Here is a 57,671-nt window from a genome sequence, read left to right as displayed (position 1 = left end):
GTCTAAAATATGATCGGGAGTGTTTCGAGCATAAAAAGTAAAAAAGGACAGAGAAATTTTTTCTCTATCCTTTGCTGCTATTAAAATCCGCTTTGTCCCCAATAATTTAGACCAAAGCCGCCGCTTGCACCGTATTTTTCTAAAATTTTCATAGCGTTCCATTGGGCATCGTTTAACCCGCCGTAAATTAAATCATTTGATTTTGAGTTTGACGTATTTGTTTTATAGTTTGATTTTTTACTTTGGTACGTCTTTGGATCTGTACTAAAATACCATTTATCATCGATAGTTACCTTTCTAGCTTTCGTATCATAATCCACTTTGTATCCTAATCGCTCGGAAACGAATCTTAATGGTACAAGTGTGCGGCCATCTTTTATTTTTGCAGGTGCATCTAAGGTAACTTTATTATTATTTACTAGTGCCGTTTTAGAGCCAATCGTTAAGACAATCGTAATATTCCCTTTCTTCGCAGTTACAGTTTGTTTTGCATTGTTCCAATCGACTTCGGCACCTGTCAAATCTAAGATTGTACGTAGAGGCACGAAAGTACGGCCACCCTCTACTAGTGGTGGTGTGTCAAACGAGACCTCACCAGGAGGCATTTCCAGTACGGAAGAATCGATCCAGGAGGTTGATTGGGAATCAACTAAGCTTTTCCAAGATTGCGTTTGTTGTACAGCTTCCCATTCTTTTGTTTTCACAACATCCATCCATTGACCAGTTTCTATAGCCTTTGACCATTGAGGTGTGTTCACTAAATCGGCCCATTGATTTGTTGTAACGACATCTGACCAAATTTCAACATATTCAGGTTCGGACCAAAGCTCTACATAAGTAGGATTCGTCCACAGGTCTTGTTTTGTAGTTTCTTTAGGTTCATGATTTGTTGTTTCAGTATCGTTCCAAAGATCTTCTGACCAAAGGTCCGTATAAGGAGAACTTTGGTTGTTATTATGATGATGGTTAGTCGGTGTTGTATTTGAATGATCTTCCCATAGACCTTCTGACCATAAATCTGTATAAGGAGTCTGATGGTAATAATAATTATCTAGGGTTGGTTGATCGTCCTCCCAAAGGTTTTCCGACCAAAGATCCGCTGCCGAGGCTGCTTGCACTGTACTGATGGAAAGCAGTGCTGACAATCCGATCATTCCTAATTTCTTTCTCATGACTTTCTTTCCCCTTTCTTTTTAATTTTTTAAATAAACTTTGGAAACGCCCACCTTGCTTTAGACAATAAAAAAATTCTTTGTATTTGCACCAGGACGGTTTTTTAATTGTTTTGAACTACAGAATATTAAACATGAAGCATCTTACAAAAAACTTACAAAAGATCTTACTGTGTTTTGCTGGCAATGTTTAAAGCAATTTTTTTCGGTTGTTACATGGTCTTAAAACGTTCAAATTGACAGTAAATACCTCATTATCGGCTTCCTATTTGCAATGTTTTTTTTGATGAAGCACATCTCTTTTCCCTCTTTCCAGAGCCAATAAATTCCGCTGTTTAATAACTTCCGATAATGGAAATTGTAGTTACTGAAGTTGGATTTTTTGCAGCTTCAGGAATTTTTTTATAAATGAGGTTGAACGTGGCCTTTTTTAAGTATTGGCCCAAAAAAGGGGCAGTGTTCCTTTCTCCTTATATTATTGAAATTTCTTAAGAAAGAAGAAGCCAGAAGGAGGGAAACGATGAATTTTTTAAAATCATTAACGGATAAAGTTTCAACAAAAAAAGGTGCTTGGATGACCGTTGTTATTTGGCTTGTGTTGATGATTGTTATGAGCGCAGGACCAAAATTGGGAGACTACAAAGTATCAAATTTTCAATCACTGCCTGATGAGGCGCAATCAATTATTACACAAAATCAATTAGATCAATATTTCCCTACTGACCAAGGAACACCGGGAATTTACGTATTTTATAAACCGGACGGAAAGCTTGCTATCGAAGACGTTATTATGATTATTGAAGAAATTAAAGAGGCAAATATTGAGGGGATCGAGAAAATCGTCGATATTTCTAAATTGCCACCTCATGCATTACGTGCGTTTTTATCAGAAGATGAAACGACAATGATCGTTCCGATGAATCTTAAAGCAGGTTTAGGAAATGCAGACTATGCAGAGATTAATGAGGAAACGACTGAGGTAGGACGAAATATTGCAGAAAAGTTAAATATCGAATTTTATATTACGGGTCCGGCTGGTATTGCAGGTGATACAGTCAGATTATTTGAATCTGCAGACTTGAATTTATTATTTGCAACCATTGGTATTATATTGGTTTTATTAATTGGAATTTACCGTTCTCCATTATTAGCAATGATCCCGTTACTTGCAACGGTTGTCGTCTATCAAGTCGTCAATCAAACGGTCGCTTTGTTAGGTGCGGGTGGACTTGAAATCAATAATTCAACAGCTTCGATCATGAGCATTTTATTATTTGCGGCTGTTGTTGATTATTCATTATTTGTGTTTTCCCGTTATCGGGAAGAGTTGAATCATTATGAAGATCAATATGAAGCAATGAAAGCAGCGATCGGAGCGACCGCAGAACCTGTGTTATTTGCAGGCGGTACGGTTTTTGCTGCCATGATTATTTTATATTTTGCTGATTTTCGTGAATATCAAAACTTTGCCCCAGTATTCGCAACGGCGATGGTAATTATTATGATTGCTTCTGTAACGCTCATCCCAGCTTTATTTGCCTTGTTTGGCCGTAAAGCATTCTGGCCGAAAGTACCGAAATATGGGGAGACCAAAGAAGTCAAACATGGCATATGGGGGCCTGTGGCCAAGTTTGTTGTCGGAAAACCGTTTTTAGCTGGTGGAGTGGTGCTGTTATTTTTAATTGTTACAGCACTAAATATATTCAACTTAAATTACGAATTTAATATGGTGAAAGGCTTTCCTGAAGATTTACCGTCAAGAAGAGGATTTGAAATTGTAGAAGAGAAGTTTAACAAAGGCGATTTAGCACAAACAACCGTATTGGTTTCTGGAGATCAATTAACACAAGAAGATTTACAAGAAATTTCTGCGGCTTTTACAGAGAATGAACATATTAGTTCATCAAGGCCTTCTGGCTTAACAGAGAATGGGAAATACGGAAAAATAACCGTTTCTTTAAGGGATAATCCGTATAGTATAGAGGCGATTGAATTTTTAGAGAAATTCCGTGAAGATTATTCAACTTTTCGTTTATCAAACAATAAAGAAGTTCAGTTATCGTATGCTGGAGTAACAGCCAAATTAGTTGATGAACAACAAGTGAATAATAGCGATATTAAGAAAATAGTTACTTTAGAAACAATATTGATCCTAGCGCTGTTATTCTTTTTAACTCGTTCCATTAAAATGCCAATTTATATGATGGCAACCATTTTAATTTCATATCTATCTGCTTTAGGATTAGGAATCTTTTTAGTAGATGTGATATTTGGCTTCGATGCGATTTCAACTCGAGCACCCGTTTATGCTTTTATATTTCTAGTGGCGTTAGGAATTGACTACAACATTATTTTAGTAAGCCGCTTTTTTGAAGAGCGAAAAACTCTAAAAGTGAAAGATGCTTTAGAGGTTGCAATCCGAAATACAGGAGGTGTCATTTCGTCAGCAGGAGTTATTCTTGCGGCTACATTTGCAGCTTTAATAACGATGCCAATTACTGATTTATCTATTTTTGGATTTATCGTTGCCATCGGAATTATTATGGATACCTTTTTAGTGAGAGGCATGCTATTACCTTCACTCATATTATTTTTTGAAAAGGATAAAACGAGACCTTTAAAGGGAGCGGTGTAAATAGAATGAGGTAGGAGGGAACCGTAATTGGGGCCCTCCAATTTTTTATAGCTAGGCATCGTTTACAGATTATCGCTCATTTATTAATAAAATATTGAACCTCTTGTCTATCCATCATTTGACCTAACGCATGAATGTCATATCTTTCAATTTTATCGATTAATTCCTTTTCTGTATTCAATAAAAGAAGACCTATGCCTTTAATAGATTGTAAGCCTTCAAAATTTGGATCCATAATCGATAGTAAGGATGAGTCATATCCCAATTGTAAACATTCCTTTTTCAAATGGATTGCTTGATGATAGCAATCTTTTGTGTGGTAAGGGATCCACATGATAATGGACCAACTTAATTTATTTTTTAGGATATCTTTTAAATGATCAATGATTCTCTTGCAGCCGTTCATATCTTTCTCCCATTCAGTATAGAAAGGATCTAGCATTACGATTCCGCTAGTATATTTTTCTATTTCATGCTTGTAATCATCAATTAAATGGTAAGCATTACAACAACAGAATTCCAATGGAACCTCATTTATGTCCTTTTGCGATTCATTAAAACAAAGGATGACATCCATTATTTCATAACTATTATAAATAACTTTACAATTCCCAAACCTACCTTGGCTAAAAACATCTCTAGCCAACTTTGTTGATCCTGGATAATGATTTAACAAACCATCATTACTTGCTTTAAGTAATAAATGATAGTACACACTTTTCTTCATATTTTCTGTGGCATTTGTAAAGAAACTTTTGGCTTCTCGCTGACAAGTTTTAGTAATATAATTTCCGCCGAATGCATCGTAAAAGCATACATCTTTATACTTTTCTACCTTTAGTTGCAGTAATTCTGATAAAATCAAATGTTTTGGAACATCACCAATGTTGCCCGCTTTGTTGTCCATTGTTTTATATAATCTTTTTAACATAGGTGTCTCCTTCTCTTACTTATTGAAATATCCTTTATCTTTTCAATTTTTTCCGACGCGGTTTTCTTCTGCATGTTGTTGAGCAATAACCACAAAAATATACTTATATAATGGTAAAACCAATCATAGCTGAAATAATACTTACTATAATTGAAGACATGACATAGATGGCAGCTAATTTAATATAGTTTGATTGGATTAAAGTCAAAGTTTCGTACCCGAAAGTTGAAAATGTTGTAAAAGCTCCACAAAAACCTACACCGGCAAATAGAAAGAGCCTCTTGTCAATAACGTTTGAAAGATAAAGTTGGGTCAGGAAACCGAGTAAAAATGAACCGATAATATTTATAACCCAAGTGCCAAGTGGAAAAGGGTATTTATTTTTTGTTTTTTTACTAATGAGGTTTCCTATTATGAATCTCGCTGCTGAGCCTAAAGAACCGCCGATTCCTATCATCCAAATCATATGACATCACTTCTCTTTTTTTATTATTGCTAATTTGTGTCCTGCATAAGCTAGTCCAATTCCAACAACAGTCGAGGCGAAGACATAGAGAATCGCTGTCAAAATAAGACCTTTTTGCAATAAATGTAGAGTCTCTACTGAAAAGGTCGAGAATGTTGTAAATGAACCGATAAAACCTGTACCAATCATTAGTGTAAATGCTGGTTTTACTTTATTCGTTTGGTTGGCAAATGTTAAAAACCATCCAAGAATAAAACAGCCAATCATGTTAATGAAAAAGGTACTTAAAGGAAATCCATTGTTGTTAATGATCCATTCACCTATCGAAAATCTACATATAGCCCCAAAAAATCCGCCAATCATTACTAATATTAGATTCAATTGAAATTACCTCTCTATAATTTTTAAAAAGTGTCTATTGCATAATTGATATCATTATTTATTAAATCAAGAATCATAATGGTTTTAAAGGACAAGCATCATTGTAATATAACAGAATTATCAAAATGTAAAGAAAGGCATTGACTTTTTACAATTTTGTGAACTATACTTTTCTTAAGTCATTTTTGTCTACTTTGTGAAAGATTCGAAGTGAAGGAAGGAATCATTCAAAGTAGGAATGTTCTAGACAGGGAAGGATATGCATAACTTTGTGAATACTTTAACAATTCCCTTTTCTTCTCAAATGATTGTTATCAAGTCTTTTTTCTTTTTTAATTAATTAAATCAGACAACCAAACTAGGTAAGCTCTATCTTAAATTCATCTTATATACTGATTTGGTTGAAAGTAGGATAAAATTGAAAAACTTACAAATTAAATTTTACACCTTACCAACTTTAAAAAAGTAATAACCTGTCATATAATTGTAAGTAAAGTAAATATTTTAATTGAAAAAAATTTAATAGTAAATAGATATTTTAATCTATGAAAAATTCTGATAAACTATAGGTTGGTTATTACAAATTTAGGATATTTTTAAAATTTATTGTGCCTTTTCTTGCTGTGGGGGGTAAGGGAGGCAGGTATCTAAAACGTTAGGGGATAGGGATGAAAAAATGAGCAGCAATCAAATCAAAACAGACGTAATCTTAATTGGCGCCGGAATCATGAGTGCAACTTTGGGGTCATTAATAAAAGAATTGGCTCCAGACTGGGAAATCACAGTTTTTGAAAGGCTCGAACATGCTGGAGAAGAAAGTTCTAACGAATGGAACAACGCAGGTACAGGACATGCTTCATTGTGCGAGCTTAACTACACCGTAGAAAAAGCTGACGGAACGATCGACATTTCAAAAGCGATCAAAGTAAATGAAGAGTTTCAAGTTTCTAAGCAGTTTTGGGCATATCTTGTAAAAAGCAATTTGATTAGCAATCCGCAAGACTTCATTATGCCGTTGCCGCATATGAGTTTTGTGCAAGGTAAAGAAAATGTTGAGTTTTTAAGGAAACGTTTTGAAGCAATGTCTAAGAATCCATTGTTCCAAGGCATGGAATTTTCTGACGATCCAGAAGTGTTGAAAGAATGGATTCCACTCATGATGAAAGATCGTGTCGTAACGGAACCAATTGCGGCTACGAAAATTGATTGTGGTACTGATGTGAATTTTGGTGCTTTAACTCGCATGTTGTTTGAACACTTACAAAGTAAAAATGTAACTATAAAGTACAAACATAATGTAAACGATATAAAACGTACAAGTGACGGCTTGTGGGAGTTAAAAGTTCAAAATCTCACAAACGGAACAGTCGAACGTTATGCTGCCAAATTTGTCTTCATCGGTGCTGGAGGCGGAAGCTTGCATCTATTGCAAAAGTCTGGCATCCCTGAAGGAAAACATATTGGTGGATTCCCTGTAAGCGGACTCTTTATGGTGTGCAATAACCAAGATGTTGTTGAACAGCATCATGCCAAAGTTTATGGTAAAGCAAAAGTTGGCGCACCTCCGATGTCTGTTCCGCATCTTGATACAAGATATATTGATAACCAAAAATCATTGTTATTTGGACCGTTTGCTGGCTTCTCGCCAAAGTTCTTAAAGAACGGCTCAATGTTTGATTTGATTACATCTGTAAAAGCTGATAATCTCATTACGATGTTAGCGGCTGGAGCAAAGAACATCCCATTGACAAAATATTTGATCGAACAAGTAATGTTGACAAAAGAACAGCGCATGGAAGAGTTGCGTGAGTTTATTCCAAACGCGAAAAGCGAAGATTGGGATATCATTGTAGCTGGTCAACGTGTACAGGTTATTAAAGATACAGAGGCTGGCGGCAAAGGAACTCTTCAATTTGGTACGGAAGTTATTAGCGCTGCTGACGGCTCAATTGCTGCTTTACTCGGAGCTTCACCAGGTGCTTCTACCGCAGTATCAGTTATGTTAGAGGTTATTAGAAGATGCTTCCCGCAACAGTTAAAATCATGGGAGCCAAAAATAAAAGAAATGATTCCTTCTTATGGCGTATCGCTCATGAACAACGTAGAGTTGTTGCATCAAGTGCAAGCAGAAACAGGAAAAGTGCTTGGTTTAGAGACTGTTACAGAAGAAAAAGAAGAAGTTCGTGTATTACAAGAAGCATAAATGTTTTAGGCATTTATGCTTCTTTTTTATTATTGCAGATTAAAAATTTCAATCGTTATATTTCTTAGAAGTGTGAATCTTGCAATTTATTTTAAGAAACTTACAAGAAGCAACAGACGGCCAAGCAGAGTACTGCTTTCGTAAAAATATAATATGACCGCCTTCTGTGTTTACTATTGAACTAGTCCGCTAATAGACGTTAAAATGTCATTTAATTTGTTATTTGCTGCTTGAACCCATCTGTTTTTATCGTCGATATAACCATCTTTATCAATTGGCTCTTGAAATTGTGCAAGTCCAGTTGTTGCTGTGACTAAAGAGTGTGCGTCATAATCTAATCCAATATTGACGATATGTTTAATAACAAACGGTGTTCCAAATTCAATTGTTGCATTTGGGTGATCTAAATATCCATTAACCACATATACCGGTATTCTTAAATAAATGGACTCTCCACCATCTCGCCATAATAAAGCATCAAATTTTCCTTGGTCGTAATCAAAATTGCTGCAAAAGCTGCATCCATGGGATTTTAAAATATTGTCAATTGCCCCAAATGTTGCCCTTTTCCCTTCAATTTCTGATTGCAGTTTAATCACGAAATTGCTCCACCTTTCTTACATTTATTTCCTAAATGAATTCTTTCCTAGTTTATCCATAAAAAAATGAAATAAACAGGTGGGGCTATTAACAGGTGAAATTTGGGATTTGGTGGTGAGAACTTTTTGTGGAGATAAAAAAATGTAAAAAAGGATCTGAAAGGGCAAAATGCCCAATCAGCAGTGGTAATGAAAAACGGAGTAAGATCTTAAGCAAAAGCCATGCAGCCTCCTTGCAGGACGTAAGTTAATCGAGTATATGGGAGGACTGGAAGATTTCTGTTTTATAGTAAATAGTTAATTCTTTGCTTGATGTATTAGCTTTATTACAGTTTTTCAATCACAAGCATGCTAAGCAAAACTCATTAATTAAGAACTTTTTTCTTGTCTGTACATATATGTTAAACAGGGGTAGGTACGACTCCTCTGTTTTTCGTTTTTATACATTTTGTAAACATAAGGTGATGTCATTGCAGAAATAAGTGCGCCGTAGTTTAAGAAAAAGCTAATTTCATCTCCAGGTTGTAAATGGATATGTTTTGAATCGATGATCATATGATCGCTGCTTGAACCAAGCAGTTCAAACGGTTCCATTGGCGTTAATCCAGATACTAAAATATCTTGCCGCCCAGCGTTTATAATTGCTCGCCTTACGTTACCCCGGTTTTCAAAGGACACGGATTCACCGAAGGCATTTTTTTCTACACTTCCAAATGGCACGGAAGGCTTTATGTTTGATTCAATTACTTCGGCAATGAAACGGAATGCATCCGGATGCAACTGAGGAATAAGCTTTCCAGTTGCAGTTTCCCGTCCTAGCCAAATCGATTCGCCTATTCGGATATGATTCACAGCCCCAGGATTTTTTGTTTTCATCAACCAGTTATAGTTAGCGGAATTGCCTCCTGAAACATATGATAAGTGCAAAGAAAATTTCTGTTCCATTGCCTTTGCAAATTCGGAAAATTCGTTCATTTTTTGCTCGGTTGGTACTACACCGCCAAAGCAAGCGAAGTTTGTGCCGATTCCAACGATCTCGATGCCAGGGCAGGCTAAAGTTTCTCTAATAAAATCGGGGGCATCTTTGAGCATAATTCCTTCTCTCAAATCCCCCATTTCAACCATGATGATTATTTTATGTTTTTTGTTTTGGCGTATGGCTTCGTTCGATAAAGCACGAATGACGCCAATTTCAGTATTCATGCTAATATCTGCATATTGTACAACTTTTTCAATCTCACTTGGCGCTGGGGTGCGCAATAATATCATCGTTGCTTTTAGATTTGCTTTTTTCAGCTTTTCAAGATTGGAAATCTTTGAATCTGCAAGACTAGTAATTCCAGATTCAAGGATTGTTTCGGCAATTTTAATATCCGCCGCCACTCCTTTTACGACGGCGGTCATTTGGATCCCTTTCTTCCCATATAAATCTTTTAAAATTTTGGCGTTCTGTTTTATTTTTGCTAGGTCTATTTCCACTCTTGGAGTAAGACCCATTATGAAACAACTGCCTTTTTTAATGACGGGAAGAAATGGATGATCGCATCTATGACCTTATCGCTGCCAGTTTTTAATACGTCAGTAACAGGTAGGCGATATTTTTTCTCATATTCATTGATTGTTTCAATGATTTCTTGATCAGTCATTTCTTCGTGGTTAAGTGTAATTGCTATCACTTTTGTATTGCCGTAATGTTCGATCAGTTTTATTTCATCCTCAACTTTTGGCATTTCTACAAACGGGAAGTCTCCCAATACTTTTCGTTTTGGTGGGTGCTGCAAAATAACAGCCTGTGGTCTTGCCCCTTTTAAAATAGCACAGGAGCTTGCATAGGCTGGATGGCTTAAGGCACCTTGGCCTTCAACGATAATAATGTCCGGATTTTCAATTTTATTGGCTCGGACAATTTCACGTTCTAATTCGCCGATCAAATATTGCAAAGGAAAGGCATCCATGGCAAAACCATATTTAGCTCCTTGGATGAGCCCCGTTTGTCCTGTGGCAATAAATGCCGGTTTATAGCCCTTTTTCTGAAGTGCTTTTTCAATCACTTTCGCAGTTGTTCGTTTGCCGACTGCCCCGTCGGTTCCTAAGACGGTAATAATTGGTGTTTTAATTTTTAAAATTTCTCCAGTAAATAACGTCCACTCTTTTTTCGGTCTCGGTTTTCGGATATCGCGGATCGCAACACCGCATTCTTGGGCAATTTTCACCATTTCCTCATCATCAGTAAGGAATTCTTGGAGCGGGTTTATAATATTTAATCCAGCTTTCATAGCTTCGATGAGCACATCTCTTTCTTTCTTTTTTAAGAAAGCATCAGCTGGTGCAATACCGAGGATAAAATCATCAATTTTTTGTTTTGAGTGGTTCAATGCTTCTTGCAAGTTTTTGCAAATTGGTATGCCATTAAATTTTTGATCTAATACGAGGCCAGCATCCTGTCCATGTTTTGTACTATCAATAACAGCAGTAATTATATAATTTCCCGGCTCGCGAACGAGTCCGTTGGCAGTCTTTCCATCCATTGAACCAAATTGATTTTCACAATAAATGATTGCACGTTTTTTCATAACATCCCTCCATTTAATTGTGAAATTTAGCAACGAAAAAAAGAACACCTAATCGCTTCATGAAAAGTGACAAAGATGTCAAAATTCAAAGAAGATAGCTGTTCATTTCAATGGATATGCAGTTGGATGGAAATGTAGACGCCTGCTTGATTCGTTTTTTAGTAGGCCTCTAGAGTTAATTATAAATTCAAAAAATTTAGTTGTGAAGTAAAATGCCTATGGATATAGGTTCAATATGTCAAAGTTTTCAAGATTTAGATATTATTTTTAGACAATTGAAAAAAATTTCGTGTAATTAATAGTTGAAGGTTCGCTTAGAATTTGGTAATATATAAACAAATTTAAGGGGCTATGTGTGACTGGCGAACGCGGAAATAACCGTGAGGGAGCACATAGCGACGTTGATAGCCGTTCGCCTGGGCTGAGGTAAGGGATGAAGAAGAACCCTTACCTCTTTATGTTTACAGGAGGTTGATGGAGGAAATAATTGAATGTCGAAATTTTGAGATGAATAGGTTACTATGTTGGTAGGATGAATTTTTTAATTATTTGGAATTTGAGATTACTATTAAAATAAAAAGGGAGTAATACGACGATGAATACAGTCACTTTAGACCAAGTCAAAACGATTAAAACATTGAATAATATCGCTGAAAGTGGACTAAGTGTTTTTAATACGGAAAACTATACAATCGATAATGACAATGAAAATCCAGATGCTATTCTTGTACGCAGCTTTAATATGCATGCGATGGAACTAGGCGATAATTTAAAAGCAATTGCACGTGCTGGCGCAGGTGTGAACAATATCCCTGTTGATAAATGTACGGAACGCGGGATTGTAGTATTTAACACACCTGGTGCAAATGCTAATGCAGTAAAAGAACTTGTTTTGACATCTCTTATTGCTTCTTCTCGTAATCTATTTGCTGGTATTCAGTGGGTAAAATCTTTGGCAGGCCAAGGAGACGAAATTCCTAAGCTTGTTGAAGCAGGTAAGAAACAGTTTGTTGGTAAAGAAATTAAAGGAAAAACACTTGGTGTGATCGGTTTAGGTGCGATTGGGGCACTTGTTGCTAATGATGCACTTGATTTAGATATGGATGTTATCGGATATGATCCATACATCTCTGTTGAAACAGCCTGGAAATTATCTAGAAAAGTACAACGTGCGATGACAATTGAACAACTTTTTGCAAATAGTGATTATATTACAGTTCACGTTCCATTAACAGACAGCACAAGAGGCATGTTCAATAAAGAAACATTCAGCCTTATGAAAGATGGCGTTCATATTTTGAACTTCTCTCGTGGTGAGCTTGTAAATGAAGCAGATATGGCTGAAGCTCTTGAAAGTGGAAAAGTAGGCAAGTATGTGACAGACTTCCCAAATGAAAATGTATTGAACATGAAAAATGCAGTGGCAATCCCACATCTTGGTGCATCTACAGTAGAATCTGAAGAAAACTGCGCAATCATGGCAGCTCGCCAGTTGAAAGAGTTTTTAGAAACAGGAAATATTAAAAACTCTGTAAACTTCCCAAATGCTTATTTGGAATACACTGGCAGACGCCGTTTTGCGATCTTCCATAAAAATGTGCCAAACATGGTTGGCCAATTTACAGCTGCTATTTCAAACTATAACTTGAACATTGCTGATATGGTGAACCGCAGCCGCGGCGACTATGCATACACAATGATTGACATCGACGATAAAGTAAACGGCGATATCGTTCCAAATATTGAAGAAAAAATTAAAAATATCGATGGTGTTATTACTGTCAATATTTATTAATTGAAAGCGCAAGGGGCGTTTAGAAGTCAAATGATTGATTTCTGAACGCCTTATTTTTATTGTTTCAGCGTGTTTAGGAAATAGGGAGATGAACTTAGCGAACAAGTACTGATACGAAAAATATAAAATTCATTCTTCCATGTATTAGTGAAAAAACTGTAAATACTAAATAGTGACTGAAATTATCCATATGTTGATCTACCATTGGGATGAGAGAAGGACGTTCCTGTATTGAAAATGCGATCCAGATATTCGTGTAGTCTTCGCCAAGGCTGGGCAAACCCAAGTGATGGGTAAAAAATCAAATTAATGTTTTCAATGAATCCAATAATTTTTTTATAATTAGACTTGTCAAGTTTGTTTGGAAATGATGTAATTTTTTCAAACGTGAACAAATTAAAGTAAAAAAGGCAGGCTCTGCATAATATATGGAATCTTACATTAAAACTCTCATTGTTGACGATGAACTATATAGCCGTGATGAATTGAAGTTTTTATTACAATCGTATCCGAACATTCAAATAATTGGGGAAGCTGAATCGGGGGAAAGTGCTATTATGAAAGCGATTCAGCTGCAGCCTGATGTTGTTTTTTTAGATGTGGAAATGCCTCGAATGAGCGGGATTGAGGCGGCAAAAGCATTAAATGAGCTAAAAAAACCGCCGCTCGTTGTATTTGCGACGGCATATCCGCAATTTGCTGTTGAAGCTTTCCGATATGATGCCATAGATTATTTATTAAAACCTTTTGATGAAAACCAATTAAAAGAAACGGTTGAGCGGATTGAAAGAAAGTTAGGAATGACTGTTCAATCCCAAGATCAAGGCGGTGGAAAGCCAACGGGCAAGCTTGCAGTGGAATCGGAAGGGGAAATATTTTATCTTGACCCGAGTGAGATTCTTTATATTTTTCGCGATGATAAAGTTACAAAGATCATTGCCAAATCTGGCGAGTACGAAATGAAAACACCGCTGAAAGACTTGGAATCAAGATTAAGCATGTATGATTTCTTCCGGATCCATAAAGGCTATCTCGTTAATTTGAAATATATTACAAAATTGACGCCTTGGTTTAATGGTGCGTATCAATTGAAAATTGAAGGTAGAAAAGAATTGTTATCGGTTAGCCGCAATTATGTAAAAGCGTTAAGAAAGAAGTTGGAGATTTAAAAGGACGCGCATTTTGATCCTTTTGTGGAGGCGAGTGAAGTCGGCTCTTATGTAAGCTAGCGGATCAACGTGATAGATTGTTCGACTCCTTATCATGAGGTCTGGGATGCCTTTTAACGATTTTTAAAGAACAGAATATTTGCATACTTTCAACCTGTATAGCAAAAGCGAGCATGATTTATTTTCTTTGCAAAAAATCACGCCCGCAAATTGGACAAACAACCTTTCATAAAAGAGCTGATGAAAAAAGTGTTCTACATGCTTTTTGCATCAGCTTTTTTTGCTGTTTCTACATATGGAATTGTGAAAGCAACTTCGGTACCCTCATCGGGGCTGCTTTTTATTTTTAAAGCAGCTTCTTCCCCGAACATCATCGTTAGTCTGCGATTGACATTGTATAAAGCAAGGCCGCTTCCTTGTTTGGATGATAGATACGGTTGACCAATTGATTCTGTCCTTTCTTTTTTCATTCCATGGCCATTATCTTCAACTTTAATGTGAGTGAAATCCTGTTCTTTTTTGATCGTAATTTTTATAAGACAGTTATTTTCTTTGTTTTTAAAACCGTGTTTAATTGAATTTTCAACGATTGGCTGCAATGTCAAAGGTGGAATGTTTTGACTTAGTGCGCCTTGGTCAATGTCGTAAACAACGGTTAATTTATTTACAAATCTCACTTCTTCAATGGCTAAATATGCTTTTACATGGTTTAGTTCCTCTGCAAGGGTTGTGATGCTTTTTGTTGTGACAGTCAAGTTTTGCCGCAAGTAATGAGATAAAGAAATTAATACTTTTCGTGCTTTCATTGGGTCGATCCGTATAAGTGAGCTGATCGTGTTTAATGTGTTAAATAAGAAATGCGGGCTAATTTGTGCTTGCAGCGCCTTTATTTCAGCATCTTTTGCTAGCTGGTAAGCTTTATCAGCATCAGCTAATTCCAGTTGGTTGCTCATCATGGAGCTAAGTCCAGATATAAGTTCCATGACTACGTTCGTTATTTCTTTTTCCGAACGGAAATAAAATTTTAATGTGCCAATGGTTTTGCCGCGTTGTTTTAGCGGGGCAATGACGACGGCGCCAAGCGGACATTCTTCTACACGGCAGTGGATGGCCCTTTGGTTTGCAACGACAATTTTTCCTTGTTTCAATGCATCCATTGTAATTTGTGTTTGGATTGGATTACGCGGACGATGGTGATCATTTCCCATTCCGACATGGGCGAGAATTTCAGTTCGATTAGTCATAGCAACAGCGAGAGTTTGCAATTCATGATGGATAATGTTGCAAACGGCTTCTGCCGACGTATAATTGAGCCCGTTTCTTAAGTATGTAATCGTTTGTTGGGCAATGCGCAACGTTTTCTGGGCTTGTACAGCTCCTGTTTTCTCTTCTTCATTGACCATGCTTTTAATAATTAACAAAAATAGGGCACAGCCTAATCCGTTAGCTAATATCATCGGTATGCCGATCATTTCCACTAATGTCCACGCTTTATCAAGTGGACGGGAAAAAAGAAGAATAATCCCCATTTGTATGGTTTCTGCAAGCGAACCAACGAAAAAAGCTGTTGATGTATTGACATGGCGTTCTTTCCGATAAAGGGCGCCGGCAAGAATGCCGGCAATAATGGTAGCCAAACCGCAAGAAAAAGCAGTAAAGCCTCCTAATGTAAAGCGGTGGATGCCGGCGATTAAACCGGCGCCGATTCCTACTTTATAGCCTCCAAGAAGCCCTGCTAATACAATGCCGATTACCCGTGAATTGGCAATCGCTTCATTGGCGGAAAGGGCGACGGACCAACGGCCAAATTGTTGGCTGACGGTATCGAGGCTGACGCCGGTATAAGTACCGATAATGCCGAAAAAACCGAAAAAAATAGTCGCTTTTATTTTTTGGACACTATTTAGTTCTTCTTGATAAATCATATCCCGGAAAAATTTAAATCTCGTTAAAATGAAAGCAATTGTAACAATGATCCCGAGCCTCTCAATCATTGTAATCAATAATTCAATCATGAAAGTTCCCCCTTTCAAACGGGTCCATCGACGAATAAGCTTGTACGTTTATCTATTCATTATCATACCAAGATTATGCTTATTCATCATATGTTGGGCTTCACGTTGAAAAGAAATTTTCATGATTTGTAGTAACTTTTGTACCAGGTGACGAAATTTTCAATTCCTTCTTCAATGGATACTTGTGGCTGGTACGATAGATCTTGAATGAGCTCGTTTATATCGGCATATGTTTCGGTGACATCACCGGGTTGGAGAGGTAAATAAATTTTATGCGCTTGTTTCCCAAGCTTTTTTTCAAGTGTTTTAATAAAGTCCGATAATAAAACGGGCTTGTTATGACCGAGGTTATAAATTTTATAAGGAGGGGTTTTGTCTGTTGGGGGCCCTTTTTTTACCAGTCGCATGATCGGTTCAATAATATCATCGATATATGTGAAGTCTCTTTTCATATGTCCATAATTATAAATTTCAATTGGCTGATCGTTTAATATTGCTTTTGTAAATGAAAATAATGCCATATCCGGTCTTCCCCAAGGACCATATACCGTAAAAAACCTCAGTCCTGTTGTAGGCAGTTTGTATAAATGACTATACGTAAAAGCGAGCAGTTCATTTGCTCTTTTCGTTGCTGCATAGACGCTAATTGGTTCGTTTACTTCATCATGAATAGAAAAAGGTATTTTTTTATTATTTCCGTAGACAGAACTTGAAGAAGCATATAGGAGATGCTCCACTTTCTTATCTTTACAACATTCCAATATATTCATAAAACCGACGAGATTGGATTGGATATATTGATGCGGATTTTTAAGGCTGTATCTAACCCCGGCTTGGGCTGCCAAATGAACAACAATCGGCAAGTTGTATTGTTCAAACAGGCTTTCTAGCAACTCAAGATTTTCAAGTGACCCTTTTATAAAAGTGAAATTTTTATATGCTTTTAAAATCTTTAAGCGGTCCCATTTTAATGTTGGATCGTAATAATCATTGATATTATCAAGGCCGAGTACATGATATCCTTCCTCTAACAATCTTCTTGCCAAATGAAAACCGATGAAGCCAGCGCTGCCTGTTACAAAAATATAAGACTTTGTCTGTTCATTCAAAATTTCATTTTCCCCCTTTCTTCAAACTGTCTCAAGAATTTTTTCTATATTCCTATGACTTCCAAACGCTTTTTGAATGAGGGTTTCGTTTAGCATCGACCTTTTTTGAACCTATTTTTACAAAAATAGGTAATCTAATTGAAATATACCTGATTTGGTTGTCTATACACGATTAGTTATTTTTCATAGCTTAATAAGGAAGTTGGAACAATCTGAGGAAGATTATTTTATTGTGGAGGAAAGTATGAAAAAGCAGCAGCTGGAAAATAGACTAATTGAACCATGGGTAGAAGAAGAATTGCTTAGGATGGAAGAAGGTTCAGAAGAAGATGTGTTCTATGTTCCTGATTACATCGTGCAATATGCGGAGGAAGTTTTAACACACTACCCATTTTCTGTAAAAAGCATGACAGTTGTGACAACGAAATCGGATAAAGGGGGGGCTATTTGGAGGCTTGAAACGAGCGACGGTCCTAAAAGTTTGAAACTTTTACACCGCAGGCCAACAAGAAGTCTGTTTAGTTTAGGTGCGCAAGAATATTTGGTCAATGTACAGAAAGCGAATGTTCCGCCAATTGTTAAAACAAAAGATGGAGCCAACTATTTAGTAGCTGGCGGCAAATGTTGGTTTGTTGCTGAGTGGATTGAGCCATTAATGCCTGTAACGAAAGATTTAGAAGGAGCAAAACATCTTTGCTATGCACTTGGGGAATTTCATCGTTTAAGTAAAGGCTATGTGCCGCCTGAAGGAGCGGAACGGCCAACCCGGCTTTTTAAGTGGGAGAAAAGCTTTAAAAAAGTCGTTGAAAAAATGGATTGGTTTCGGAATATTGCCAATGCCTATAAAGAAATGCCAGCCAGCTCTTTGTTGCTCAGTGTTGTTGACCAATTTGAAGAGCAGGCAAGAAAAGGTCTCGCAGAGCTCCAACAGTCCCGCTATTATGATTTAACGAAACTTGGCAACGAATTTTGGGGATTGGTCCACCAAGATTATGGCTGGTCAAACGGTCAAATGGGTGCTGATGGCATGTGGATCATTGACTTGGATGGCGTTGCTTATGATATTCCAATTCGTGATTTAAGAAAATTAATTACCGGAACGATGTCCGATTTATTTACTTGGGATATCACTTGGATTCGGGAAATGATTCAGGCCTATCATAAAGCAAATCCGATTTCACGAGAAGTCTATGACTTATTAATGATCGATTTAGCAATGCCGAATGAGTTTTATAAAAATATTAAAGAAGTCGTATATGAGCCGGAGTTATTTTTAAACGAAGAAACAGCGGCTTTAATTAATACAATTGTGGAAACGGATAAGACGAAATGGCCGGCATTAGAAGAACTGTGGAAAGACCGTGAAAAGTTTGAACCGATGAACATTGAACAGCTAATGAAAGATTTAAATATACAAGATGATGTTGTCGTAAAAAGTGCTGTACAGATGAAACAAACTGCGCTAAATGCTCCACAAATGGAAACAGCTCAAACAACCGAAAGCAAAGAAAGCAAGAAGAAAAAAGATGATGGGAAAAAAGATAAGAAGGATAAAAAGAATAACGATAAAGATAAAGGGAAGAAATCGAAGGATAAAAAAGATAACAAATCAGGTAAAGGTAAGGACAAGAAAAAAGAGAAGGAAGGGAAAAAGAAGAAATGAAAGTATTAATGATTTGTACGGAAAAATTACCTGTTCCTCCGGTCCTTGGCGGTGCGATTCAAACGTATATAGCCGGTGTTCTTCCCTATGTAAGCAAAGTGCATAATATAACGGTGCTAGGTGTTGAAGCAGATATTTTGCCAAAAGAAGAAACGGTTGATGGCGTACATTATGTGCGCATCCCTGGCGGAACACTTGAAAATTATCGGGATGGGGTTGTTCAATATTTGCAAAACAATCAGTTCGACTTAATTCATATTTATAACCGTCCTCGTTTAGTCCTTCCAGTTCGACAAGTAGCCCCAAATGCGAAAATTACGTTGAGCATGCATAATGATATGTTTAACCGCGAAAAAATTGCACCAAGAGAAGCAGAAGCTGCATTAGAAGAAGTTTCAAAAATTGTGACCGTCAGCAATTATGTAGGTAATGTCATTAAAGAGCTTTATCCGCAAGCAGCTCCGAAGCTTCGGACGATTTATTCAGGCGTTGATGTTGATCGCTTTTTACCTGCCAATCATCCGAACATGAAAAAGATCCGTGACAACATCCGGAAAGAGCACAACTTGGATAATAAAACGGTGCTTTTATTCGCTGGCAGACTGTCTGTCAGCAAAGGTGTTGACCGTTTGATTCGTGCGATGCCGGACTTGGCGAAAAAGCATAAAGATATCGCTTTAGTCGTTGTAGGAAGCAAATGGTTCAGCCAAAATGATGTAACCGATTATATTGCATATGTAAAATCATTGGCAAGAAGACTTTCGGTACCCGTTGTGGCGACAGGCTTTGTGCATCCGAGTGAAATTCAAAATTGGTTTGCAGCAGCGGATCTATTTGTATGCACATCCATATGGCAGGAGCCACTAGCACGCGTCCATTATGAAGCGATGGCAGCCGGCCTTCCGATTGTTACAACTGCAAGAGGCGGCAATCCAGAAGTTATTATTCCAAGAGAAAATGGTCTTATTGTTGAGAATCCAGAAGATCCTAGAAATTTTGTGACAGCCATTTCAGACATCCTCTCTGATCGGTCCTTAATGAAAAAGATGGGCATCAAAAGCAGGGATTTAGCTATTTCATTATATACTTGGGATCGAGTAGCGAATGAATTGCTTGATGTATGGAATCAGGCTTAAATGTTTATAGAATTTATTAGTCTGCGGGCATGTAGCAGGGCAAAGGGGGTTGAGAATGATCCGACTTAACTCCATTGGAAAGTCCGGTGAGAATGCAAAGGTAATGAAATTTTCTAAACCTAACGAACTTTACAGCTAACATTTTACTGATGCGAGAACACTTCCTACGCAATGAATGTGAAGGAGATGTATGTCCTTTGTTAAGGGATGGCTGCTTGCCGTCCCAATTGCCTGATAGCATTGAATTGGTAAAAAGTAAATTGAAACAACGTTTTCACCAACTGTTACTTTTTTTAAATAAGAATAAAATATAGCGGTTTTCGACTAATGAACCTAATTACAAAAGGGGTCTATATATTAGTCATATGCTAATATGTAGAACCCTTGATTTGTCTTTGTGAAAAATACTAAAATACTATGTCAGAAACAACTTGAGCAATTAATAGTAAGAAAATTACCGGAAATATAACTTGGATCCACCTTGTTTTCACATACGGGATGATTTTTAGTCCAATATGTGATCCGACTATGGAGCCAGCTGTAATTGGTATAGCAATTCCCCAATTGACAATTCCATAGAAGAAATAAAACAAAAATGCGCTCATACAGCTTGAAAACATCATGAAACGTGTCATTTCAGCTGCTTTTACATAACTGAATCGTTTTTTCAAGAAATATGTAATGTTTAAAAGCGCAGAACCCGGTCCCATTCCACCATCATAAATTCCAATTAAAAATGGAGCTATTAAACTACCTTTGTTTTTGATGTCATTTTCTTCTGTATGTTCCTCTTTTTTAACTAGACCGTTTTTATTATTTTTTAAAACTAAGAAAAACATAATAATTAATACGATACAAGCAATGATGTTTAACGTTTTTTCCATTAATCTTGTAGCCAAAAATGCCCCACTTACGCCACCGAGGCAAGCGACAAACATGAGAGAGAGCATTTTTAGTATTTGTACTTTCTTTTTTAACGTAAGAACTACGACGGTCGAAAATGAAGATAAGCCTGTAGCAAATTTATTGACTGCAACCGTTGTATGAATTGGTATGCCAATTAACAGCATAGCAGGAAGCAACACCAGTCCTGCAGCTCCAAACATGACTCCAATAATTGCTGCAAGCACCCCAATTCCAAACAATAAAAGACTATTAATGGATAGCCATTCTAGTAATAAACTTTCCAAACCAATCCCCCCTATATTAAAATTACTGCTATACTATTCATAAAACAAATATATAAATGTTGTTGAATCATAAAAATAAGTTATGGGTTGGTGGGGAAATGAATTTACATGCGCTACGGATTTTTACGATTGTGGCAAAACTTGAAAGTATAACAGAAGCAGCAAATTTATTACATATTAGTCAGCCAGCTGTCACAGCTCAAGTTCGTAACCTTGAGAGGGAGATTGGGGTAAAATTGATTTCTAGTAAAGGAAGAGGAATCCAGCTTACTTCTGAAGGTAAATTTTTGTATGAGCAAGGCTTGCGATTGTTTCAATTAGAGGAACAGATAGAAGAAAAAATAAAAACATTTTTAGAGAAAAAAGAAAAAATACAAATTGCATCTTCTTACATTTCAACCAATTATATTTTACCGCCAATCGTAGCAAGCTATAAGCAAGAAAACCCAGATGTTGAAATATATGTATCATTAGGAAATGTGCAATCAGTGGAAGAGCGTGTCCTCAACTATGAAGTAGATTTTGGCTTGGTCATTCAAAGTAACATTGGTCATGAAGATTTATATTTTGAGAAAATATTAGATGTACCGTTTTGGTTTGTTGTACACCCTACACATCCACTAGCAAATAAAAAAATATCAATGTTTGATTTAAGTGAATACGATTTTGTTTACAGAGAAAAAGGGAGTTCAACACGAGATTTGCTAGAGGCAATTTTTTATACGCATAATTGCCCTTTACCGAAATTTGGAATAGAAGTGCAAGGTGTGCTTGAATCGATTAAATTTGTTGAGGCAGGTTATGGAATAGCTATTGCACCAGCATGTGGCGTCGTAGAAAGAATAGAGCAAGGAAAGCTTGCTAGAGTCTTTGTGAAGCAGGCAGAAATTCACCAAAGTTTATTTATTTGTACGAGGAAAATAGAAAAGTGCGAGCATAAGTTCATTCAATATTTGAAAAAGAGTTTAATAGAATCAGAGACTTAACTGTCTATTTTTTACAAGTTAATCTGAATAATCTAGTAATTCTTATTTTTACTCTTACGTGATTTGTATCTTGCAGTTTTTAAATAACTATATTTTTAGCTCCGTCCTAAATTCGATCGGGGTTATGTTTGTTTGAGCTTATAAAGTTTAATGTAATCATGGCTAATAGTAGGACTCTTGTTGAATTTCTCAGTGAGGAAATGGAAAAGACCTTGAGGAAAAAAGGCGATTCGATTAAGTAAAAAACTGGTATAAAAAGGACGAAAACATTATAATGTTTCAAATGATATGTTGCAATTTCCAAAAAATTAGGAGGAGAAAACCATGGACTTTCTTTCTATAATATCTTTTTTAGGTATTGCCATTGTTCTAACTGTTTTGCCTGGACCAGACAACTTGTTCACGTTGGCACAGAGCATCGCAAAAGGGACAAAGGCAGGCATTTATACAACACTTGGAATTTGTACAGGATTATTAGTACATATTACGGCTGCTACGGTCGGAATAACAGCGGTGGTGTATCAATCTGCATTTGCTTTCACAGTCGTGAAATATTTAGGAGCGGCATACTTATTATTTTTAGCATTTAAGTCTTTTAAAGAAAAAAGTTCATTTATCAACCTAGAGAATGTAGATGCTTTAGATTACAAATCTTTATACAAAAAAGGGCTTGTCACGAACTTGTTAAATCCTAAAGTGTCATTGTATTTTATGGCTTTCATCCCTCAGTTTGTTAATTATAACAATGGCAATGTTTCTGTTCAAATGCTTGTCTATGGAATCTTATTTTTAGTGCAGGCTTTTGTTGTATTTTCATTCATAAGCATTTTTGCTGGAAGAGTAGGTGGTTTTCTTCGCAAAAACCATTCATTATCTAGAAGAATTAACATCATTCAAGGGTCACTGTTCGCTTTTATAGGGTTAAAAATTGCATTTAGTAAAAACTAATTTAGAAAAAAATATGGAAGGGTTGAAGGTACATGTCTGAACAGTATAAATTAGCGACGTTTGCTGGCGGCTGTTTTTGGTGCATGGTTGCGCCGTTTGATGAACAGCCTGGGATTAAAGAAGTCGTTTCCGGTTATACAGGCGGATATAAAGAAAACCCTACCTATGAGGAAGTGTGTGCTGGAACGACGGGGCATTATGAAGCTGTTCAAATTACGTATGATCCGGAGGTTTTTCCATATGAAAAATTGCTTGAATTGTTTTGGCAGCAAATCGATCCGACAGATCCAGGCGGCCAATTTAATGACCGCGGGGGGTCTTATCGGACAGCTATTTTTTATCATGATGAAGAGCAAAAACAACTGGCAGAAGCTTCAAAAAAGGAACTTGAAGCAAGCGGCCGTTTTCAAAAGCCAATTGTTACGGAAATATTGCCGGCTGGACCGTTTTATCCAGCTGAAGAATATCATCAGTATTATTATAAAAAGAATCCATTCCATTATAACTTGTATAAAGAAGGGTCAGGGCGGGCTCGCTTCATTCGTGAACATTGGAAAAAGGTGAAAAGCGACGAAGAGCTGAAAAAGGAATTGACTCCAATCCAATATGAAGTGACTAGAAAGAATGGAACAGAGCCGCCATTTCATAATGAATATTGGAACCATTGGGAAGAAGGCATTTATGTTGATATTATTTCAGGCGAGCCGTTATTTAGTTCCAAAGAAAAATTTGATGCCGGCTGCGGTTGGCCGAGTTTTACAAAGCCGCTGCGCCGGTCGGAGTTAGAGGAACGGTTGGATTTATCCCACGGTATGCGGCGCATAGAAGTACGTGCCAAAACATCTGATGCCCATTTAGGCCATGTATTTGATGATGGACCTGGACCAGATCGTGCCCGCTATTGCATCAACTCCGCTGCGCTTCGCTTTATTCCGAAAGAAAAGCTTGTAGAAGAAGGATATGGGCAGTATTTGAAGTTGTTTGAGGGGGAATGATTTTGGAATAATAGTTCTCCCTGCCCTTAATCATGTGAAGGGTTTAACTCGATGATCTGTGGATAAAATAAGAGGGCGTATCTTTCTTTGATTGGGTAGTTGCTGTAGCTATATGCCTTGAAGGCGCACGGTCGGGAGTTCGAATCTCTTTAAGGACGTATAAAAAATTTGTAACTGTTGTATATCAAAAAACCACTACAAACACCCTTTCAGGATGCTCGCAGTGGGCTTTTGTCTGCCATTTTACAGAGGCATGCAAACGAAATACTTTCTAATCTTTACCCTACAAAGCAGCCAGCGTGCTGCTTTCTTTTTTTCGATCCATTTTGTCTTTTTTGCCGTGCAAGAAATAATAAAGGATTGATGATAACATGGCTACAATGCCCAATATTCCGTAAAGGAAGCTGTATCCGGTTAACGGGATGAGGAAGCCGAGTAAATATGGACCAAATCCTAGTCCGGCATCTAAAAAGATAAAGAACGTTGATGTTGCAAGCCCCATTCGTTGGACCGGCGTTAACTTGACAGCAATCGCTTGGGTACAGGACTGAATATTGCCAAATCCAAGGCCGATGAGGATCCCGGAAATAAGAAAAGTAAACCCATTATCAGCCAAGCTCAAAAGAATCATGCCGGCAGCTAAAATAAAAAAGGCCGGATACATCACTACATTTGCACCTTTCACATCCATTAAACGTCCTGTGATCGGCCGCGAAAGTAAAACGGCGCCCGCATAGACGACAAAGAAAAAGCTGGCCGCTGTTACTAGATCTTTTTCAATCGCGTAGAAATTAACAAAAGAAAGTACGCTGGCGTAACATAGAGATGTAACAAGTGTAATCGTTGCGATCGGCAACGCTCTTGGCTCAACAAAATTCGAAAGCTTAGGCTTTTTGAAAACAAATAATTTTTGTTTTGCCTCTTCTTCACGAGCGGGTATAGCAGGTACATGTAAAAATAAACCAATGAGCAAGCTAATCAATCCAAGTGCAAGACAAAAGCTGAAAATCATTTGGAACGTTGTATGCTGGCTCATGTATAAACCGATAAAAGGCCCGAGGGCAGCTGCCAATGTTGCGCTCATGCTGAAATAACCGATTCCTTCACCTTTTCGGTTAGCCGGGATAGTTTGCGCAACAATTGTGCCTGTTGCTGTATTGGCCACACCTAATGCGATGCCGTGAAGAAAGCGTGTAAGTAGTAAAAAAGCAATGCCCGCATTAATAAAATAAAAAGAAGTTGTCACAAGATACATAATAAGACCGATGAATAATGTTTTTCTTTGGCCAATGATATTGATTAAACGGCCAATAAATAATCGGCCGATTAATGTGCCGATAATAAAAATACCTGTAATAAGTCCTGCCTCACTTGTAGAAGCATCGTATTTATCAACTGCATAAACAGCAATGGTAACCACTAACAAATAAAAGACCAATGCTAAAAAGAAGTTAATGGTAGAAACGATGATAAAATCTTTCGTCCATAATTTAGAGTTGTAATGTTCCATAACTCCCACCTAATATTTCCCTAAAAATCGTATCGAAATATTTAATAATTAAGTAATTATATAAAAACAACTAAAATATGTCTAGTATTAAACTTTACACCCCCTTCATTCTGGCATTTGCATTAGATCATTTTTTGCCAAAATGAAGGGAAAAAATTTTGCCTACAATCATATTACTTATGTGCTTTGCATCTCTCTCATTCATTTATGTTTTTATTAACTTAAAGGTTTATCGGTGCCGTAGAAATTTTATTCATATGCTTTTGGAAGTCAAATTTTAACCATCGAAAAAGTATCGGTGCCTCCTTCAAAGATTGGGTTTTTTCATTTTAAACGGACTAAAGGAAAGTCCGTATCGATGCCCATGTGTTTTTATGTACTGCTTTTAACTACACAAAATTACCGAAAATCTAAAGTTTATTAGACTGCAAGTTTTGCAAATATTAATCCATTTTTTTCACAGAAAATGAATAACCACTTTATTTATCTACTATTTATTAAAAGTAAAAATCGATAATTTTCTGTACGTTTTCCAAAGTTCTTGAATTATATATAGAGAGGCCACATTTTTGTTTTTAATAAAAGGTTCAAGTGATGTGAATCTTTTATAGGAGGGAGTGAAAAAAGTGGATACGAAAGAATTGAAAAAATACTTGAAAAGAATTACCGTCCGGAATGTTGAAAATGCTGATGTAGAAGTGGAAAATTATTCGCCACTTGAGATGATCGGAAAAGGTCGGCAAGGGGCCGTTTTTAAATTTACCGATGGGATTTGTGTAAAGGTCTTTGGTAATGAAGAGGATTGTGAGCGTGAATATTACGCATTGTTGCTTGGCCAACATACGAACCTTTTTCCGAAAGTATATGCGAAGGGCCCGGATTATATTGCCATGGAAATGATCAATGGTGTTGATTTGCGCGAATATTTACAATCCCAGCCATTGACGAAAGAGCTATCTGCGAAATTGATCGAGATGCTCATAACGTTTAAGGAAATTGGCTTTGAAAGAATTGATCATCATAAAAGGCAAATTTTTATACAGCCGGACGGCAACTTAAAAGTCATTGATGTGGCGCGGACGGTTTGGCGTGACCGCGTTTATCCTTATCCGCGCAAATTATTAACATCGCTTGGCGAGGACTATAAAGCGATGTTTTTGGAACATGTTCAAGAACTCGCTCCCGAATTATATGAAGAATGGCAACATTATATTAGGATGGAAGAACTTTCGAGACAAATTTACGAAAATGTTCTCAACGAGTACAGAGAATCTAGAAAAGACCAATTGAAAATTAAAAGCAAGAAACTTCTTACGACCAATGATGAAGTAAAATATAAAATTTCGCTGGAAGGATTAATGCACAAAGTATTTAAAGAAGAGTGGGTCAAAACGATGCTCGCTATAGGTTATGATCCGGAAAAAGTCATGAAAAAAATCGATGAGTATTGGGACCAGTATGAAAGAACTGAAAGAACCAAATTTGTTATAAAAGGGAAAGTGGTAGAAAACCCAAAACAAACAGAATCGGAGGACGAAAAATCAAACAAAAAAAATAAATGGAACAAAATTGAAAAGAACAAAAAACAAATCCCACGAAGACGAATTCGGTAAAACGGGGAGAAAGCGATGAAAGTACTAGTAATATGGCGTTTACTCACAGTTGGCGGAGTCAATGCCGGTTGGCGAAACCGCTCTATTTATTTTAAAAAACATAATATTCATACGGAGTTTCTTTATACAACGGATCACGGCGGACTGCATATCATGCAAGACGTTGCGCCTGTTTATTTAACAAAAGATGACCAAGAAATTATATCGATTATAAAAAAAAATAAGTATGATGCAATCATTGTCACTGATACGGGTGCTGCCTATAAATGGCTAACAAAGGCAAAATATAAAGGACCGGTCATTGTTGAAGCCAGAACTCCAGAACTGATTAAACTCATTCCCCATTTAAAAAATTTCCGAAATATTAAACCTTTGGCCATTATTGTTCCATCTCAATATCAAAAGCGATTAGTTTCAATTTTGATCGATGAATTACCAGTACATGTTATTTACAATGGGGTTGATACTTCATTTTTTAGAGCGTTGCCTGATGAAGCAATTCATAAAGACCGAATGCCTGTATTGCCGGATGATAAAAAAATCGTATCCTACATTGGTCGTTTGGATAAGAGAAAAAATTGGCCGATGCTTTTAGAAGTTGCCAAAAAAGTGAAACGGGAACGGAATGATGTTGAATTCTGGGTGATTGGTGGAGCACAAAGCATTCAGCGTGATGAGTTTGCAGCAAAATGGCAAGAGGAAGGGCTAACAGATATTGTAAAATGGTTTCCTGTCATCCCTTATCAAGAGATGCCCCAACTTTATGCGAAAATACGCAAATCAGGGGGCTGTACGCTGGCGACAACGCGCTCAGAATCATTTGGCAATACTTTTATTGAATCAATGGTTTGCGGTGTACCAGTTGTAGCTTCAAACATTATGCCGATCACAGAACTAGTAATAAACGGCAAGACCGGTTTGCTTTATTATGGTCAAAATGTTGATGATGCGGTTAAACAGCTTTATAAAATTTTGGACAATAAAGAGCTTCACGAACAAATGTCAAAAGATGCAATCGAACATGCGAAAGCGAATTTTGCCATCGATGTTGTTGCCTCCCAATATGCAGCTTTGCTCAAGTCGCTTGTCTATCCGGACAAAAGTGAAAGCGGCGAGGTGAATCCATCTTGATGGAACCGGTATCTTATCGAAAAAAATTGGAAGGAAAATCAAATGCCCATTTAATAACTTTTAGTGATGGCAAAGATTATGTAGTCAAATTTTTTCAACACGGTTTTGAAAAGTCATTGCCAAATGAATGGGTTGCGTATCCTCTTGCGCGCTTTCTAGGTTTGCCTACTCCTTTTGCCCGGATCGTTGATATTCCGCAAAACTTTTTAACTGAAGTTGAAGAGCTTGCCCAAATGAGCGATGTGAGATACCAATTTGCATCTCGGTATATCCCAAATTGCCGTGACGGTCATGAAGTGGATATAACGAATAAAAAAGTTGTGCTAACGAATGACGATTGGCAGCTTGCCAGTATTATTTTATTTGATTACTGGTTAGCAAATACCGACCGGACACGGAAAAATATTTTGTTGAAAGAAACGGCAGCTGATTCCTATCATGTAACAGTGATTGATCATGCAGAAATATTCGGAAACTACTTTTGGCTGATTGATGATTTGGAAAAATTGCCGGTGGACGTATTCAAAAGCGCAACACACCAATTTATCGCTAAATTTATTAAACAAGAACAATCTTTTTTCGATGTACTTGAAGTCATCCAACAAATTCCGGTATTATTGCTCGAAGAAATTGTTGAACTAATACCAGAAGAATGGAAAGTTACGAGAGAAGAGCGGAAAGCAATTGTTAGCACTCTTATTAAACGGCGGAAAAGAATTCTTCCGGAAATGATCGAGAAGTTTATTGGAAAAGTATATCGTCCTTTGAAAAAAGGGTAAAAACTCCTGACCCAAGCGGGTTTAAGGGGTTTTTATTTTGTTTGCAAACTCCTGTAAACGTACACTCATTAAAATCCTCAATTTATTTCATTGTTTTTCCATGAACAATAGGCCCTTGTCCGAGACAGATATCCATACTAGTGCATACCAATATAAAAGAATTTAGAAAGGAGGCAGCAGATGAAGATTCGAAAAGCGATTATTCCAGCAGCTGGTCTTGGCACCCGCTTTTTGCCAGCAACAAAAGCACAGCCTAAAGAAATGCTGCCGATTGTTGATAAACCGGCTATACAGTACATCGTTGAGGAAGCAGCAGCGTCGGGAATTGAAGATATCGTCATTATCATCGGCAGGGGGAAACGGTCGATAGAAGACCATTTTGACAAATCTTATGAATTAGAAGATGCACTTTTGAAGAAAAAAAAGCTCGAAATGCTTGAAGAAGTTCAAAAAATCTCTAACTTGGCCAATATCTTTTTTGTTCGCCAAAAAGAACCGAAAGGGTTGGGACATGCTATTCTTTGCGCCAAAAGCTTTATCGGCAATGAACCTTTTGCCGTTTTATTGGGCGATGATATCGTAAGGTCGCAAATACCGTGTATCAATCAATTAATTAATGTCTTTGAATATTGCAACAGTTCGGTAGTCGCTGTCCAGACCGTTCCTGAAAAGGAAGTAAGCAAATATGGAATCATTAAACCAAAATGTTCGGCCATTGAACCGAATCTTTTTTATATTGATGCATTTGTAGAAAAACCGAAAGTAGAAGAGGCCCCGTCTCGATATGCCATAATGGGCCGCTATGTATTCAGACCAGAAATTTTTTCTTATTTAGAACATCTGCCAGCAGGGAAAAACGATGAAATTCAATTAACAGATGCCATTCATGAATTAAATAAACATCAAGCTGTGCTTGCTTATCATTTTGAAGGAACACGCTATGATATTGGCGATAAAAATGGCTTTATACGTGCGACATTAGATTTTGCTTTAGAGCGGGAAGATATGAGAGAGGAAATCTTGGCTTATTTAGCCGATGTCAGCAAAAAAGAAAAGAATAGGGAGATCGATTGAAATGCAAATTGCCGTCTTAGGAACAGGATATGTAGGACTGTCCACCGGCGTATGTTTGGCAGAAATCGGCCACAATGTTTACTGTATTGATATTGACGAACGGAAAATAGAACTTCTTCGTCAAGGAATTTCCCCGATTTACGAACCAGGACTTGATGAATTGCTTCAAAAAAATATTCAAAATGGCAGGTTGTTTTTTACGACGTCTTATGAGGAAGGAATAAAGAATCGGGAAGTAATTATCATCGCTGTTGGCACGCCGCAAAGTGAAGATGGAAGTGCCGATTTATCATATATTAAGAAAGCTGTTTGTGATCTTTCATCATATCTTAAAGATGATGTAATCATTGCTGTGAAAAGCACGGTACCAGTTGGAACAAACGATGAACTGTATCAATTATTAAAAGACCGCTGTAATAAAAATATCCGTGTTGATCTTGTTTCAAACCCCGAATTTTTAAGGCAAGGATCTGCCATTCATGACACACTTCATGCCGATCGGATCGTAATCGGCGCTAAATCAGAAGAAGCTGCCGCAAAAATGAAAGAAATGTATCTTCCACTACAAGTTCCCATTATACAGACAGACATTCGAAGTGCTGAAATGATCAAGTATGCTTCCAATGCTTTTCTAGCAATGAAAATTAGTTATATAAACGAAATTGCCAATCTATGCGAAGTGCTTGGAGCCAATGTCAACGATGTTGCCAAAGGAATGGGCATGGATAAAAGGATTGGCGGAGCATTCTTACATGCGGGGATCGGCTATGGCGGTTCATGTTTTCCAAAGGATGTTAAAGCACTTCTCCATACGGCCAAATCCCATCATGTTGATTTTGCTATCTTAAAAGAAACGGTCGCTGTGAATGAGAGACAACGGCGCCTCCTTGTTAAAAAAGCTGTGAGTCGTTTCGGCGATTTGCGTGGAAAAAAATTTGCCCTTTTCGGCCTTGCTTTTAAGCCAAACACGGATGATATGAGAGAAGCACCATCTATTATCATATCAAAGCTATTAACTGAACTTGGGGCAAAAGTAACCGCCTATGATCCGGTTGCAACGGAAAATGCCAAAAAAATATTGGGAGATTCTATTTCCTATGCGCAATCAGCCTATGAAGCTGCTAGAGATGCCAACGCCTTATTTGTCGTCACAGAATGGCCGGAGTTTCAACAATTGGATGTAAAAGCGCTTCTTGACGTAATGAAACAGCCGATCATCTTTGATGGCCGCAACATTTTTGATCTTGAAACTTTAAATAGTAGTTTAAAAGCCTATCAAGGGTTTGAATATTATCCGGTTGGAAAACGTGCTTTCATTGTCGAAAAGAAGTAGCTTTCTTATTTAAGTCTCTAAACGAACACGAATGTCCTTTCAAGCTATTTAAGAGAGGAACATCTTTCGTGTTTTGTTTAGAGACTTATGTTTTTTAAATAACAATTATCCCGATGGGCTTGCCTATCTTAAAATGGTATTTTTTGCATAAAAATGTCAAAAAAAGAGTATCATAATATAGTTTTGTAAAAGATTAAAAAAATAGAAAAATAAAAAAATTTGCTAGACGAAAAACGATCTTTGATTTAAAATACTATTATTGAAATAATATTCTCAATTATTTTTTTATTCTGGCGCTCCTTGTGAATAAACAAGGGGAATGTTTAATAGTTTTATTATTGTCAGAATAATTAAATAATTAATTAAGGGGGAGATAAAAAGATGAAAAAAAGAATTTCAAAACTTCTTTTATCAACGGCTTTAGTTGCCGGTCTACTTGCTGGTTGCTCTGGCGGGGGACAAGATACAGCACCTTCAGGTAGTTCAGGTGGCGGCTCAGGTGATGCTGAAGTAATCAAAATTGGTGCCAACCTTGAACTGTCCGGTGGTGTTGCATCTTATGGACAATCTATCGCAGAAGGCGTTGATCTTGCAATTGAAGAAATCAATGCAAGCGGTGGAATTGACGGCAAAAAACTTGAAGTTGTTAAAGTTGATAATAAGTCTGAAGCTGCAGAAGCAACAAACGCTGCCATTAAATTAACAAGCCAAGATAAAGTAACAGCGATTATTGGTGCGGCTACAAGCGGTAACACGGTTGCACAAGCACAGATTGCAAATGACACTAATACAATTTTATTAACTCCATCTGGTACAAGCCCTAATGTAACAGTTGGGGAAGATGGCTTAAATGAATATGTGTTCAGAATGTGCTTCATTGACCCATTCCAAGGAACTGTAGCAGCAAACTTTGCAGCAAATGAATTGGGCGTTAGAAAAGCAGCGATCTTTGCTGACAGCGCAAGTGATTATGCAAAAGGTCTAGCTGCTTCATTTAAAGAAACTTTTGAAGCTGCAGGCGGAACAATTGTAGCAGAAGAAGCTTATGTTGCAAAAGATACTGACTTCCGTTCAACATTAACACGCATCAAAGGTCAAAATCCTGAGTTCGTATTCATCCCAGGATATTATGAAGAAGTAGGCTTAATCATTAAGCAAGCACGTGAAATGGGCCTCAATGTTCCATTCATGGGTGCTGACGGTTGGGATTCTCCAAAGCTTATTGAGTTAGCAGGTGCTGAAAACTTAAATAATACATTTATTACAAACCACTATTCTTCTGAAGACCCAGATGAAAAGATCCAAAACTTTGTAACGAAGTTTAAAGAAAAATATAATGGTAAATCACCAGATGCATTCAACGCGCTTGGCTATGACTCTGTTTATCTATTAGCTGACGCAATCAAACGTGCTGGCAGCACAGATCCAGTGGCAATTAAAGATGCTCTTGCTGCTACTAAAGATTTATCACTTGTAACAGGTATCGTAACAATTGACGAAAACCACAATCCTGTTAAGTCAGCAACAGTATTAGAATATGTAGATGGAAAACAAACGTTCAAAACGAAAGTTAATCCTTAAGAAATCCTTGAAGAATGGGGGGATTAATCCCTCCATTCTTTTTTAAAGAGTGACGACCAACAGCAGTATATGGAAGGAGTGAAATTATGGAGTGGATACAGCAAATTATCAACGGAATATCACTTGGTAGTATTTATGCCTTAATTGCCTTAGGCTATACGATGGTATACGGAATTATTAAACTAATCAACTTTGCGCACGGCGATGTTTTTATGGTGGGAGCTTTTATAGGGTTTTATGCAATTGCTGGATGGGGGCTCGGATTTTTTCCAGCACTCTTATTGTCAATGGCTGTTTGCGCTATACTTGGTGTACTTATTGAACGGATTGCCTATAAACGTCTCCGTAATGCAACTAGAATTGCAGCATTAATTACAGCCATTGGTGTTTCATTATTGATCGAGTATACTGTCATTTATCTTCGTGGTGCACAACCTGAAGCATACCCTACTGTTTTATCCAATAAAACATTCAACTTCCTTGGCGCTCAAATCAGCAGCCAATCAATTTTAATTCTTTCTGTTTCCATCATTCTCATGATTATCCTGCAATTTATTGTTCACCGGACTAAAATCGGCAAAGCGATGCGTGCAGTATCCCATGATGCAGAAGCAGCTAGATTGATGGGCATCAATGTTGATAATACAATTTCTGCTACGTTTGCGATTGGCTCTGCTTTGGCAGGGGCAGCAGGTGTTATTTTTGGGATTTATTACACAAAAATTGAACCGTTAATGGGTATCATTCCAGGGCTTAAAGCTTTCGTTGCCGCAGTGCTCGGGGGCATCGGTATTATTCCTGGGGCAATGGTCGGCGGGCTTGTGCTTGGGCTTGTTGAAACAATTGTCAGCGCCTTTGGTTATTCACTTTGGAGAGACGCCGCCGCTTTCATCATTCTTATATTAATTCTTATTTTCAGACCATCTGGCATCTTTGGAAAAAATATGAGAGAGAAAGTGTAGGTGAAAAATTGAATGAAAACCGGAAAAGGCTTTTGGATATTTGTCATTTTGGGCGCCATTTTTTATGGAGTTGTGCAATTTTTAATTAGCACAAACATGTTAAACCCATTTTATACAAATACATTAATCTATATGGCTATTAATATTATTTTGGCAGTCAGTCTTCATCTTGTCATCGGTATTACCGGACAGTTTTCGATAGGACACGCCGGATTTTTAGCTGTAGGGGCATACGTTTCCGCCATTTTAACGATGAAGCTTGGCCAGCCGTTTCCGATCGCAATTATAGCCGGAGGAATTATGGCAGCTTTGGCGGGACTTCTTGTCGGTTTTCCAAGCCTTCGTTTAAAAGGGGACTATTTGGCGATTGCAACGTTAGGTTTTGGCGAAATTATTCGGATTGTATTTTTAAATATTGACTATGTCGGCGGTGCGGCCGGGATGCAAGTAAAACATATGACGACATGGACTTACGCATTTGCATGCTTGATGATCACGATTATTGTTATTACGAACTTTACTAAATCGCGCCATGGACGGGCTTGTATTTCTGTACGTGAAGATGAAATTGCTGCCGATTCGATGGGTATTAATACGACCTATTATAAAGTTATTGCCTTTGCATTAGGTTCATTTTTTGCTGGGGTTGCCGGCGGACTTTATTCGCACAACTTCTATATTATCCAACCGACAAACTTTGGCTTCTTGAAATCTTTTGATATATTAATCTATGTTGTTTTAGGCGGTTTGGGAAGTTTATCGGGAGCAGTCATTTCTGCTATATTGCTTACGATTGTTTCCACATTTTTACAAGATTATCCTGAAACACGGATGATTATTTACAGTCTCGTACTTATAGTTGTCATGTTGTACAGACCACAAGGATTAATGGGGACGAAAGAAATTACAGATTATTTTGGCAAATGGAAAAGCGTGAAGGGAGGCAGCGTCAATGGTCAATAGCTCATCTTCAACAAATAACACACAAATGACAGTTGATCGTCCGTTGCTTCAAGTGAATAAAGCAGGAATCCAGTTTGGTGGTTTAAAAGCCGTTTCCGAATTTTCAATGGAAATTAAACAAGGCGAATTAATCGGACTCATTGGACCAAATGGTGCCGGTAAAACAACATGCTTTAACTTGTTGACAGGCGTTTATGTACCGACGGAAGGAGAAATTATTTTTAACGGGGAACGTCTGAATGGACTTCCGCCTTATAAAGTTACTCAAAAAGGAATTAGCCGTACTTTCCAAAATATTCGTTTATTCAAAGATTTATCTGTCCTTGATAACGTAAAAGTTGCTTACCATTCATTAGCGAAACATTCAATTTTAAGCTCTATTTTCCGCCTTCCTGCTCATTTTGCCGGGGAAAGAGAAATGGAAGAAAAGGCGATTGAGTTTTTAAAAATCTTTCAGTTAGATAAATTGAAAGATGAATTGGCAAAAAATTTGCCTTATGGTCAGCAACGACGATTGGAAATCGCCAGAGCCTTGGCTGCCGGTCCGAAGCTACTACTTTTGGACGAACCTGCTGCAGGGATGAATCCGCAAGAAACGCATGAATTGATGGAATTAATTGCGTTTATCCGTGAAAAGTTCAATTTGACTATTCTATTAATTGAACATGATATGAAACTAGTGATGGGAATTTGTGAACGCATTTATGTATTGGATCATGGCCAACTCATTGCAGTAGGCACACCAGAGGAAATTCGCAACCATCCAAAAGTAATTGAGGCTTATCTAGGCGAGGAGGTTGGTGATGATCATGCTTAAGGTTGACCAAATTGATGTCTTTTATGGAAATATCCAAGCATTAAAAGGTGTTTCTTTAGAAGTACACGAAGGTGAAATTGTAACATTGATCGGTGCAAATGGTGCTGGTAAAAGTACCCTTTTGAAAACTTTATCGGGTTTATTGAAGCCGAAAAACGGTGATATTCAATATTTAGGAGAATCAATTGCCGGTAAGCCAGCGCAAGCCATTGTTAAAGCAGGTATTTCTCACGTTCCGGAAGGCCGCCGTGTTTTTGCTAACATGACAGTTGAAGAAAATTTGGAACTAGGCGCCTTTTTACGAAAAGATAAAGAAGTGCGCAATGACATGGAAAAAGTATATGCAATTTTCCCTCGGCTTCTTGAGCGCCGTAAGCAATTGGCTGGTACCCTTTCAGGAGGAGAACAGCAAATGTTGGCGATGGGACGTGCGATTATGGCAAGGCCAAAGCTATTACTTCTTGATGAGCCATCGATGGGACTTGCGCCATTAATGGTTAAAACGATTTTTAATATTATTGAAGAAATTAATAGTACAGGTACGACGATTTTGCTAGTAGAACAAAATGCCCATATGGCATTGTCAATTGCAAACAGAGCCTATGTAATTGAAACAGGTCGTGTAGTTATTTCAGGTGAAGCGAAAGAACTACAAGCAAGCGACGAAATCAAACAAGCTTATTTGGGCGGGCTGTAATCGTGAAAAGGCAACATTCGAACGAATGGACAGACAAACGGTTTACATCGGATTTGGCAGAATCATTTCACTTACGATCTTGCAATAAAAAGTTTATTGGAAGGGCAAAAAAGGGGCGTCTCAATGTCATATATGGACGATTGGGACAGTCCCATTTTGTTTTTATTATATTTAAAATTAATAAAATAGAAACTATTTCAACTATACCAACAATGAACATTTTTGTAAATATTTAAGAATGGAATGTTGGTTGGTAGTTAGGGAAATATGGTAATTAGTATATCTAAAAGCAATTGCCCTAAATTTTGATAGAAATCCGTGCGATTAAAGTTGATTTACAAATTCTAGAAGAAACTGGACTTTTACCGCATACCAAAATAACTACGAACAAAAATATTTATAGAAGCATTCTAGAGGTTCTAGCTGCCAATCTATAAATTTAAAAAATTTTCTAGGAAATTATAGTTCAGAATTTTCCAAAATATATAGCAATGTTTATCAATTTTTTACGAGAACTGTCATTTTTTATTAACTATATTTTCCTATTTTGGATACGCGTTGTAGTATAATGGAAATACATAGAAGAATTTTATAAAATTTTGTTCGTTGGTTGATTTGGTTGCAAGGAGTGGTGGTATGCAAAAGCCTTCCGGAAAAAAACTACTCGATCTCGATATAAAAAATAAAAATGTTTCCCTATTAATCATTTCATTGGTCATATTAATGGTTGCCGTCGTTTTTCGTGAATCGCTTTATGGTGTCTTTGGCGAAGAAAACTATTTAACTATTCATTTGCTAATGGAAATTTTTATTATCACCACTGCTTTTATGATTGCGATCCAATCGTGGATGATATTTCCTCATATTTTGTCCAGTTTTCGCTTATGGATTGGTGCATTATTTTTCGCAATAGGGATATTGGAAGTTGTTCATACTATAAATTACAAAGGAATGCCTTTCTTTCTTTCAGAAAGTTCATCATATAAAGCAACATGGTTTTTTATGGCGGCTCGATTGACAGAAGTAATGGGGATGCTTGCAATTATTTTATCGAAAGATCGCTTAGTTAGCTCGAAGTTCCGCATACTGGCATACAGTGTGGCGCTCGTTTACTCGGTTATTTGGATCATAATCATCTATTCGCCAATACAGCTTTTGCCTGCTTTAGTTGTTGATGGAATCGGAACAACATCGTTAAAGAACAATTTGCAATATTTAGCTATATTAATTGAAATCTTTATTGTTTACTTTATTGCTGTACGCTTCCGCTCAAAGGAAGTTTTTAACAATATGTTAATGACAGCATCCATTTATTTAATGATCTCGGATTATTTTTTTACTACTTATAAAAGCGTGTACGATATTAATAATTTTATCGGCCACTGGTTTCAGCTGGCAGGCTTTTACTTCTTGCAAAGGGCTGTATATCATACGTCGGTTGAAGAACCATTTGAATTGCAAAAAGAGGCTGAAATGCGCCTTTTAAAAAATGAAAAGTTCCTTCAGACCATTACATCCAATATGGGTGAAGGGCTAATCGTTACAGACAAAGAAGGCTACTTAACGTATATCAATCGTGAAGCGGAACGACTGCTCGGTAGGACGAGAGATGAATTATTAGAGAAAAGAGTTCATGATTATATTCACGTTCGTGAAGATGGGACGCCTTTTCCGTTTTCAGAATGCCCTTGTTCAAAAATAAATGAAGTTTCACATACGTATCGCGTGAAAGAAGATTATTTTATACGCAAAAACGGTGAAATTTTTCCTGTTTCCTATGTGCTAACCCCATTATATGAAGAAGGACAGGCAACGGGAGCGATCATGGTATTCCAAGATATTACCCAAATGAAAAAAGATCAAGAAATTATTCATCATATGGCTTTCCATGATGAATTAACGAAACTGCCGAATTTGCGCTATTTAAAAGAAAAGTGGCCTACGTTCATAGGAAAAAACAAAGATCAAAAAGGTGCGTTTATCATTATTGATATCAACCGTTTTAAAAATATTAATGAAGCGCTTGGGCATGCCTTTGGTGATTTAATTCTTCAAGCGGTGGCTGAAAGGCTTCAGGGAGAGCTTTCCGAAGATATGTTTTTATGCCGCCACACCGGTGATGAGTTCGTGCTGGTCATCCCAAATGATGATCAAGAAAAAAATGAAACAAAAGCTGTTTTGGAAAAAATCCATTCAGCTTTTCAAGAGCCTCTTCAGGCACAACAATTGCAATTGAATATAGCTTTAATTGGTGGAGTTGCATTTTACCCACAAAACGGCACCGATTTGGAAGAACTTTTGCAACGGGCAAGTATAGCATTAATGGAGGCAAAACATCAAAATCGTTCGTTCGAGTTTTTCCAATTCGAAATGGACGGAAAAGCATTGGATAATCTTGTTATTGAAAATGATTTATACCATGCTTTGGAAAAAAATCAACTAGTTGTAGTTTTCCAGCCTCAAATTGACCTCTGCAAAGGAGAAATCATTGGTTTAGAAGCCCTCATTCGTTGGCATCATCCAACACACGGCTTTGTTTCTCCTGGAAAGTTTATTTCAATTGCCGAGGAAACAGGTTTAATTATTCCAATTGGGGAATGGGTATTGCGAACAGCTTGCCAGCAATTGAAACAGTGGCATGATCAAGGTCTTCCTCCATTTCGCGTTGCTGTCAACTTATCCATTCGGCAATTTTATCAGCAAGATTTAGTTGAAAAAGTGAAAGAAATTTTGGACGAGACGGGTTTAGCACCGGAATATTTGGAGTTGGAAGTTACCGAGAGCATGATGATGAATATCGATCATACGAAGAAAACATTGGATGCTTTGAAACAACTTGGTGTTCAAATTGCCATCGATGATTTCGGCACAGGCTATTCTTCACTGTCATATTTAAAGCATCTACCTGTTGATCGATTAAAAATTGACAGGTCGTTTGTGAGCGACATTGTTAGTGAACATAGTGATGTGACAATTATTTCGACAATTATTTCAATGGCACAGTTTTTAAATTTAGAAGTAATTGCAGAAGGGGTCGAAACTTTAATTCAAAAAGAAATTTTAGAAAGCAGACGTTGTATGCAAATTCAAGGTTATTTAACGAGTCCGCCGATGACTTCTGAACAATTTAGCGAACAGTTTCCTAAATTGCAGCAAAAAGTTCGCCTCTTAGTTAAATCAGGAATGGCTAAGAATCTTTAATAGAAGAAATTTAGAAAAAGCGACTTCATCCGACAAAAATTGAAGTTACTATATGTTATAATATTCTGAAAAAAGTGGGTGCTATTTGAGTGCCCACTTTTTTAAAAGAGTGGATGTCCAAGGTGCAGGAGGACAACCACCATTGCTGATTGAGCGCTCATTAACTTAAAAGGGGTGGATGGTTGGCACCTACCAGGGCTCATTGAGCACCCGCTTAATTTAAAAGGGTGAATGGCCAAGGTGTAGTTGACACCCACCAAGGCTGATTGAGCATTCACATATTTAAAAGGGGGATTTGTATATGGAAGAAGTTGTAACAAGGGCAATTCAAGATGATTATCCTGATGATTTTGCTTGGTGCTATGGCTGTGGTAGATTAAATGAAAGCGGGCACCATATTCGCACTGGATGGCAGGGAGAAAATACGGTAACCATTTTTGAACCAAAGCCTGAACATATGGCCCTTCCTGGCTTTGTATATGGAGGACTGATCGCTTCATTAATCGATTGTCACGGTACAGGATCAGCTGCACTTGCTTTGCATCGTAAAAATGGACATGAACCAGGCGATGGCTCAGAACCGCCTCGATTTGTCACTGCATCTTTGCATGTAGATTTTTTAAAGCCGACTCCTCATGGCGTACCGTTAAAAGCGATTGGCACGGTGGAAGAAATCCATCCGAAAAGATGGAAAGTAAATGCTGAAGTATATGCCAACGATACGCTTTGTGCCCGCGGTGAAGTTGTTGCTGTTGTCATGCCAAATACGTTTGTGAGAAAAGATGAATAGATGATAGGAAGATTCGAGGGCGTTTTATAGGGTGGATGGTTGCGCTCAATCATGGATGTTTTGGGGATTATGGAAGGGGCCCGATGCGCGGTATTTACATAAATGTTAAAATGAGAAACAAAGCATACATAAAGGGTACAAAGCGGCAAGCGTTTTTGTACCTTTTTTGTTTGGCTCTTAAGATTATTATAGATATTTGGCTTTCTGAAACAAACGTTTTGCAATAGAATAGAATGATTAGGTAGAGCAATTGAAATAAAAATTGAGTCCAGAGAATACCATCGATAAAGTGAACAAGTTAATTTCTATGAAATTAATACTAAACGTTAACAGAGACTTTAGTTTAAGGAAACACGAAAAAAGCAAGAACCAATCCATAAAGGAATGTTCTTGCTTTTCTTTGTTTTAATTTTCTTCTATTATAAAAGCTCTTTGCGCAATTCTGCTGCTGATTTTGGAGAAAGAAGGCCTGGTGCAACATCAAATACAGTTTTAGCTCCGTATTGACCGTCTTTGTTCATGCGATAAGCTGCACGTGCATATGCAACAAGAACACTTGCTGTAAATTCAGGGTTGCTGTCAAGTTTTAAAGAATACTCAATAACATGGTTTGTATTTTCGCTTGTTTGACCGCTGCGAATGACGAAACCTCCGTGCGGCATAGCTGAGTGGTTAGCTTTTAACTCTTCTTCTGTAATAAAGTTGACAATTGTATCATAATCTGCGAAATAGTTTGGCATAGTTTTGATAGCTGTTTCGATTTCTTCAAGATTTGCGCCTTCTTCAGGAACAACCCAGCATTCTCTTATATGTTTTTCTCTAGTCGTAAGTTCAGGATTTTCTGCATTGCGCACGCGTTGTACAGCTTCTTCAATCGGAATCGTATATTGAACGCCAGCTTTTACGCCAGGCACACGGCGAATAGCATCTGAATGACCTTGGCTTAAGCCTTTACCCCAGAATGTGTATGTAGATCCCTGTGGAAGAGCAATTTCTCCATAAACACGGTTTAATGAAAAGAGACCTGGGTCCCAACCGACAGAGATGATAGCTGTTTTATTATTTGGCTTTGCTGCAGCATCAACTGCTTCAAAATATTCTGGAATTCTTGCGTGTGTATCGAAGCTGTCAACAGTGTTAAATAATTTTGCAAATTGTGGACCTTGTTCAGGTAAATCTGTTGCAGAACCACCGCATAAAATTAACACATCAATTTTATCAGTATATTTTTCAATTTCATCGACATGCAAGACTTGAATGCTGTCATCGTTTACTTGAACCGTTTCAGGATTTCTTCTTGTAAATACATAAGAAAGAACCATGTCGCTATTTTTTTTAACGGCTGTTTGCACACCTCTTCCGATGTTACCGTAACCTACAATTCCTAAACGAATTTGATTTCCCATAAACTTTCCTCCTATAAAAATAATCGTGGACGTGTCATTTATAAATGTCATGTTGTTTTGTAAATATAGTCTAGCATCAGCCCAAAAAAATGTCCAAAAATGTAAATAAGTACAGTTTTTAGTATAAAGAAAAACACAAATTGACTCTACTTGTCCATTTTATTATGGATAATTGTTCGAAACAATATATTATTTGGATAAAAATAATGTCAAAATGAGAATGGTTTTTTGCTTTTAGCTATTTAAAGTTGCTGGAGAAGAATAATTTAAAAATAGAAGAGGTCGTGCTCTACAGTCAGTAAAGGGGGAAAAGGATGAGAGGAATGGGCTTATGCCACTAAAAAGATTCATTGGAGATGGGCGGCATATAAAATACCACCCGTTATTGTTTATTCACATTATGGAATGATCATTATTTTGACAAGTGATAGGGCTTGTATTTTTTCAAATTAAGTATGTTGGCATCATTAGGATATTTTATAGACTGTTGGCCGTTTGAAAAGGAGCATAAGTTTAAAAAATTTCGTGTTTGGTAAACTCAGCGTTATTTATGTCAATGCAAAATTTTGACGTCACTAAAAGCGGGATTTACTTGCTTCGTTTTGGATGATAGTGAGCTTTTGCCGGAAGTCTTTTTTCAGGTTCTCTATTGCCGCGTTTGCGGTTTTTCTCGTCTTTTCGCTGTTTGTCGTGGATAAATTCAACAAATTCATGTGTATTCATTTCATTTATATCCATTGAGATCCCTCCGTTTTTCAATATGCTCCTATTCTTTTTGTACTATATCCAATTACAGAAAAATCATGTAATAAATAAAAAAGTGGCAAAGAGGATAAATTAATACAAAATCATGATGTTTAAAGTGCATATAGGAATGAATATATGGTAAATTGAAGGTGGACCGGTTTACACGAAGGACTGATCATGATCTGGCATAATGTCTTGCAAAAAATACATACGAAAGGTGGCTTCAGTCGATTATGACAACACATGATCACCATATGTCTAAACATCCGCATCATGGACAGATGAACGGGGAAAATCACGAGTTACCGCCGAAAACATGTACGATTGATAGGCTTGTCACTGTTCCGGAAGATATTGAAAAAGTATTGCGCGGGCAAAAAACAGCGCAGCGACGCAATGGCAGATATGCTGATGTTGGAGAAATCATGACATTAGAGGGTAAAAATTTTGTCGTCGAAAAAGTTTATTCGCAGTCACTTGGGGAATTGACTGATGAAGATGCCAGACAAGAAGGATACGCTAACTTGGAAGAATATAAACAAGCTATTTTATCAATGCATCCAGGAATGCCTTGGCTTCCGCAAATGCGTGTATGGGTTCACGAATTTCGTCCTGTTTAAAAAAACTGGTGAATGGACATGGATTATCAATTATATCGCATTATTCTTTATCTCCATGTTTCTAGTGTAATCCTTACGATCGGCCCTTTTTTTATTCTGTTTCCATTTATTAAAAAACTTCGAGAAGCAAATGAAGAATTAACAAAAGCGTATTTAGATTTAATTAAATTTGCTGTTCAAGTTTCAAAACATGCCGGTCATGTATTATTTGTTACAGGAATTTTACTCGTTTGGATTACTTCATGGACGTGGACAACATCGTGGATCGTCATGACTCTTGTCGTAATGCTTTGCTCGGGTTACTTTATTGCTCGGGCTTTTTCACCGACGGTCCGTAAGTTTAATGATCCAAACCAAGATAGAGACGCTGCTGTTCGGAAGCTATATCGTTCTACATGGGCGTATGTCATTTTATTAATGCTCATACTTTGGTTTATGGTCGCAAAACCTACATTTTGGTAGAAGAGATCAAATCGTTTACGGTTTGATCTTTTTATTTTAGTTTATGTCAGTTTAACATGTTAAAGTATTAAAAGAGATAGGCAAATTATATGTTTTTCTAAAATTAGAAAATCATAAAAGTGGAATTAAAATTCATATAAATATAGACTATAATTATCAGATTATGAGATAGAAAACAATGTTAAAGGTGGCACTTTTTTATGAAATTTCTCCATAAATATATACGAAAATTTTGGCTGCCTTTTATTTTTGCCCTCTTTATTTTAATGGTTGAAGCCACCATTGATTTGCTTTTGCCAACGTTGATGGCATCGATGATTGATGTTGGGGTTGCCACACGAAATCTTGATGAAGTAATTAAAATGGGCAGCACGATGGTATTGTTAACTTCTGTTGGAATGGTAGCAGCTGTTTTGCGAAATTTTTTATCGAGCTATGTTTCCCAAAGTTTTGGGACTGAACTTAGGCTTGATCTTTTTCGGAAAATTCAGTCGTTTGCGTTTCAAACCATTGATAAATTTGATCGTGCTTCTTTAATGGTTAGGTTAACGAATGATGTTACACAAATTCAAATGTTTGCAAACGGCCTGATGCGGATCTTTGTAAGAGCACCTTTGCTTTGTATTGGTGCCCTCATCATGGCTGTCCGGCTTAATCTGCATTTATCTATTGTGCTTGCCGTCGTTGTTCCATTGATTGCAATTTTACTAATTTTAAACATGAAGCTTGGATTTCCACGTTTTATCAATGTTCAAAAAGCGATGGACCGTGTTAACGGCGTGATGCGCGAGTATTTATCGGGCGTTCGGGTTGTTAAAGCATTTAATCAGTTCCAATTTGAGGTGAACCGATTTCAACATGCGAACGGAAATCTTGTAGAAGCGGCCATTTCTTCGAATCGTGTGTTGTCTGTTTTTGGCCCGATGATGGTGACGGTCATGAACATTGGCATTGTTGCTGTTCTTTGGTTTGGTGGTTATGGTGTAGAACAAGGGCATATAAAGGTCGGGGAAATTATCGCTTTTACGAACTATATGATCCAAATTTTGTTTTCCCTCCGTATGATTTCTATGGTTTTTACAATGTATGTCCGGGCAAAAGCTTCTGCCGAGCGCATTAATGAAGTATTTGTAGAAGATTCATTGTTTGAGTCAGCCTCTATTCCTTCACTGAATGGTGAGAATGTTTTTCATGTAGATGAGGAGTCTAGGGATGAAAAGAGAGGACCAAAGGGGAGCATCGAATTTGAAAACGTATCGTTTACATATGATGAAAAACGGGGTGAACCTGTATTAAAAAATATTACCTTTAGCTTACGGCCTGGTGAAACGGTTGGAATCTTAGGATCAACTGGTTCTGGAAAAACAAGCTTGGCCAACTTGATCCCCCGCTTTTATGATGTCAGCGAAGGGTCTGTGAAAGTTGATGGCAAGGATGTTAGGGATTACAACTTAAAGGAATTGAGAAATAAAATTGCCATCGTTCCTCAGAAAACGATGTTATTTACAGGTACAATTGCTGAAAACATCCGATGGGGAAAAGAAAATGCAACGTTTGAGGAAATCAAACAGGCGGCCATGTTAGCGGAAGCGGATTCGTTCATTTCTGCTTCACCAGAAGGATATGAGACAAAACTCGGTCAAGGCGGCGTTAATTTGTCGGGAGGCCAGAAACAGCGGATCTCCATTGCCCGTGCACTCGTTAAACAGCCTGATATATTGATCCTAGATGATAGTACGAGTGCCGTTGATATGGCGACTGAAGCAAAAATAAAAGCATCTTTGAAAAAATATGCTCGCGATTTGACATGCGTGATCATCTCACAACGAATTTCCTCTGTCATCGATGCCGATTTCATTCTCGTATTAGACAACGGCAAGTTGGTTGGCATCGGTTCGCATGAGGAATTATTAAAAAACTGCCAAGTGTACCAAGATATTTATAGATCACAAACAGGTAAAGAAGTGTTGTTATGAGTATCGAGATCGGTAAAAAAACAGGTGCGAAGTTTGCGGGTCCATAGAATTTGTGGATTATGAAAGTTGCTAAAAAGAGTTGAAGTGATATTTTCGTGTTGGATTTCTCTAACATGTTTTACGGCAAGGGGGTGTGGGCATGTCTTCACATACAAAAAAGGAAATTGGAGCAAAAATGCTAGGACCGGTACTAAGGCCTGGCGGTGGCTTTGGAAAACATTTTCACGGTAAAGTGGAAAAACCGAACAACTTTAGCAAAACACTCAAGCGGCTTTCTTTTTTTATTGGGAAAGAAAAACGATTATTATGGATTGTATTTTTATTTATTTTGATAGAAGCGTTTCTTTCATTAGTTTCCCCCTACCTCATTGGTAAAGCAGTTGATGCCATGGGGGATGGCGGGTATGTCAATTTTCGTTTGTTAGAAATTTTTGTTTTTGTTTTGTTAATTGCTTATATTACAAGCGGTCTCCTCACTTTTTTGGAAGGATGGATTATGGCGGGCGTTTCGCAACGAATTGTTGCCAGGCTGCGATCAGCTTTGTTTTCCAAGCTGCAAAAGTTGCCGATCGCTTATTTTGACCGTCATACCCATGGTGAGTTAATGAGCCGGCTGGCGAATGATATCGATAATGTGTCCGTCAGTATTTCCCAGTCAATAACACAGTTGATGAGTGGCCTTATTATTATTATCGGGACATTGACCATGATGATTACGTTAAGTCCAATACTTACGCTTGCCAGTTTGATTACGGTTCCGCTCATGTTTATATTAACGAGGACGATTACAAAGCGGACGCGGGTTTTATTTTCACAACAACAAGAGCAGCTTGGGCTTTTAAACGGGCATATTGAAGAAACGATTTCCGGTCTTTATGTCGTAAAAGCTTTTAATCATGAAGGAAAAGTAATTGAACAGTTTCAGGAAATGAATGAAGAGTTGCGAAAAGTCGGACTAAAAGCTCAAATATGGTCTGGGTTTTTAATGCCTCTCATGAATGTCATTGGTAATATCGGTTTTGTCACTGTCGCCATTGTTGGCAGTATTCTAGCTGTAAAAAATATGATAACTGTCGGTGTGATCGCAAGCTTTTTAACATATTCACGCCAGTTTGTCAGACCGCTGAATGAATTAGCCAATATTTATAATGTTGTTTTATCCGGTGTTGCAGGTGCGGAGCGGGTGTTCCAAGTTTTAGATGCAAAAGAGGAACCTGCAGATACACCTGAAGCTGTACCGATGTCAGGAGAAAAAGGCGATGTTGTTTTTGAAAATGTCAGCTTCGGTTATCGGCCCGATGTACCGATCATAAAAAATATTAGTTTTGAAGCAAAATCCGGAACCCGTACAGCGTTTGTAGGTCCTACGGGTGCAGGAAAAACAACGATCGTCAACTTGCTGACTCGTTTCTATGATGTTACAAGTGGGCGGATTTTAATTAATGGCAGGGATATTCGGTCATACACCTATGATAGTTTGCGAAGCAGTTTTGGTATCGTTTTGCAAGATACGTACCTTTTTTCCGGAACGATTAAAGAGAATATTAAATATGGCAAACCTGATGCAACAGATGAGGAAGTGAAGGAAGCAGCAAGAATGGCAAATGCCGATTTATTTATCGAACGCCTTCCTGATCAGTATGATACAGTTTTGACAGAAAACGGTGCGAATTTGAGTGAGGGACAACGCCAGCTCTTAGCGATTGCAAGGGCGATTTTGACGAAACCGCTTTTTTTAATTTTAGACGAAGCAACGAGCAATATTGATACACGGACGGAGCAGCAAATTCAAGCGGCATTAGCAAACGTTATGAAAGGTCGGACGAGTTTTATCATTGCCCATCGTTTGAATACAATCCGTGATGCAGATCAGATTATCGTCATCGATGGTGGTGAAATTGTTGAAAGCGGAAGCCATGAGGAGTTGCTTGCGAAAAAAGGTGCCTATTATGAGTTGTATCGAAACAGTACGATGCAGAACGGAGCGATTTAGGTTTTACGTTAGTGCAAGAGTAGAAAATTTATGGGCGTATGAAGGGCATTTTGGAGAAGAATTTGCTAAAAACCCTTCATAGTTGCAATGAAAGACAGTTGGCAATAGATCTTGTATTAAAAAGTCTTTCATAAGTAAGGTAGATATGTAGAAGGAGTAGAAACAATAAATGCAATTTACTCCTTCTTTTTTTATCTCGAAAGAAATTGTTTCTTTCTTTCATTTCATAAAAGAACTAGACTTTTCAAAAGTAAAAAACCTCTTAAAATTTTAAAGATTGATTAGGGGAGGGCAACCAAGATTAAAAATCTCTTTCTGAAAAGCTTTTTTAATTGTGTCTATGCCCGCAGCTTTAAACCACTAGAGAGGTCAAAAATTCAGCCCCATCCCCGTAGTTTCATAATTTATATGACCTTTCTTAATCAATAAATTGCAAATAAACACCTTTTCCTTCTACAATCTCAACCGATTCAGGAACCTGCATATAAAGGACATGTTGGCCACTTATATGATTTATGCTACTAAAAATATGTTCGTCTGTATATTGTGGACTTGTAAATTGATTAATTGTAAATTCCTTCGTAAATTTTGTAAACTTTAATTCTGTTTGCGCTGGGTGGTTGATTTGAATCCCTTGTTGGTTCACTTTAATATTCGGTGGTTGTATATGATGAGAGTAATCATAATCATCTATAATGGACTTTGTCATATATTGAATGATATGCACTTTTTTGTCGTCATCCGTTTCCTTTTTCTTTTCTACAACGATCCAATCATCATTGCCGTCCATTCTAGTACTTGATACGATAAGACGATTATCCGGAATAGGAAAATGCCATTCTTTATTTATAAATACCCCATCAGTTTCAGACAACTTTCCCGATTCTATATAATGGTAGAAGTTCATCTGAGCATTCATTGCTTTTGTAATTTCTTCGGCAGATATACGTTCACTTACCATTTCACGGTCGTTAGTTATACCAATATATAGGACCGTTGCTATTAATATCAGAACAATATAAAAAACTAAAACAAAATTTGTGATTTTCCCATAAAAATACACCACTTTATTTTTAGCTGTTTTTAACACAACTCTAAACATTATGGCAACGGTGAGGATCAGAATGAAGAAAAAAATTCCTGTCATCGTCTGACCTCCATTCGGTTTGAAATAAGAATGGCACCAGCAAATAGGACCAAACTAGTTATGACCACTTTTATCGTAAATATGAACAAGGAAGTTTCTTTGTTAAAGAAAAATAAAACATTTTCCATTGTTACTCCAAAAATTATTGGTAAAGCAATAAAAAGACCAGCAAAAATAATAATAAATAATTTGCTTAGCTGTACAAGCATTCCGATAAAATAACCAATAGCAGCAATAAGGATTGTATATAAAGTTGTCGCAAGAATGCCTATGGTTAGTTCAAAAATTGTTATAGAAGATGAATATTGTAAAAAGATATCTGTATTACTAAAAAAAATTTTAATTACCCTTACTAAATTACTTGCCATCATCGAAGTTACACCGGCAATTAAACTGGCTGTCAGTAAAAAAGCTATATTTGATAAATTGCTTGTGAATCGGTTCGTCACAAAAGCAAAGTCACCATATCTTGCTTGTTTTGTTGTAAGGGTAATTCCGGTTACAAAAGCCCACATGAGTGTAAACATGATTAAGGAATTCCCGTCGAAATAAGTCACTTTGATCGAAAGGTCTCCGGAGGAGGTCGCCATCATTCCACTTCCACTAAGAATGGTTAATCCTAAAGCCATCCACTGGACAAACATCAACGCTACAAACGAACCGATAAAAGCACGTAGTTTAAAAAAATATTGCCTTTTAACGATTTCACTACTATTAGCGTTTGCTAAATACATCATCGACTCCACCTTTCCTTTTATTGGTCATATACATACAAACATCCTCGGCGGAAACAGCTGTAATTTGTAAGCCTTTTTGTTTTGCTTGCGTCAACATTTCATCCGTAAAATCATTTTTCAAGACAACATACTTTCCGTATGCTCCAACTTGCTTTTTATAAAGGATTTCTTTCCCAAGTGCCCATTCGTCAATTAGGTTCTCGGGTCCACTGACAGCAATGGCATATTGTTTTAAATCATCAACAGTCATATGAAGACGTTTTTCTCCTTCATCAATTAGCAATATATGTTCTAACAGGTCTTCGACTTCATTTAAATGGTGGCTCGATAATAGAATGGTCCTTGGATGCTCTAAATAGTCTTTCAGTAAGGCCCGATAAAAATCTTTACGAACAGCCGCATCCATACCAGTTGTTGGCTCATCGAAAATGGTTAATGGGACACGGGCAGCGATACCAATAATTGCATTAAATGTGCTTTTCATTCCTTTTGACAAATTCTGATGGTATTGCTTCGGGTCTAACGAAAAATAGTCAAAGAGCCCCTTTGCAATGGTCATGTCCCAATTTGGGTAAAATCGGCCAGCTTCTACTAAAATATCACTCAAGCTTAAAGCAGGAGGAAAGATTATTTGATCATCAATAAAAATCATATTTTGTGATACTTTAAGATTGTTAAAAGGTTTTTCTCCGAAAACCAGTATCTCACCAGATGTTTGCTTATAGAAACCGGCAATTATTTTTAAAAGTGTAGTTTTTCCTGCACCATTTCGTCCAATTAAACCTGTAATTGTATTTCTCTCAATCGAAAATGTTAGGTTGTGCAACGCATGCTTTTTTCGATATGATTTCGTAAGCTCCCTACATTCAATGACTGTCATTCTCTCTATCATCTCCTTTTGTACTAGCTTCTTTTATCATTTCAATTAAATCGCTTTGACTAACATGAAGCCTTTTTGCCTCGGCTACAAGTTCCAGTACCAACTTTTTCAATGTTTGTTCCTTTCGTTTGGTAAGGATAATTTCTTGCGCATTCTCAGTGACAAACATACCAAGTCCACGTTTTTTATAAACGATTTGTTCATCCGCTAGTAAATTTAAGCCTTTTGCTGCTGTTGCCGGGTTAATATTGAACATTTCTGCCAACTGATATTGTGAATAAACCTTTTCATTTTTCTTTATATTTCCTATTAATATCTCTGTTTCTAACCAATGGGCAATTTGTATATAAATCGGTGTTGTACCATCGTTATTAATGATCAATCTCTCACCTCCAGACCAATTTGTAATGGTATTGAAACTTTATGATCAATGCTTGACTAACATAGTACATTACTGATGTAATGTACTATACTATATATGTTAAAATTTTACAAGTGATACCGTTAAAAAAATAAAAAATAATATTTGCTTAAAAAGCAAAATCAGTGAATATTAAAATTTGCCGGTTCCAATACCAATTGTTTAGAAGGGAAAATTTCAATATCAAATGGGAACTAAAAATCTGTTCAGTAAGAAGCTGATGGCCTTTCTAAAACGTTATAATTAGAGGAGAAAAATAAAAATGAACAATATAGCATACTTGGAGTTGATGATGAAAAAGAAATTCATTAAGGAATACCTGCATGGGTTATTGTAGTGAACAGTTTTATTATCCAACAAGTATCTTCGAAAGCATAGAAAGTGGGGCTGTTTACCTTGAAAGTTCAAAATTATGAATTGGCAAAAAAACTGCGTCATGAATTGCATCAACATCCTGAACTTTCTAATGAAGAAGTATGGACTAAAAATCATTTAATGGAATTTATAAAAGCAAATACAAATCTAGAAATAGTAGATAAAGGGAATTGGTTTTATGCGATATATAAGGCAGATGCAGATAAGCCAAACATAGCTTTTCGTGCAGACTTTGATGCACTTCCAATGGACGAAGGCATCGAACTGCCTTGGGCTTCAAAATTTCCTGGAAAAGCACACAAATGTGGTCATGATGGCCATGCAGCAACATTAGCGGCTTTTGCGCTAGAAATCAATCAGGAAGGGGCAGATAAAAATATCTTTTTTCTCTTCCAACCGGCTGAAGAAACAGGAGATGGTGCGATTCAATGTGTTGAGTTCATTAAAGAACACAATATTGATGAAATTTATGCTTACCATAACATGAGTGGTTTCCCTTATAAGTCTGTAGCACTTAAAGATGGAACGATCATGTGTGCGTCTAAAGGGATGACGATTCATTTCGAAGGGGTTCCTGCCCATGCCAGTCAGCCGGAAACGGGGATCAATCCATCCTTTGCCATCGGCAATATTCTTGGTGCAATACCTAAATTTACGTCTCCTCAGAATAACAAAGGTCTTGTCCTTTGCACTGTTGTACAAATTGATGTAGGTGAAAAAGCTTTTGGTCTTGCTGCATCAAAAGGAGATCTTCGGATGACGATACGCGCTTTTTATGAAGAAGAGTTAAATAGACTACAAGAAAATCTTGAAAGGTTTGCAATAGAACAGGCAGAACAATTTGGTTTAAAAGTAAGTTTTGAGTATTGTGATGAGTTCCCGGAAACACTTAATCATAAAGAAAGTGCCGATAAAATTCGTCTAGCTGCAAAACATAAGGGAATGGAATTAGTTGAAATGAAAGAAGCATTTCGACCATCTGAAGATTTTGGACATTATACAAAATTAACAAAAGGTGCGTTATGTTTTATTGGAAATGGGGAAGATTATCCCCATATTCATACGACTGAGTATGACTTCCGTGATGAACTGATTGAAGTGGGTGTTGAACTGTTTAAGGGGTTAGCAAAATTGTAAAATCAATGTTGGTCGAATAGGTTGAACGAAACCCCTAGGGTATAGCAGGGTCCTTAGGGGTTTTTGTATTTCTACCAAATTTAAAGCATTTTATATTGAAATTATTAAATATTCCAAAGGAATTGTAAGTTTGCATCTTCTATAGTTGCAATATATTAATCAACAATTATTGAAACTTCCAAAGCTTCTAAGAATATCGATGCACTTGAGGCTTATGTTAAAGCAATGAAAGAGAACGGGATAGGTTATGGCAGTTTTAACGTTCCAGTTGATCGCTGTCTTCAATGTGGATACAACGGTGTTATATACAACGAATGTCCAAAGTGTCATAATCACGAAGAACGTAAAATGGAACGTATCAGAAGAATTACGGGTTACTTAGTAGGAAGTATGGATAAATGGAATAGTTCAAAACGAAATGAAGAAAAAAACAGAGTAAAACACGGGGGACAGCAATGAAAATTATGAAGATTGACACCGACTGTACGGATAATGGGAACGGTATACGCACTGTTATTTATGTATCAGGATGCAGCCATTATTGCGAAGGTTGTCACAACCCATCTTCTTGGAATGTCAACAATGGAATAGAATATAGCATAAATGAATTAATAAATATTATAGAAGATAATTCAATAGCCGATGTAACAATTAGTGGCGGAGATAGTCTTACATTCCAATATGAGGATACGTTAATGCTAGTTAAAGAAATTAAAGTTAAAACGAGAAAAAATATATGGTTATATACTGGTTATGTATTTGAAGAAATACCTGATTCTAAAAAAGAGATATTACGGAATCTTGATGTTCTTGTAGATGGAAGATTTGAATTATCCAAAAAGAATTTACAAATCATGTTTAGAGGTTCGTCCAATCAGCGAATTATTGATGTACAAAGAAGTATAAAAGAAGGGATAACAATTCTATGGAAAGACGGTCAATATATCTAGAAAAAATTAGCAGGAAGTTTTCTACATTTTATACATCTCAGACTAAATGAAAAATAAGCTAGGGAGCCTACTACTAAACTTCAGTAGCTCCCTAGCTTTTTCTCAAGACACTTTATACACATCGCTTGCAAATGCTATGTTTCTCTTTTTTTTAAAACAATAAATTATAAATCATCAAACCCATTCAAATCGGTTACCTTTGTATATTGACGATTCCTTTGTTCAAAGAAATCAGTTTTCGTTCCATCAAAGTTATCTACATAAGCCCGAATCCATTTCATTGGATTATTTACATGTTCAGGGTAAATTTCACTCAAGCCAATCATTCGTAACATTTTATTCGCCCTGTATTTAATAAAGCCTTCCATTTCCTCTAAATCTATACCTTCTACACCATTTAATACATAGTGGGACCATTCAATTTCCAAATCTACTGACTTCTGAAAATGTTCATATACCCAATCCGTGAAGGATTTTGTATTGTACTCGGGATTTTCAGCCAAAGTTGACCGAATTAATTCTGAAATATAACGCCCGTGTTCCAATTCATCCCGATTGATGTAACTAATCATTGTAGAAGTTCCAACCATTTTATTTTGCCTTGCCAAATTGTAAAAGAAAGCAAAACCGGAATAGAAGAATAACCCTTCTAAAAGTGTCGAATATACTAATATTTTTATTATATTTTCAATAGTTGGTTCTTCGACAAATTGGTTATATTGATTCATAATCTCCTGATTACGTTTCAGTAAAACCGGATCTTTTCTGCCAATCTCAAAGGCTTCATTCTGTTTATCTAATGGTACGACAGATGATAATATATAAGAATAGCTCTCGTTGTGTACTGCTTCTTGTTGTGCAATAACAGCCAAAATCGATTGTACAGAAGGGTCCGTTGCATATAATGAAGTCAGTAAAATTGTCCTTGTCTGTGAAGAATCCAAAGTGGCCAACAAACTAATTACTTTTAAATATGTTTCTTGTTCCTTATCCGAAAGCATCGGAAATTGCTTCACATCACTCGACATATTTACTTCATCCGACTGCCAAAAATTTGCCAATAGCCTTTTATAAGCTTTATACCAGTGCGGATACGCAATATCATTCCAATTTAAAATCCCACTGGATTTTCCACCAAAAAGCGCAGTTGCTCGGTTTGGATTGATTGGATCTAATGTTTTCACTTTTTCAAGTAAGTACTGTGACATCTTTTATAACTCCTTTAATCCATTTTTTTACTAATTTCTCCTGACTTCCTCTTGGAGATTGCTCAATTTTTAGTGGCTCCCAACGACTGTTATAAAACTTTGCCAATTTCACAGCTGCCAAACAAAACAATTCATCTCCGCCAAATTGGGTTTCACCCGTCCCAAACACCGCAACATTATCAGGTTTATACCCTATTTCCCAAAGAAAATCCTTTACTTCTTCAGGGGTAGCTCCCTTTGCCCATGTAAATGTCCCGATAAAAATGACATCATAGTTTTTTGGATCAATCGGAAGATCGACGCCAATACGATGCATGTCAACTTCAAAATTTTCACCTCGTAATTCCCTTTCAATAATCTCGGCAACTTCCTTAGTGTTTCCACTGTATGACAAATATGCAATTACAGCATTCAACTTTGACACCACTCACATTCTTCGATATCACTAGAAGTCGAACGAACGTAATAGGTCGTTTTTAACCCTTCCCTCCAGGCTTGAAAATGAAGGTCAAGTAATACAGAAGCCCGAATTGTATTTGGTACGTAAAAATTGAAAGAAATGCTTTGATCAATATGTTTTTGTCGGGCAGCATTTTGTCTAACCGACCATCTTTGGTCCACTATATAGGCAGAGCGACGATAAATATTGTAAGTTCGATGGTTTAAGTCCGGTGCTGTTGTCGGAATACGATAATCTTTTTTCTCTTCAATATAGAAAGGTTTAAAAATCGGATCAATACTTGCCGTAGACCCCGCAATAATTGAAGTTGTTGCATTCGGTGCGATTGCCATAAGGTAGCCATTACGAATACCGTATTTTTGAACATCCTTTTGGAGCTTCATCCAATTTTCATCTGAGTAACCTTTATTGCTAAAATAGGCCCCTGTACTCCATTTACTTCCTTCAAATAATGGATAGCTCCCCTTCTCCTTACTTAGTTCCATACTACTTTTAATCGTGTAAAACGCTATTTTTTCATAAAGTTCATCAGCATATTGAACAGCGGCCTCTGATTCCCATTCAATATTTTTTAAAGCTAATAAATGATGCCAACCAAATGTACCTAGTCCGATTGCACGATATTTTTTATTCGTTATTTCCGCTTGTTTGATCGGAAGTGTATTAATATCTATTATATTATCAAGCATGCGGACCTGAATTTTTATTAATCGTTCTAATACACCATCTGGTACGGCCCGTCCTAGATTTATTGAACTTAAATTACATACAACAAAATCACCAGTTTTATATTTTTTGACGATTATATTTTCATTTTCTATATATTCCTCTATAAATTCTGTTGGCGATTGATTTTGCGTAATTTCAGTACATAAATTCGTACAATAAATAATCCCTTGATGTGCGTTTGCATTTTGCCTATTCACTTCATCACGGTAAAACATAAACGGAGAACCCGTTTCTAACTGGGAGCGCATAATCCGCTTCATAATCTCTATTGCAGGGACTTTCTTTTTAGACGATAGATTGGCATTGATACATTCCTTATACTTTTTACGCCACTGGCCATCGCCCTTCTCTTCATCATAAAAGTCTTCCAAAGAATACCCCATCACTTCTTTTACTTCATTTGGGTCAAATAAATACCAATCTCCACGCTTTTCTACCTGTTCCATAAAATAATCCGGTATACAAACCCCGGTATATATATCGTGTGCACGTAGCCGGTCATCACCATTATTTAATTTTAAATCAAGAAAATCTTCTATATCACGATGCCATACATCTAAATAAACACTGATGGCACCTTTTCTTGTTCCTAGCTGATCAACACTAACAGCTGTATTATTTAATTGCTTTATCCACGGAACAACACCGCTGGACATGCCTTTATAACCTCTTATCGAGCTACCTCTTGCACGAATTTTCCCCATATAAACACCGATGCCGCCACCATTTTTGGAAAGCTGAGCTATATCACTATTACTATCATATATACCTTGTAAACTATCGTTTACTGTGTCAATAAAACAACTAGATAATTGCCCGTGGGTTTTTCCGGCATTAGCCAGTGTCGGTGTTGCTACCGTCATATACAGATTACTTAATGCCCAGTAAGCCTCTTCAACATGTGTCGTTCTTGTTGCCAAACTTTCATCCTGCATTAAGTGCATCGCAATAATCATCCAACGTTCCTGTGGTAACTCGTAAATATTCTTATCATAATCCGTAGCTAAATAACGTGTAGCTAATGTTAAAATTGCTGGATAAGTAAACACTTGATCTCGTTCTGGTTGAATTACTTTACCAAAATGTTCTATTTCTTCTCTTGAATATTTCTTTAATAGATTTTCTGTATAAACCCCTTTTTCTGTTAGTAGCTGTATTAACTCATAAAATGAGCCATATTCATTGCTAGATGCATAACTCCTGTTCTCTGCTGCTTTAAGATAGAGATTGTGTAAATAAATTCTTGCTGCTAGATAAGTCCATTCCGTATTTGCCTCGTCGATGTTTTCAAGGACGTGCTTGATTAATAAATCTACATTTTTTTCATCCAGGTGGTTTGTAACCCCAGCGTTCATAATTTTTTGCTTATATTCTTCAATTTGGAGATTTAGACCAACAGAAATACGATCGATAAACGTCATCATTTGCTCTTGGCTAACATCATGAATTGTTTGCATTTGCATTCCTCCTCTAATAATCAACAAAAAAACCGTCTATTCTCGGGGAATAGACGGCAAAAAACGACAGAAAAAAGTGTATAATCGTGACTTGTTATGTAAAAAAAATGGTCATTTTACAAATTAAAGCCAAGTCACTCTTAAGCAGCACACTTATAGTTTTCCTATCGTTTCTGCTTCTTACACCCCGAAGAATAGAAACTTCAAGTTATGGCAGGTCTCCTGGCTCGTGCTTCACCCTACTATAGCCCTTCCCATATCGTCACCTTTCAGCAAGCAAGCGATACAGTGGATTGCTAGTTCGTCCACACTTACAGTTGCGGGGGCAGCTTCAGATTCTCACTGAATTCCCTTTTAAGGTATTAAAATACCACCATAACTTTAAGTACTATATTTTGTGTTATTCGGTTATTTATTGTCAATATATAGGATATACTATCATATTAAAATGTTAATTACAATCCAATCTAAAAAATACTTTAAATTTTAGTACAGAGGTTTTACACTGATATTAAGTAATTTCTTTCACAATTAAATCAAAAATTAATT

45 protein-coding genes, 3 pseudogenes and 2 riboswitches are annotated in these 57,671 nt (G+C 37.0%); of the genes and pseudogenes, 28 read left to right on the top strand and 20 right to left on the bottom strand.

Going from position 1 to position 57,671, the window contains the following annotated elements:
• Positions 1-80: 80 nt before the first annotated feature.
• A complete protein-coding gene (locus HR057_RS13930; protein WP_173732050.1) occupies positions 81-1,172 on the bottom strand; it encodes a copper amine oxidase N-terminal domain-containing protein in 1,092 nt (363 codons plus the stop codon).
• Between the two features lie 520 nt (positions 1,173-1,692).
• On the opposite strand from HR057_RS13930, the gene HR057_RS13925 reads away from it, so the two are divergent.
• Positions 1,693-3,807, top strand: coding sequence for an MMPL family transporter (locus HR057_RS13925; protein WP_173732049.1), 2,115 nt, complete (start codon positions 1,693-1,695; stop codon positions 3,805-3,807).
• A gap of 76 nt (positions 3,808-3,883) precedes the next feature.
• Here the strand turns inward: HR057_RS13925 and HR057_RS13920 are convergent, their stop codons facing one another.
• The 3 genes from HR057_RS13920 to crcB (HR057_RS13910) all read right to left on the bottom strand — a co-directional run bounded on the left by HR057_RS13920 (position 3,884) and on the right by crcB (HR057_RS13910) (position 5,585).
• A complete protein-coding gene (locus HR057_RS13920) occupies positions 3,884-4,738 on the bottom strand; it encodes a hypothetical protein (RefSeq protein WP_173732048.1) in 855 nt (284 codons plus the stop codon).
• 103 nt (positions 4,739-4,841) lie between these two features.
• Positions 4,842-5,204, bottom strand: coding sequence for a fluoride efflux transporter CrcB (gene crcB, locus HR057_RS13915; protein ID WP_173732047.1), 363 nt, complete (start codon positions 5,202-5,204; stop codon positions 4,842-4,844).
• A 6-nt stretch (positions 5,205-5,210) separates the two neighbouring features.
• A complete protein-coding gene (gene crcB, locus HR057_RS13910) occupies positions 5,211-5,585 on the bottom strand; it encodes a fluoride efflux transporter CrcB (RefSeq protein WP_173732046.1) in 375 nt (124 codons plus the stop codon).
• A gap of 676 nt (positions 5,586-6,261) precedes the next feature.
• Between crcB (HR057_RS13910) and HR057_RS13905 the strand changes: the two genes are divergently transcribed.
• The gene (locus HR057_RS13905; RefSeq protein ID WP_173732045.1) at positions 6,262-7,788 is read left to right on the top strand and encodes a malate:quinone oxidoreductase; all 1,527 of its coding nucleotides are present in this window, start codon (positions 6,262-6,264) and stop codon (positions 7,786-7,788) included.
• A 173-nt stretch (positions 7,789-7,961) separates the two neighbouring features.
• On the opposite strand, the gene HR057_RS13900 is transcribed toward HR057_RS13905, so the two are convergent.
• The 3 genes from HR057_RS13900 to HR057_RS13890 form a co-directional block, all read right to left on the bottom strand.
• Positions 7,962-8,387, bottom strand: a complete 426-nt coding sequence (locus HR057_RS13900; protein ID WP_173732044.1) for a YugN family protein — start codon at positions 8,385-8,387, stop codon at positions 7,962-7,964.
• Between the two features lie 369 nt (positions 8,388-8,756).
• A complete protein-coding gene (locus tag HR057_RS13895; RefSeq protein WP_173732043.1) occupies positions 8,757-9,884 on the bottom strand; it encodes an alanine/ornithine racemase family PLP-dependent enzyme in 1,128 nt (375 codons plus the stop codon).
• The gene (locus HR057_RS13890) at positions 9,884-10,960 is read right to left on the bottom strand and encodes a DUF1611 domain-containing protein (protein WP_173732042.1); all 1,077 of its coding nucleotides are present in this window, start codon (positions 10,958-10,960) and stop codon (positions 9,884-9,886) included. Before HR057_RS13890 ends, HR057_RS13895 begins: the two co-directional genes overlap by 1 nt.
• A gap of 345 nt (positions 10,961-11,305) precedes the next feature.
• Positions 11,306-11,389, top strand: a riboswitch (ZMP/ZTP riboswitch).
• 166 nt (positions 11,390-11,555) lie between these two features.
• On the opposite strand from HR057_RS13890, the gene HR057_RS13885 reads away from it, so the two are divergent.
• Both HR057_RS13885 and HR057_RS13880 read left to right on the top strand, forming a co-directional pair.
• Positions 11,556-12,755 carry a phosphoglycerate dehydrogenase gene (locus HR057_RS13885; RefSeq protein ID WP_173732041.1) on the top strand — a complete coding sequence of 400 codons (1,200 nt, stop codon included), beginning with the start codon at positions 11,556-11,558 and terminating at the stop codon, positions 12,753-12,755.
• Positions 12,756-13,183: 428 nt separating this feature from the next.
• Positions 13,184-13,924 carry a LytR/AlgR family response regulator transcription factor gene (locus HR057_RS13880; RefSeq protein ID WP_173732040.1) on the top strand — a complete coding sequence of 247 codons (741 nt, stop codon included), beginning with the start codon at positions 13,184-13,186 and terminating at the stop codon, positions 13,922-13,924.
• 254 nt (positions 13,925-14,178) lie between these two features.
• On the opposite strand, the gene HR057_RS13875 is transcribed toward HR057_RS13880, so the two are convergent.
• Complete coding sequence (locus tag HR057_RS13875) at positions 14,179-15,939, bottom strand: sensor histidine kinase (RefSeq protein WP_173732039.1); 1,761 nt, start codon at positions 15,937-15,939, stop codon at positions 14,179-14,181.
• 119 nt (positions 15,940-16,058) lie between these two features.
• Complete coding sequence (locus HR057_RS13870; protein ID WP_173732038.1) at positions 16,059-17,048, bottom strand: NAD-dependent epimerase/dehydratase family protein; 990 nt, start codon at positions 17,046-17,048, stop codon at positions 16,059-16,061.
• A gap of 259 nt (positions 17,049-17,307) precedes the next feature.
• Between HR057_RS13870 and HR057_RS13865 the strand changes: the two are divergent.
• Together HR057_RS13865 and HR057_RS13860 are read left to right on the top strand one after the other, a co-directional pair.
• Positions 17,308-18,408, top strand: a pseudogene (locus HR057_RS13865) (CotS family spore coat protein); the annotation flags it as partial.
• Positions 18,409-18,707: 299 nt separating this feature from the next.
• Positions 18,708-19,844 (top strand): annotated as a pseudogene (locus HR057_RS13860) (glycosyltransferase family 4 protein); the annotation flags it as partial.
• A 410-nt stretch (positions 19,845-20,254) separates the two neighbouring features.
• Here the strand turns inward: HR057_RS13860 and HR057_RS13855 are convergent.
• Positions 20,255-21,037 (bottom strand): sulfite exporter TauE/SafE family protein, encoded by a 783-nt coding sequence (locus tag HR057_RS13855; RefSeq protein ID WP_173732035.1) that lies wholly within the window; start codon positions 21,035-21,037, stop codon positions 20,255-20,257.
• A gap of 98 nt (positions 21,038-21,135) precedes the next feature.
• On the opposite strand from HR057_RS13855, the gene HR057_RS13850 reads away from it, so the two are divergent.
• From HR057_RS13850 to msrA, 3 genes are all read left to right on the top strand, one after another.
• Positions 21,136-22,023: a LysR family transcriptional regulator gene (locus HR057_RS13850; protein ID WP_173732034.1), complete on the top strand. Its 888-nt coding sequence runs from the start codon at positions 21,136-21,138 to the stop codon at positions 22,021-22,023.
• A 324-nt stretch (positions 22,024-22,347) separates the two neighbouring features.
• Positions 22,348-22,971: a LysE family translocator gene (locus HR057_RS13845; RefSeq protein WP_173732033.1), complete on the top strand. Its 624-nt coding sequence runs from the start codon at positions 22,348-22,350 to the stop codon at positions 22,969-22,971.
• A 32-nt stretch (positions 22,972-23,003) separates the two neighbouring features.
• Positions 23,004-23,966 carry a peptide-methionine (S)-S-oxide reductase MsrA gene (msrA, locus tag HR057_RS13840; protein ID WP_173732032.1) on the top strand — a complete coding sequence of 321 codons (963 nt, stop codon included), beginning with the start codon at positions 23,004-23,006 and terminating at the stop codon, positions 23,964-23,966.
• Positions 23,967-24,249: 283 nt separating this feature from the next.
• Here msrA and HR057_RS13835 read toward each other — a convergent pair whose 3' ends face one another.
• The gene (locus tag HR057_RS13835) at positions 24,250-25,476 is read right to left on the bottom strand and encodes an MFS transporter (protein ID WP_173732031.1); all 1,227 of its coding nucleotides are present in this window, start codon (positions 25,474-25,476) and stop codon (positions 24,250-24,252) included.
• Positions 25,477-26,102: 626 nt separating this feature from the next.
• Between HR057_RS13835 and HR057_RS13830 the strand changes: the two genes are divergently transcribed.
• The 12 genes from HR057_RS13830 to HR057_RS13770 all read left to right on the top strand — a co-directional run bounded on the left by HR057_RS13830 (position 26,103) and on the right by HR057_RS13770 (position 40,417).
• Positions 26,103-27,089, top strand: coding sequence for a serine/threonine-protein kinase (locus HR057_RS13830; RefSeq protein WP_173732030.1), 987 nt, complete (start codon positions 26,103-26,105; stop codon positions 27,087-27,089).
• A 15-nt stretch (positions 27,090-27,104) separates the two neighbouring features.
• Positions 27,105-28,220: a glycosyltransferase family 4 protein gene (locus tag HR057_RS13825; protein WP_173732029.1), complete on the top strand. Its 1,116-nt coding sequence runs from the start codon at positions 27,105-27,107 to the stop codon at positions 28,218-28,220.
• On the top strand, positions 28,220-28,999 hold the full coding sequence (locus tag HR057_RS13820) for a HipA family kinase (protein WP_230474458.1): 780 nt from the start codon (positions 28,220-28,222) through the stop codon (positions 28,997-28,999). The genes HR057_RS13825 and HR057_RS13820 overlap by 1 nt, the downstream gene beginning before the upstream one ends.
• A 180-nt stretch (positions 29,000-29,179) precedes the next feature.
• Positions 29,180-30,073: a UTP--glucose-1-phosphate uridylyltransferase GalU gene (gene galU / locus HR057_RS13815; protein ID WP_173732027.1), complete on the top strand. Its 894-nt coding sequence runs from the start codon at positions 29,180-29,182 to the stop codon at positions 30,071-30,073.
• A gap of 1 nt (position 30,074) precedes the next feature.
• Positions 30,075-31,406, top strand: a complete 1,332-nt coding sequence (locus HR057_RS13810; RefSeq protein WP_173732026.1) for a UDP-glucose dehydrogenase family protein — start codon at positions 30,075-30,077, stop codon at positions 31,404-31,406.
• Between the two features lie 381 nt (positions 31,407-31,787).
• Entirely contained in the window at positions 31,788-32,987 is a 1,200-nt protein-coding gene (locus tag HR057_RS13805) for an ABC transporter substrate-binding protein (protein WP_173732025.1), read from the top strand.
• Positions 32,988-33,073: 86 nt separating this feature from the next.
• Positions 33,074-33,949, top strand: coding sequence for a branched-chain amino acid ABC transporter permease (locus tag HR057_RS13800; protein ID WP_173732024.1), 876 nt, complete (start codon positions 33,074-33,076; stop codon positions 33,947-33,949).
• 12 nt (positions 33,950-33,961) lie between these two features.
• A complete protein-coding gene (locus HR057_RS13795) occupies positions 33,962-34,912 on the top strand; it encodes a branched-chain amino acid ABC transporter permease (protein WP_173732023.1) in 951 nt (316 codons plus the stop codon).
• Between the two features lie 25 nt (positions 34,913-34,937).
• Positions 34,938-35,729, top strand: coding sequence for an ABC transporter ATP-binding protein (locus HR057_RS13790; protein ID WP_173732065.1), 792 nt, complete (start codon positions 34,938-34,940; stop codon positions 35,727-35,729).
• Positions 35,722-36,426, top strand: coding sequence for an ABC transporter ATP-binding protein (locus HR057_RS13785; protein ID WP_173732064.1), 705 nt, complete (start codon positions 35,722-35,724; stop codon positions 36,424-36,426). Before HR057_RS13790 ends, HR057_RS13785 begins: the two co-directional genes overlap by 8 nt.
• Positions 36,427-37,062: 636 nt before the next feature.
• Complete coding sequence (locus tag HR057_RS13775; protein ID WP_173732022.1) at positions 37,063-39,627, top strand: bifunctional diguanylate cyclase/phosphodiesterase; 2,565 nt, start codon at positions 37,063-37,065, stop codon at positions 39,625-39,627.
• Between the two features lie 301 nt (positions 39,628-39,928).
• Positions 39,929-40,417, top strand: a complete 489-nt coding sequence (locus HR057_RS13770) for a PaaI family thioesterase (RefSeq protein ID WP_173732021.1) — start codon at positions 39,929-39,931, stop codon at positions 40,415-40,417.
• Between the two features lie 419 nt (positions 40,418-40,836).
• Here the strand turns inward: HR057_RS13770 and HR057_RS13765 are convergent, their stop codons facing one another.
• Positions 40,837-41,823, bottom strand: a complete 987-nt coding sequence (locus HR057_RS13765) for a diaminopimelate dehydrogenase (RefSeq protein ID WP_173732020.1) — start codon at positions 41,821-41,823, stop codon at positions 40,837-40,839.
• A 588-nt stretch (positions 41,824-42,411) separates the two neighbouring features.
• Positions 42,412-42,561, bottom strand: coding sequence for a DUF4023 family protein (locus HR057_RS13760; RefSeq protein ID WP_173732019.1), 150 nt, complete (start codon positions 42,559-42,561; stop codon positions 42,412-42,414).
• 290 nt (positions 42,562-42,851) lie between these two features.
• Here HR057_RS13760 and HR057_RS13755 point away from each other — a divergent pair, with 290 nt between their 5' ends.
• The 4 genes from HR057_RS13755 to HR057_RS13740 all read left to right on the top strand — a co-directional run bounded on the left by HR057_RS13755 (position 42,852) and on the right by HR057_RS13740 (position 47,621).
• Complete coding sequence (locus HR057_RS13755) at positions 42,852-43,190, top strand: ASCH domain-containing protein (RefSeq protein WP_173732062.1); 339 nt, start codon at positions 42,852-42,854, stop codon at positions 43,188-43,190.
• An 18-nt stretch (positions 43,191-43,208) separates the two neighbouring features.
• Positions 43,209-43,652, top strand: coding sequence for a DUF2269 family protein (locus HR057_RS13750; protein WP_173732018.1), 444 nt, complete (start codon positions 43,209-43,211; stop codon positions 43,650-43,652).
• Positions 43,653-43,852: 200 nt separating this feature from the next.
• Complete coding sequence (locus tag HR057_RS13745; protein WP_173732017.1) at positions 43,853-45,628, top strand: ABC transporter ATP-binding protein; 1,776 nt, start codon at positions 43,853-43,855, stop codon at positions 45,626-45,628.
• 139 nt (positions 45,629-45,767) lie between these two features.
• Entirely contained in the window at positions 45,768-47,621 is a 1,854-nt protein-coding gene (locus tag HR057_RS13740) for an ABC transporter ATP-binding protein (protein WP_173732016.1), read from the top strand.
• 418 nt (positions 47,622-48,039) lie between these two features.
• Here HR057_RS13740 and HR057_RS13735 read toward each other — a convergent pair whose 3' ends face one another.
• The 4 genes from HR057_RS13735 to HR057_RS13720 are packed head-to-tail and all read right to left on the bottom strand — an operon-like array spanning position 48,040 to position 50,767.
• Positions 48,040-48,768, bottom strand: coding sequence for a hypothetical protein (locus HR057_RS13735; protein ID WP_173732015.1), 729 nt, complete (start codon positions 48,766-48,768; stop codon positions 48,040-48,042).
• Positions 48,765-49,502 (bottom strand): hypothetical protein, encoded by a 738-nt coding sequence (locus HR057_RS13730; RefSeq protein ID WP_173732014.1) that lies wholly within the window; start codon positions 49,500-49,502, stop codon positions 48,765-48,767. The genes HR057_RS13735 and HR057_RS13730 overlap by 4 nt, the downstream gene beginning before the upstream one ends.
• On the bottom strand, positions 49,483-50,385 hold the full coding sequence (locus HR057_RS13725; RefSeq protein ID WP_173732013.1) for an ABC transporter ATP-binding protein: 903 nt from the start codon (positions 50,383-50,385) through the stop codon (positions 49,483-49,485). The genes HR057_RS13730 and HR057_RS13725 overlap by 20 nt, the downstream gene beginning before the upstream one ends.
• Positions 50,372-50,767 carry a GntR family transcriptional regulator gene (locus HR057_RS13720; protein WP_173732012.1) on the bottom strand — a complete coding sequence of 132 codons (396 nt, stop codon included), beginning with the start codon at positions 50,765-50,767 and terminating at the stop codon, positions 50,372-50,374. The genes HR057_RS13725 and HR057_RS13720 overlap by 14 nt, the downstream gene beginning before the upstream one ends.
• Positions 50,768-51,202: 435 nt before the next feature.
• On the opposite strand from HR057_RS13720, the gene HR057_RS13715 reads away from it, so the two are divergent.
• From HR057_RS13715 to nrdG, 3 genes and pseudogenes are all read left to right on the top strand, one after another.
• Positions 51,203-52,318 (top strand): M20 metallopeptidase family protein, encoded by a 1,116-nt coding sequence (locus HR057_RS13715; RefSeq protein ID WP_173732011.1) that lies wholly within the window; start codon positions 51,203-51,205, stop codon positions 52,316-52,318.
• A 183-nt stretch (positions 52,319-52,501) separates the two neighbouring features.
• Positions 52,502-52,777: pseudogene (gene nrdD, locus HR057_RS13710) on the top strand (anaerobic ribonucleoside-triphosphate reductase); the annotation flags it as partial.
• A complete protein-coding gene (nrdG, locus tag HR057_RS13705; RefSeq protein ID WP_173732010.1) occupies positions 52,774-53,268 on the top strand; it encodes an anaerobic ribonucleoside-triphosphate reductase activating protein in 495 nt (164 codons plus the stop codon). The pseudogene nrdD and the gene nrdG, both read left to right, overlap by 4 nt.
• Positions 53,269-53,432: 164 nt before the next feature.
• On the opposite strand, the gene HR057_RS13700 is transcribed toward nrdG, so the two are convergent.
• Genes HR057_RS13700 through HR057_RS13690 form a run of 3 tightly spaced genes read right to left on the bottom strand, consistent with a single transcriptional unit; the run spans position 53,433 to position 57,122 of the window.
• A complete protein-coding gene (locus tag HR057_RS13700; RefSeq protein ID WP_173732009.1) occupies positions 53,433-54,476 on the bottom strand; it encodes a ribonucleotide-diphosphate reductase subunit beta in 1,044 nt (347 codons plus the stop codon).
• The gene (locus tag HR057_RS13695; RefSeq protein ID WP_173732008.1) at positions 54,457-54,903 is read right to left on the bottom strand and encodes a flavodoxin; all 447 of its coding nucleotides are present in this window, start codon (positions 54,901-54,903) and stop codon (positions 54,457-54,459) included. Before HR057_RS13695 ends, HR057_RS13700 begins: the two co-directional genes overlap by 20 nt.
• Entirely contained in the window at positions 54,888-57,122 is a 2,235-nt protein-coding gene (locus HR057_RS13690; protein WP_173732007.1) for a ribonucleoside-diphosphate reductase subunit alpha, read from the bottom strand. Before HR057_RS13690 ends, HR057_RS13695 begins: the two co-directional genes overlap by 16 nt.
• A 195-nt stretch (positions 57,123-57,317) precedes the next feature.
• Positions 57,318-57,515, bottom strand: a riboswitch (cobalamin riboswitch).
• Positions 57,516-57,671: the final 156 nt, after the last annotated feature.

Origin of the sequence: Calidifontibacillus erzurumensis, from assembly GCF_013303125.1 — a bacterium.
Lineage (GTDB): Bacteria > Bacillota > Bacilli > Bacillales > Bacillaceae_J > Calidifontibacillus > Calidifontibacillus erzurumensis.
Note: the sequence above shows the minus strand (reverse complement) of the source record. Positions and strands in the feature narration are given on the sequence as shown.

Bases quoted from the DNA above. Each gene is read 5' to 3' on its own strand.
- HR057_RS13835 (WP_173732031.1), bottom strand. From the start codon at position 25,476: ATGGAACATTACAACTCTAAATTATGGACGAAAGATTTTATCATCGTT.
- HR057_RS13740 (WP_173732016.1), top strand. From the start codon at position 45,768: ATGTCTTCACATACAAAAAAGGAAATTGGAGCAAAAATGCTAGGACCG.
- HR057_RS13735 (WP_173732015.1), bottom strand. From the start codon at position 48,768: ATGACAGGAATTTTTTTCTTCATTCTGATCCTCACCGTTGCCATAATG.
- HR057_RS13905 (WP_173732045.1), top strand. From the start codon at position 6,262: ATGAGCAGCAATCAAATCAAAACAGACGTAATCTTAATTGGCGCCGGA.
- HR057_RS13785 (WP_173732064.1), top strand. From the start codon at position 35,722: ATGCTTAAGGTTGACCAAATTGATGTCTTTTATGGAAATATCCAAGCA.
- HR057_RS13920 (WP_173732048.1), bottom strand. From the start codon at position 4,738: ATGTTAAAAAGATTATATAAAACAATGGACAACAAAGCGGGCAACATT.
- HR057_RS13800 (WP_173732024.1), top strand. From the start codon at position 33,074: ATGGAGTGGATACAGCAAATTATCAACGGAATATCACTTGGTAGTATT.
- HR057_RS13820 (WP_230474458.1), top strand. From the start codon at position 28,220: ATGGAACCGGTATCTTATCGAAAAAAATTGGAAGGAAAATCAAATGCC.
- HR057_RS13765 (WP_173732020.1), bottom strand. From the start codon at position 41,823: ATGGGAAATCAAATTCGTTTAGGAATTGTAGGTTACGGTAACATCGGA.
- HR057_RS13730 (WP_173732014.1), bottom strand. From the start codon at position 49,502: ATGTATTTAGCAAACGCTAATAGTAGTGAAATCGTTAAAAGGCAATAT.
- HR057_RS13760 (WP_173732019.1), bottom strand. From the start codon at position 42,561: ATGGATATAAATGAAATGAATACACATGAATTTGTTGAATTTATCCAC.
- HR057_RS13875 (WP_173732039.1), bottom strand. From the start codon at position 15,939: ATGATTGAATTATTGATTACAATGATTGAGAGGCTCGGGATCATTGTT.
- crcB (WP_173732047.1), bottom strand. From the start codon at position 5,204: ATGATTTGGATGATAGGAATCGGCGGTTCTTTAGGCTCAGCAGCGAGA.
- HR057_RS13755 (WP_173732062.1), top strand. From the start codon at position 42,852: ATGAACGGGGAAAATCACGAGTTACCGCCGAAAACATGTACGATTGAT.
- HR057_RS13725 (WP_173732013.1), bottom strand. From the start codon at position 50,385: ATGACAGTCATTGAATGTAGGGAGCTTACGAAATCATATCGAAAAAAG.
- HR057_RS13885 (WP_173732041.1), top strand. From the start codon at position 11,556: ATGAATACAGTCACTTTAGACCAAGTCAAAACGATTAAAACATTGAAT.
- HR057_RS13890 (WP_173732042.1), bottom strand. From the start codon at position 10,960: ATGAAAAAACGTGCAATCATTTATTGTGAAAATCAATTTGGTTCAATG.
- HR057_RS13790 (WP_173732065.1), top strand. From the start codon at position 34,938: ATGACAGTTGATCGTCCGTTGCTTCAAGTGAATAAAGCAGGAATCCAG.
- HR057_RS13745 (WP_173732017.1), top strand. From the start codon at position 43,853: ATGAAATTTCTCCATAAATATATACGAAAATTTTGGCTGCCTTTTATT.
- msrA (WP_173732032.1), top strand. From the start codon at position 23,004: ATGTCTGAACAGTATAAATTAGCGACGTTTGCTGGCGGCTGTTTTTGG.
- HR057_RS13770 (WP_173732021.1), top strand. From the start codon at position 39,929: ATGGAAGAAGTTGTAACAAGGGCAATTCAAGATGATTATCCTGATGAT.
- nrdG (WP_173732010.1), top strand. From the start codon at position 52,774: ATGAAAATTATGAAGATTGACACCGACTGTACGGATAATGGGAACGGT.
- HR057_RS13700 (WP_173732009.1), bottom strand. From the start codon at position 54,476: ATGTCACAGTACTTACTTGAAAAAGTGAAAACATTAGATCCAATCAAT.
- galU (WP_173732027.1), top strand. From the start codon at position 29,180: ATGAAGATTCGAAAAGCGATTATTCCAGCAGCTGGTCTTGGCACCCGC.
- HR057_RS13805 (WP_173732025.1), top strand. From the start codon at position 31,788: ATGAAAAAAAGAATTTCAAAACTTCTTTTATCAACGGCTTTAGTTGCC.
- HR057_RS13750 (WP_173732018.1), top strand. From the start codon at position 43,209: ATGGATTATCAATTATATCGCATTATTCTTTATCTCCATGTTTCTAGT.
- HR057_RS13925 (WP_173732049.1), top strand. From the start codon at position 1,693: ATGAATTTTTTAAAATCATTAACGGATAAAGTTTCAACAAAAAAAGGT.
- HR057_RS13825 (WP_173732029.1), top strand. From the start codon at position 27,105: ATGAAAGTACTAGTAATATGGCGTTTACTCACAGTTGGCGGAGTCAAT.
- HR057_RS13795 (WP_173732023.1), top strand. From the start codon at position 33,962: ATGAAAACCGGAAAAGGCTTTTGGATATTTGTCATTTTGGGCGCCATT.
- HR057_RS13930 (WP_173732050.1), bottom strand. From the start codon at position 1,172: ATGAGAAAGAAATTAGGAATGATCGGATTGTCAGCACTGCTTTCCATC.
- HR057_RS13690 (WP_173732007.1), bottom strand. From the start codon at position 57,122: ATGCAAACAATTCATGATGTTAGCCAAGAGCAAATGATGACGTTTATC.
- HR057_RS13810 (WP_173732026.1), top strand. From the start codon at position 30,075: ATGCAAATTGCCGTCTTAGGAACAGGATATGTAGGACTGTCCACCGGC.
- HR057_RS13775 (WP_173732022.1), top strand. From the start codon at position 37,063: ATGCAAAAGCCTTCCGGAAAAAAACTACTCGATCTCGATATAAAAAAT.
- HR057_RS13880 (WP_173732040.1), top strand. From the start codon at position 13,184: ATGGAATCTTACATTAAAACTCTCATTGTTGACGATGAACTATATAGC.
- HR057_RS13895 (WP_173732043.1), bottom strand. From the start codon at position 9,884: ATGGGTCTTACTCCAAGAGTGGAAATAGACCTAGCAAAAATAAAACAG.
- HR057_RS13845 (WP_173732033.1), top strand. From the start codon at position 22,348: ATGGACTTTCTTTCTATAATATCTTTTTTAGGTATTGCCATTGTTCTA.
- HR057_RS13850 (WP_173732034.1), top strand. From the start codon at position 21,136: ATGAATTTACATGCGCTACGGATTTTTACGATTGTGGCAAAACTTGAA.